Raw genomic sequence first — 51,625 nt, 5'->3', positions numbered from 1 at the left:
AAAAAAAAAAAAAAACACCTAACAGCAAATACCTTTTTAGTTGCGTTTTAAGAGTGTTAGGTAGGAAAAGTGCATTAAACTTTTTGTAAGCCATAGGCGCAAGATAAAAATACTACATAATTTTATACTAGCATAGCCCACTCATTTAGCTATTTAATTGAGGTACGACCTCGCTTGGCGTTTTATTAAAGTGGCGCTTAAACTCACGGCTAAACTGCGAGGGGCTGGTGTAACCTACCTTTAATGCGGCCTCATTTGCTTTACTACCGTTATTTGTAATGAGTTCTTTTGCTTTTGCTAAGCGTACCTTTTTTAAGTATTGTAATGGCGATTCAAAGGTCACTTGTTTAAAGGCACGATGAAACGACGACACACTCATATTTACCTCTTCAGCCAAGCCTTCAACCGTAATTTGATCTGCATAGCTTTTATGCATAGTAGAAAGCGTTCGTGCTATTCGGGCGTAGTGCCCATCGTGCATAGCAAGGCCAATTAAGGTATGACCCTGAGGGCCACAAAGTACACGGTATACCAGCTCTTTTATTATGTCTTGCCCAAAAATTTCGGCCTCTAAAGGGTTATTAAGTGCGCTTAATAAACGATGAGTTACTTGCTCCATAGCACCATCTATTTTTGCTGATTGTACACCGCTCATTTGTCCAGAAGTAAACGGGGTATATTCGCCCATTTGGTTTACTAACTTATGCAATGTTACTGGGTTTATATCAATTACTACGCCCATTACCGGTAGGCCATTATCAGTAAAGGCTTCGCACTCAAGGGGGACGGGGACACCCAAAACAAGGTAGTCGCCTGCACCATATTTTATTTGATGATCAGGAAAATGAATAATTTTATGCCCTTGACCAACTAAAATAATACCAGAGTTATAAATGAGTGGCTGACGAGGTGAGCTTTTACTCGCACGATGAAAATAAACACCGGGAATAATCGTTTTCGTTACGCCTTCAAAGTTGAGCAAATCATTTTGTTCGGCGTATTGCTGCAACATACTGGCTATAGTGGGCATTAAAAAACCTTGTGTCGTAAAAATTTTGCGTAAAATAACAATGTTGGCAGTATTAGGCAAGCTTTAGGCATTTATTAGGCTTTTTTAATGTTTGTTTTGCCACTAATATGCACTCATTGAGATTTAGTTTAGTGAGTAACTAAGTACTCTACTTAGTATTTAACCGTCACCTAGGAGCAAAATAATGAAATTTAGCTACGTAAATCCAACACTTATTCAGTTCGGCCAACAGCAAATTGCATCACTAACTGATTTGATCGCAAAAGATCAAAAAGTATTAGTCGTTTACGGCGGTGGTTCTATTAAAAAAAATGGCGTGTACGACCAAGTTGTTGCCGCACTTGAAGGTTTTGATTGGGTCGAGTTTTCGGGTGTTGGTGCAAATCCAACTGTTGAGGTACTAGATCAAGCTGTAAATATTTGTAAAGAACAAGATGTCGACTTTGTATTAGGTGTAGGCGGCGGCTCTGTAATTGATGGCGTTAAATATGTTGCAGCGGCCGCATTATACGACGGTGAAGGCTGGGATATATTAACGGGTAAATACAAAATCACAAAAGCTTTACCTCTGGGGGCTGTACTTACGTTACCTGCAACGGGCTCTGAATCAAATCAGAACTCGGTTGTTAGTAAAGAAGCGACACAACAAAAACTACCGTTTGCATCACCTGAAGTACTGCCTAAATTTGCGATTATGGACCCAGATGTAATGAAAACATTACCGCAGCGCCAACTTGTAAACGGGTTAGTTGATGCGTGGGTACATACCTGTGAACAATACTTAACTTTCCCACAAAATGCGTTAGTACAAGAAGGTTATGCAGAGGCACTTTTAAGAACGCTTAAAACGCTGGGCGATAACTTTGAAAACCAAGACGATGCATGGCGTGCAAACTTAATGTGGGCTGCAAACCAAGCACTTAATGGTTTAATTGGTTCAGGCGTTTCACAAGATTGGGCAACACACATGATTGGGCACGAGCTTACAGCCGCTTACGGTGTTGACCATGCACGTTCACTTGCTATTGTTCAGCCTTCTTTACTACGTAACCAGTTTGACGTTAAGAAAGCGAAGCTAGAGCAAATGGGTAAAAACGTATTTGGCCTAGCGCAATCTGATGATTTAGCAGAGCAAACAATTCAAGCAATTGAGGCGTTTTACCACAGCTTAGATGTAGCCACTGTGCTTACTGAACATGGCGATGACAAAGCCGCCGCTATTGACAATATTATTGGTAAACTTGAAGCGCATGGCATGCTAGCACTTGGTGAAAACCAAGCAATTACGCTAAAAGAAAGCCGCGAAATTTTAGAGCAAGCAGTTGCTTAAGCACTTATAAGTATTATAAAACTAAAAGCCGCTAACTTTTATGTTAGCGGCTTTTTTTATACTAAAAATCTTTAGTCTTTAGCAAAAAAGGTAAGTGAATAACTGTACTGTTTTTGCTCTAGTAAATACTCTTTATGGGTACTTGGGCTCCACGAGTCATCGCCGCCAACCCCCATATGTTGATGGTCAATATGTACATGTAAGCAATCACCAGCTACTAGCTCATTGGTGTGCTTTGCTTGCGTTAACATGCTTTGTGAGTACTCACTGGCTGCAAATAAAAACGCACCAGTAACGGTTAAGTTATTAATGCTAAGTAATTGGCAATCACTACGCACGCCGTTATCGGTTGGAAATATATACGGTGTATGCAGCTCATTATGTTGCGCGCTGTAATACCCTAAACGCGCAGCCGCTTTGCGGTCTGGGTAGTTTTCAAATGGGCCTAAACCAAGCCAGTTTACTTGTGTATCGCTTTGTTTATTAAGCGTTGTACTTAGTCCTATGCGTGGCATGGGTGGCAAAGTATCGTTTAGTTGTACATCAACATTTAAGCTAATTTCACCTGTATTATTAAGTGTATAAAGCCAAGTTGTTTTTGCTTGTACAGCGTCATTAAATTCATAACTAAATACACATTTAATACGTATATCTACTTTTGATTGAACTACTTCAAACGAGCGACATGTACGCTGCCACTGCCCAATACCCGCTCTTAGCCAGCGCGCTTCCCATGCATTAGGATCTAGGTTATCTACTTCGCTTACGCCTATGTCGTTATCAAGCGGGGCGCGGTAAAAATTATCAACCAATGGGCTTTTAATAACTTGGGTTTGATTGTGTAGCCATTGCTCAACAAGGCCTGATTGCCTATTAAACACAAGTTTAAAGGTGCCGCCTTCAATACTAAGCTGTGTGTCGGTTTCACTAATATTTACAGTGCCATGTGCTGAGGCGTTTGCTAAAGCAGGTGAAAATGCATCAGCGCTTAAACTTTGGCAATTTATAAGCTTAAATTGCTCGGTGTTTAATACATGATCGGCACATGCAAAGCTTGAGTCGTTAATTAGTGCTACATCTAAATTAAGGTGATATTGCGCACCTGCTTTAAACACCGTTTTTGTATTAATAGTTAGCGTTTGCGTGCTTTGCGGAGCAATATTAATCACTTGCTCGCCTTGCTCTACACATTTGCCATTTTCTATTAACTGCCAAACCAGTTTTTCGTTATCGGTGTGCCTAAATACATAATCGCTAAATACATCAACGGTGTATTGGTTTTGAGTTTGCTCACGCAGTGTAAATTGTAAATGTTGCTGGCTGTATTTAGCTTCAAACAGGCTTGGATGCGGTGTACGGTCTGGGAATAATAAGCCGTTAATACAAAATTGGCGGTCGTTTAGTTCATCACCAAAATCGCCACCGTAAGCCCAGTAGTGCTTACCGTTCTCGTCAGTTTTAGATAAACCTTGGTCTACCCAATCCCAAATAAAGCCGCCTTGCAAACGCGGGTATTCTCTAAATGCTTGCCAGTAATCATCAAAGCTACCTAGGCTGTTACCCATTGCATGAGCGTATTCACATAAAATAAGTGGACGCGTTTCGCCCGGTAGGCTCAACCACTTTTTAATTGAATATTTAGGTACGGCGTCGTCGGCAAGATGCGTATCTACACGGGCGTACATAGGGCAAATAATGTCGGTAGCGGTAGTATTTGCGCCGCCACCTTCGTATTGCACTGGGCGCGATGGATCAAAGCTTTTTGACCAACCGTACATCGCATCGTGGTTGGCACCGTGCCCGCATTCGTTACCCAATGACCAAATAATAATAGAGGCGTGGTTTTTATCGCGCTCAACCATTTGCGTATAGCGCGACATAAATGCGCCAGCCCACTGCGGGTCGCTTGCAAGCCTACCCATTGGGAACATGCCGTGAGTTTCTATATTGGCTTCATCTACTACGTATAAACCTAACTCGTCACACAGCTCGTAAAAACGAGGGTGGTTAGGGTAGTGAGCGGTACGTACTGCATTAAAGTTATTTTGCTTCATCAGCTTAATATCTTCAATCATGTCGGCAGTGCTCACCGTGTGGCCGTTTTCTGGGTGATGCTCGTGGCGATTAACACCGCGAATAAGCAGCGGCTTGCCGTTTAAGCAAAGCTGCCCGTTGAGCATTTCTACTTTTCTAAAGCCAATGTTGTAGGCTTCTACGTCTACTGAAATGCCTTGCTCATCTAACAGGCTTACAACACAGCGGTATAAGGTTGGGGTTTCGGCGGTCCATTTTTTAGGGTTTTGTATATCAATTGTTTGAAATACGACATCGCTCCAGCCGCCTTTTTCATCAACGCGTTTATTGTTAGTGCTTTGTATGTGTGGCTCACACAGTGCCTGTTCGCCATCAAAAACCTGTACTGCTACTTGGTAGTTATTTGGCGCATCTATTGCGGTTTTTATATGCAAAGTGGCATCGCGGTAGCAGGCGTCTAAATCTGGGGTTATAAATACATCGCGTATTTGGTGTTGCGGTTTAGTCAGTAAATTAACATCGCGGAATATACCGCTTAGCCACCACATGTCTTGATCTTCTAAGTAACTGCCATCGCTCCAGCGAATAACCATAACCGCAATGCGGTTGGTGCCAGCCACTAACAGCTTGCTTAAATCAAATTCGCTTGGTAAGCGGCTATCTTGCGAGTAGCCCACCCATTGTCCGTTACACCAAAGGTGAAACGCCGAGTTAACGCCTTCAAAAATAATATGGTTTCGCTGAGCTAATTGCTCCGCCGTAATAGTAAACTCTGTGCGGTAGCAACCTGTTGGGTTATCGCTTGGCACAAATGGCGGGTTTACGGCAAATGGGTATTTAACGTTGCAGTAAATAGGTTTATCAAAGCCGTGTAGTTGCCAGTTAGAAGGCACAGGAATACTTTGCCAGTCGTTACCTAGTGTTTCGCTTAGCAGTGACTCATCAACCGCTTCGGGTTTATCAAATAATTTAAAATCCCACTGGCCGTTTAAACTTTGTTTTTGTGATTGCGTGTTTGTACGGGCATGGTCAACGCTTTTAAAACCATTAAGTGGGCTGTGTGCTTTTACTTGATTAACTTGCATCGAAATAGGGTTTTCCCAATCGCGGCGGTTAATTATGTGCTGTAGTGAGTTCATTAGTGTCCTATTGCATGTGTGGCAATTATAGTGGCTTAAATATAGCTAAAATAATGTGTTGCGGTTATGCTTAAAGCTCTCTTTTATTTATCCAAAACTATCATTTTAAATTATGCGCAACACCATTTTAGATGTACTCGATATTGGCCCTACTTGTATAGAGCGGTTTATTGACGTAGCGGCTTTAGCACAAGCCTCAGATTTGGAACTTACGCTAGCTGGGTGCTCTAACTTATCTGGGCGATATTGTGTTGCGCGCTCATCGCCTTTGGAGCACACACTGTTTTATACGTTATCAGGTCAAGGAAAGTTGGTTACAGAACATAACCAATATACATTGACAGCGAATACGCTCATTGTGTTACCTGCCAAGCAAGGCTTTGAAGTTAAAATTGATGCTGCGCATTGGGATGTTATTTGGTTAAACCTTGCAAATACTAATCGTTGGAAACACTTAAACTTAGTTGAGGCGCTGGTACTTTATGATCAAAAATTACAGCCGCTGCACTTTGCAATGGAGTTTTTATACAGCGAAAGTAACGCTACTTTACGTGAAGGCGTTATGCCTATTTTAAGTCACTACTTAAACACTACGTTGCAAAGCGAGCCGCAAATAGGCGGGCACAACCGGTTAACTAGTTTGTTTTTAGAGGTAGAAGAGCGCCTGCAGTTTGATTGGACAATCGACGCCATGTGCGAACAAGTACATTACTCAGCACCGCATTTACATAGGTTATGCCAAGCGCAATTTGGTAAAAGTCCTATGCAGCAGCTGATTTATTTACGAATTAAACGGGCTAAAAACTTGTTACTAAATACTCGCTGGCCTGTTGCCCATATTGCCGCTTATGTGGGATACCCTAATATATTTAATTTTTCAAAACGGTTTAAAAAATCAGTGGGTGTATCACCTACTGATTTTAGAAATAAGTCGTTTTAAATATTTTAATTATATTGAAACAGGTTATCCCAGCGCTCATCCAAAATGGTTTTGGCATGATCTAAATTTATTGCGCTATACACATTGTTAGTGCAGGTTACTAAACGCATTCGAGTGAGCTTTTCAAGCGCATCGCTAATTTCAAAGTCGAGTTCGCATTTATACTTTGATTTAAACCATACCTCTATTTGCTCATCAAGCATTTGTGCGCTTAGGCCACTTTTTGATTTTAGTAAAAATGTATAGGCCAGCAGGGCTTCTTTTATGTCTTCTTCTTCGGCGGCGTCGATAAGAGTATGAAAAACACCGGCGTTGTTATCGAGGTTTTTAAAGTAAAGGTTATCGCTTAGGGCTTTCATAAATTTAATTTTACGGTTTTTAAATTTACTCCACTCTTTAAAAATAAAGCTGCCAAATACTCCCATGCCAATAGCAAAGGTAATAAAGTGTTGCTGGGTCATTTCTACGGCTTCACTTCTAAAGCCACCCCAAAAAGCAAACAAAGCAAATAATAATAAAATTGATGCGCCAAGCTTTGTAATTAAAACAACAGCACCGCCAATTAAAGCCGATGAGCCAATAATCACTTTATCAATAGGGCGCATGCGTACTTCGCTATTAGGAAATAGCATTTCAAGATCGGCTTTGGGTACATTTTGAAATAGCTTAACTATGGTCGAGCTTGGCTCAAACCCTAAAGGCGCTTTATTCTTAGCCTCAAAGTAGGCTTTATCTTTAAAACGAATAAACACCGCAACGCGGTCGTAATTGGTAAAGTGCAGCGGCTTTTTACGTAGGCCCCAAAAGCTGGTTATTGTTTCAGTAAGTTGTGATTCGCCACGGCGATAAAAAACAACTTCTTCAAAGTCGTCAAACTCTACCTCAAGACGTACTTTAAATAATGACTCCTCATTTAAAGCATCTTGTAAATCTTCGTTGGTAATGACTTCAAAATTAGCGGCATTTAAAACCTTAGCAAAGTCTTTGGCAAATGCGCGTTGGCACTGCGCTTTTTGATCGCTCGATACAGGCGCTAAAGAGCGTGTATCGCTATTAGGATCAAAGGGCGCATAGTTATTTTTTAGCGACTCAAGCGTTTCGTGATAATCATAATGAATAAGGCTAGCAAGTAGGTCACAAAACTGTTTAAACGAGGTTTTTTGTGTATTACTCTCAAGTTCATTGCTACACATTTCAATAATATCTTGCTTACGAAAGGGGATAAAACGCGCATTTTGCATAAATTTTTAACTGCTTTGGTAGGTATTTAACTGCATGGGCACATAATAAAATATTCTTATAAATATTGCTATTTTGTTAACGCTATTGCTAAGTGATTGTTTATTGCTTTTTAAAGCGTGTTTCAGGTTGTATTAACTTAACTATGTCAATATAAGTACGTAAATACAGGGCAATGGGTAATAAGCAGGAGCGACTTATGGCTTTACAAAAAAAGCTAAAGCAAAAAACACGTAATTTTATAGAGTCAAAGCATATGCTCAGCGGCATTACGATTGCGTCGTTTTTAGAGTCGACTATTGTTCCCATTCCACTTGAGGCTGTAATGGTGCCACTTATGCAGGCACAGCGAGAAAAGCTGTGGCTGATTGCACTAATGGCAACGCTGGGTTGTGTTGTGGGGGCATTATTTGGCTATGCCCTTGGTTATTATTTATTTGATGCTGTTGGCGATTGGGTGATCAGCGCTTTTTCAAGCCCAGAACAGTTCGAAAATGTTAAACAAAAAATGCACAACCAAGGTTTTTGGTTTGTTATTACTTTAGGAATAGTACCCATCCCATTTCAAATAGCGATGCTTGCTGCGGGCGCTACCAAGTACTCTCTTGGGTTATTTTTATTGGCCAGCGCAATTGCGCGTTCAATTCGTTACTTTGGGCTTGCTATTGTTGTGTATTACGCAGGAAACCAAGCTGAACGTATAATAAGTAAACATAAAGTTAAAGCCATGATTAGTTTAACTATTTTAGTTTTACTGGGGTGGGGTATTAGTACCTTACTTTAAGGCTAAATTTCTATCTTGTGTTATAATTCTTAAAGATGATTTATTAGCTCAAGTGTAATCTATTTATATGATGAATGTTGAAACTGTCAGCCTTAAGTTGACCCGCTTTACTCGTATAACGCGGTTGAACAAATTACTTATGTTTGCGCTGCTAGTGTTTATAGTGGTTTTCACTATTTACAACTTCACCTATTTCCCACTGGTAGGTGCTAAAAAAAGCATACCTGGTTTTGCTAGTGAGTTCATAAATCTTATTGTCATAATGACGGTTTTTTGGGTTGTGCAGTGTTCTAAATTAGCTAAAAAAGCATACCAGTATGTCACCATTGGATTAATGCTATGGATAGTTGGAATGACTGCCGATGTGCTTGACGAGCTTGTTGTTCAACCACAATGGGTCACGTTGTACATAAAAGACTTATGTATTTCTGTAGGGGTTGTTATTACTGCTTATGGCTTATTTAAAACTATGTTATTTATGCAAAAAATGCACAATAGACTAGCCCAAGAATTTATAGTTGACGATCTTACCCAAGTTTACAATCGCCGATGTTTTTACGAATACGTTGAAAACGAGACAGACGAATCGTATGCAGTAATCATTATCGATATTGATCATTTTAAATCTATTAACGATACCTTCGGCCACGACAAGGGCGACAAGGTGCTTAAAGCTTTTGCTAGTAAAATAGACGCTCTGTTTGAAGACGGCAATATTTTTGCGCGTATTGGTGGTGAGGAGTTTGCAGGCTACCTACCAAACTGCACTTTAGAACAAATGCAGGCGTTTGCTGAGTCGGTGTTAGCGAGTGCTCGCACTATTGAGGTTACCGACGAGCTTTATACTAGTGCCAGTATAGGGGTAGCTAAACGTTTTAAAAATGAATCATTTGACAGCGTAATGAAACGCGCAGACCAAGCTTTATACAAAGCTAAAAATAGTGGTCGCAACCGATTCGTAATCGCAACAAAGCCGTAAATAGCAGGTCCTTATTGTTTGCACATTTACTACACTTTTTTACGTTTTCGTAAGTAAGTGTCAGCTTAGGTAATACTTTGTAAAGCATGAAATTAAATTAAAATGTAAAGGTCGTAGAGGGGATATTAATAATAAGGAATCCCTTTGATGACCAACCCTCTTTTAAAAGTTGCTTTACCTCTTACTTTACTTGGTGTTTTATCTGGCTGTGGCTCTGATGATAGCGCAAGCTCTACAGGTTATATTCAAATGTATAATGGCTCATACAACAGCCCTTATACGCGCTTGTTTGTTGAAGAAACAGAGCGCTCAGGCGCCGACTTTGCAGAAGTCACCACCCGCCATAATTACAGCACTGGCACATTTGATGTTAGCTTTGAATATTTAGACGCTAACGATAGCTACATTACTATTAGCGACCAAGAAATTTCAATTAAAGGTGATAAAACGCAATTAGTTGTCATGAGTGGTGATTTTGCTGAACCCACCTTTACAGAGTTAACGGTGCCTATTAGTAGCGATACGGGTGAGTTTAATCTTGGCTTTTTTAATATTACGGGTGAAGACACCAGCTACGATATTTATCTTGCAACAGACGATGGCGTATTTGAAAGCGCGACATTGTTTGCATCTGCGCAGTACTTAAGTGAATTAGACTTACAAAGTGTAGATGAAGGATATTACACTATTTTTATTACCCCCGCGGGCAGTAGTGATGTAGTTTACGAGTCGTCATCGGTTTATTTGTATGATGAGGCAAGCTACGTAGCGATTATCCGCCCAAGTTATGCCACAGAGCTAAGCGGCATTACGCTTGATGTAGTAACCGACAATAACTATGTTACTGAACTTAAACACCAATCTGCATTAGGGCAATTACGTTTTATTAATACCCTTGATGACTATTCACCAGTTAGCTTCAGTGTAACGCGTGGTACTACAGAAACCCCAACAAATACGGTATCAAGCGATGCGTATACAGATTACATAGAGCTTTCGCCAAACAGTTACAGCGTGGCGATGTTTGATGAGCAAGGTAATAAACTAGCCGATAACTTTTTAATGACGCTTGAACGTGAACAAAGCGCGGTTGGCATTTTTTATAACGATATCGACAATGGCCTACGAATGATGAGTGTAGAAGAGCATTTAACACCAAGCAGTTATAGCCATACCGTATCGGTTGTTAACCTTATTGAGAGTTACGCAGGGCAGTCGGTGACCGACATTGATGTGTACTTTACCCTTGATGGAGAAACGGTCGACGACACCAGCAATGTAGTTGATGGCATAGACCGCTACGATCAAGAAGAGCAAGTAGTTGATAACGAAATTTATACAGTTTACGCAGTTTATGAAGATAACGGACAGCAAATTGTACTTATTCAACAAAGTGATATGGATTTTACTCAAGAGGGAAATTACATATTAATTTTAGAGCATGACGAAACCACAGCAACGGGTTATAAAATGTCTTTAGAGCGCACAATTACAGACAGTGTTGAATAATAAAATGAGAGTTAAAAGCCTAAATACAGAGTGTATTTAGGCTTTTTATTGAACAAAATTTAACGGCTTAGTAATAATTAGGTACACTCATGACATAATAAATAATAAGAGTGTGCCATGGATGATTTTATTGGGTTAATAGTGATAGTCATGCTGATTATTGCAACCGGTGCTTTGTGTGGATTAATTGCATTAATACAAGTAAACGGCCTAAAGCAAGAAATCGCGATTTTAAGGGCTAAAGTAGTCAAGCTGCAGGCAAGCCCAAGTGCTGATCATTCTGATACAAAAATTTTTTCATCCTCAAAACACGTTGCGCCTTTAAGTGCACAATCTACTGCTTATGAAGTAGAGCCCAGCTCAGTACCAAAAAGTAATTCAGCGCAAAATGAGCCAGTAAATACGGTTGTAACGCCTAACGTTAAATCAATAAAAGCGAACCCCGCTATCCCTTTATTTATTGCCTCCGTGTTTGAAAAACTACGCACCGGGTTTGAACAAAATTGGATGACCTGGATTGGCGCAATAGCGCTTGCTTTTGGCGGCATATTTTTAGCTAAATACAGCTTAGAAGCAGGGCTTTTATCACCCATAATGAGGCTCAGCTTAGGTGGTTTATTTGGGGTAGGTTTGATCATAGCTGCAAGCTATTTACACTATAAACGTATTATTTTTGAAGGCTTTAATAACTACATACCTGCAGCACTTGCCAGTGGCGGGTTTATAACTTGTTTTGCATTAACGCTTTTAGCTTACAGTAGCTATGAAATGCTTAGCCCTACAACTGCTTTTATTGTGCTAGCTATTATTGCCATAAGTGCGAGCATAATGGCAATAACACTTGGGCCATTGCTAGCGGTGTTAGGAATTATTGGTGCTTACAGCGTGCCTATTTGGGTTAATACCGGCAGTAGCAACGTATTTGCATTATTTATGTATGTTGGCTTTGTTAGTTTATCGGCATCCTTGGTTGCACACAAAGTGCAGCGAGCTTGGCTTTGGTATTTAATGTGGGCAGGGCATATTGGTTGGTATTTAGTTGGTTTTATAATAATGCAGCTAAAAAGTAATACACCTTGGTTACTTGCAACCTTTGCATTACTGAGTATTGTTGGCCTGATTGCTTTGCCGCGTTTGGGTTTTAAATTAAAAAGTATTGAACATCGTCCGCACTCTTTAAAGCGCCTTATAAAAGTATTCCCCGATCACCTTTTACTCCTTGCCTTTATAGTTCCGCTAATTTTTACCATGTCGATAAGCTATTACAATTTAGAATGGCAAACTATCGGTGTATTAAGTATTGGATTGTTATTATTTTTAGCACTTAAAAATAGTCGCTGGGATCTATGGCAAGGGCTATCACTCGTTATTGCTACGCTAATGATTATAAGCGCAGAGCAAATGAATTCTTTATCCGCTTTTTTTGATGATGGATTATTTATATTTAAAAGCGAATACGGCTTAGGGTTATTGCTTGGTTTTGGCTTTATGGCGTACGGACTTTATTTTGGTAAAAAACAGGTAAAACGATTAGCGTTTCATATTACTGCGGCATTTAGCGTTTTTGTCATGATAAGTACCTTGTATGTACTAATTCCAAACAATGCATTAAGCATCGCTTATCCACTTTGGGCTTTTGTATTATGTGTGGTTGCGGCTATTTTAATTAAGTGTGCGCAGCATAATACAACGTTGTTTCAGCGTTTTACTTACTGGGTAGGCGCAAATGCGAATATTACTTTAGCTATAACAATGCTTCTAAGCGACAGCGGTTTAACCATTGCATTAGCTATTCAAGTACTGTTAATTAGTGTGCTCATAAAGCGTTATAATGTGCCTATGCCGCATTGGCCTATTAAAGCGCTAGTGGCTGCTTTATTACTTCGGTTAACGCTTGCGCCTTGGACACCAAGTTACGACGCTCTTACATTATTTGGCTTGCACTGGAGTATTATTGTATATCCGCTGTGTACCGCATTATTTTTTGCCACAGCTAAATGCTATAAAACATCGCAATTAAAAGTGTGGTTAGAAGGGGCCGCGCTTCATTGCTTTGCGTTGTTCATTACAACCGAAACCAGTTACCAGCTCGTTGGGCACTCCCCACAATTTGACGCGCTTAGTTTTTATGAGCAAGTTTTGCTTACCTGTAATTGGCTTGCGCTGGGCTGCGTTTATTTGCATCGTGCACGTATTGCGGGGAGCTTAGCTAAGCTTTATCAAATTGCAGGGAGTTTATTAGCAGGCGGCGCTGGCTTTATGTCACTTAAAACACTACTCGACGATAACCCGTTATTAACCTCTATTTATATTGGTGAGCTCCCAGTACTTAACTGGCTGTTTTTACTTTGGTTAGTACCAGCCGGCTTAACGGTTTGGTTATACTCACTTATTAAACCTATAAAGGCTAAGATAGCGCCGTTTGTACTTGGTGTTGCAGGTTTACTTGGCTTAATTGCCATTAACAGTTTTATTCGTCAATACTGGCAAGGGGCTTATATTTATCTATCAAAAGGGGCCAGTAACGAAGAGTTGTATAGCTACTCTGTTATTTGGCTAATACTGGGCGCTGGTACGGTTATATTCGGACACCTTAAAAACCAGTTACTTATTCAAAAAATAGGCTTAGGATTACTTGCGGCTGTTATTGTAAAAGTGTTTTTAATTGATATGGCTAATTTAACGGGGCTGTTAAAAGCCCTGTCGTTTATTGGTTTAGGGCTTTCGTTAGTTGGGCTAAGTTGGTTATTTCAAAAGCTTAGAAGCCGCTCAAAAACAATATAAAATATATAGACACTTTATTAAGCAAAGCCCAGTAAACGTACTGGGCTTTTTATTTGCGATTAACTAAGTTGCAAATTAAGTGCTGTGATTAAGCAGGGCTTTTAATTTACCCGGCTTAATAGGTTTACTTAAGTAGTGAATATTAGCTGCTTTTGTTTCTTGTTTAAGTTCGGTGTCGCGTACTGCGGTAATTAAAATAGCCGGAATGTCGCTTTGCCATATTTCTCTGAGTGTTTTAATTAAAGTGATGCCATCGCACTCATTGCCTAACTGGTAATCCATTAATATAACATCCGGTGCGCTATGCGCTTTAGCATGCGACATGACGTTTTCGACATTATCAAACAGGGTATAATTTGCTTGCCACTTTTTAAGTAAGCTTGCCATAGCTGCGAGGTTTTCTGGATCGTCATCTACGGCAATAATGTTTATTGCGGTACGGTTTTCTATTAGGTTACTCGCTGCGCTTTTTTGCTGAACAAACTGAGCGTCACCATAGGGTACGTCAATACTAAAGCGGCTGCCTTTACCGGGTTCTGAGTGCACATCAAGCTCTAAACTTAATAAATCTGCCATACGCTTCACCACGCCAAGGCCCAGCCCTACGCCTTTGTTGTCGCCAGACTCGACGCGATAAAAATCGTTAAATATTTTGGCTTGTTCAACGTCGCTAATACCAGGGCCTGTGTCCCATACTTCAATGCGCAGGCTATGTTTTCGGTTTCTACATGCCACTAACACGCGTCCTTTATCGGTATATTTAACAGCATTAGACACTAAATTTTGAATAATTCGGCGCAGGTAGGTGATATCGCTATGCACAACTTGGCCACCAGAACGCACGGTGAGCTTTAGCCCCTTATCACTTGATAAAATAGCGTACTCACTTTTTAGCGGCGCTAAAATATCTTCAATGTAAAAGTGGCGCGGTGTGGGGGTCATTGCGCCTTGCTCTAGTTTAGCTATTTCAAGTAGGGCTGACATTAAGTGAACAGTCGAATCTAGGCTGTCACCAAGCTTATTAAAGTTATTTGCATTGGTGGCATCAAGTTGTTTTTCATCAATGGCAGCTAGGTATAAACGCGCTGCATTGAGGGGTTGTAAAATATCGTGGCTAGCGAGTGCTAAAAAGCGCGTTTTACTGTCGTTTGCTTGTTCGGCCTCTCGTTTTGCTAAAGTAAGTGCTTCCTCCGTTTGTACTCGGCTGTCTATTTGCGCTTGTAAGTCTTTATTTATTGTTTGTACTTCTTGGGTTCGCGCCTCAATACGGTTTTCTAGATCCATGTTCACTTCTTCAAGCGCATTTTGGGTGCTTATGTGAGTTGTGATATCAGAAAAGCTCGTTACAAAGCCGCCATCAGGCAGTGGATTACCAATCATCTCAAACACTTGGCCATTACGACGGTGGCGTATAAAGTGATGAGAGCTACCATTTTTTAAATGTTGCACGCGTTTTTCTATTTGGCGTTCTATTTCGCCAGGCCCACATTCACCGCGTTTAGCGTTGTATCTAATAATATCCTCTATGGGTTGGCCAACTTCTAAAAAACCTTCAGGGTAGTTAAACATGGCACTGTAGCGCTTGTTCCATGCCACTAGCTTTAAGTTTTTATCAACAACCGAAATACCATGGCTTAAGTTTTCTAAAGAGGTAAATAATAGGTTTTGGTTAAATTGTAGGGCTTGTGTGGTTTCATCAAAAAAGTTAACCACTTCTTCAAATGCCATGCGCTTGCCCGATGACACCGTATGAATGAGCGCCTGTGCAGATGACGCGCCTAAAACACCGGTTAATGCGCGTTCGCAATAGGCTATAAATTCGGGCTCTGGGTGAGCGTTATTGTCGTTTAAATGGTGCGCAAGTGCGTAATGAGCCAGTACTTGTTGACTGCGTTGTATGCCTAAAAAGGTTTGCAGCAATATTTTAAAGTCGTAAACCGTGGCTTTAACATCTTTATTCAAACGGCGAGACAAAATAGCCTGATCTTTTGGATTTACAAACGCCGCGGCCTGAATTTTATCAATAAGGCGCTCTTCGGCTCCTAAAGAAAAACTAATATAACAACCAATATTTGCAAAGAGTGCGATGAGTGTTCCACGAGTGATGAGTGTTTGTTGTAACTCGCTATTTAAGGTATTACCTGCATCTAAAATGGGTAACATTAAGAACAGCACCCAGCAGGTTATACCAGCTAAAAGACCAGCATAAACGCCATAGGCATGACCTTTTCGCCAATATAAGCCACCAACAATAGAGGGCAATAACTGAGTCACTAACGAAAAGGCAACTAAGCCCATACTAGCCAGTGCGCTGCTATGGCCAAACCATTGTTGATAAAAATAAGCCAATATTAAAATACCGGCAATGGTAAAGCGCCTTACTAATAAAATTTGTGCCTTATAGCTGGTGGTAATTAGGTTACGTTTAAACTTACGACGCAGTATTAATGGCAGCACTACATCGTTTGAGATCATGGTACTTAGAGTCAGTGTTGCAACCACAATCATGGCAGTTGCAGCCGATAGGCCACCAATAAATACAAAGGTGGTTAAAAAGGCGTTGTCGTTAATTAGCGGCAGTGCCAGTACAAAGCTGTCTGGCGAATAACCAATACCAATATTTGGGTGAATAGCGGCAGTCGCTATAGGTAAAATCATTGCTGCGGTTAGTAATAAATATAAGGGGAACGCCCAACGAGCGGTATTTAAATGACGCTTATTTTGGTTGTCGACCACGGTTACATGAAACTGGCGGGGTAAACAAATAATTGCCGCGGCCGCCATAAGGGATTGACCAATAAAATTAAAACTAAAAAAATTAAAGTTACTCCAGTGTGCCCAAGCAGATTCGGTTAACTGAGCTGATGAGGTTTCTGGTAGGTTGAATAATGTATAAATAGCGAGGCCTGCCACAGCCATTAATGCAAAAAGCTTGATTAAAGATTCGAATGCTACAGCTAGCATTAACCCAGAGCGATACTCGGTGACATCGACTTTGCGGGTACCAAAAAATATTGCAAATAATGCCATGATAAGTGTGGCAGAAAGTGCCAGCATATCCCCCGATATTTTATTGCTATTTTGCAATAGCAAAAAGCTAGTGCTTAGGGCTTTAAGTTGCAACGCAATGTAAGGAATAGTGGCTAGCAGCGCAATAAGAGTCACCAAAATGGCGGTGGTTTGGCGTTTGCCATAACGGGCGGAAATAAAGTCGGCAATGGTCGTGATGTTTTGTTTTTTACTAACCAAAACCAGTTTGCGTAAAAACCCCTGCCCGAAAAAAAACAATAAGGCCGGACCCAATAAAATAGGTAAATAGCTCCAGCTGCTGGTGGCTGCGGTTCCCACCGAGCCGTAATAGGTCCAAGAGGTACAGTAAATACCAATTGCAAACGAATACACAAAAGGATGATGACTAATACGCTTTGCCAAAGGCGTTGTTTTATCGCCCCAGTTTGCTAGCCAAAACAGTACCCCTATATACCCTAATGCAACAATAATCAGAACGGCAGTCATGGTGTTATTAACCCTTATTATTTTTAAATGACCCTCAACCCAAGAGGTTATTACACAATACCAGAACTGAGCTTAGGTGTGGGGGTTGATTTTAAATAGTAAATTAAAGTGAAAATATATCTTACTGAATAATAACAATAAAAAGTAAAGAGCCCCCGTATTAGACTAATGTCGCATTTGTGAGCTGATTGGTAAATCAGCAATAAGTATAGCAAGTATAAAAAGCGTAACATGCTGATATTAAATAAAAATAACATTTTCTATTAAGTAGGTTAAATGCAGTTTACGCAAACGTTAATCAGGTGTTACGACTATGGTCTCAATTCAATATGTGAGCTGCGTTGCTAAATTGATTAGCGAAGATAAAAAACCACCCATCGCGATACTGCGGTGCTTAAAGGGGAAAATAAAAATGGCTTTTAAAGACGAAGAACAAGCAAAAGCTTATTGGGCTGAAAACATTTCACTACTGTTTAAATTACTAGCAGTGTGGTTTGTGGTCTCATTTGGCTTTGGCATATTACTGGTAGATGTACTGAATGAAGTACGTTTTTTTGGGTTTAAACTTGGCTTCTGGTTCTCCCAGCAAGGCGCGATTTACACCTTTGTGGCTTTGATTTTTGTGTACGTTTTCAAAATGAATACGTTAGATAAAAAATACGGCGTAGACGAATAGGAGCTAAGCAATGGATGTTCAAACACTCACATTTATAATTGTTGGTTTAAGCTTTGCGCTTTATATCGGCATTGCAATTTGGGCCCGTGCGGGTTCAACAAACGAATTTTACGTAGCAGGCGGCGGCGTACCTCCACTAGCTAATGGTATGGCAACTGCAGCTGACTGGATGAGCGCCGCGTCGTTTATTTCAATGGCGGGTATTATTTCGTTCGCAGGGTATGATGGCGGCGTTTACTTAATGGGGTGGACTGGCGGTTACGTACTGCTCGCTATGTGTTTAGCGCCTTACTTACGTAAATTCGGCAAGTTCACAGTACCTGACTTTATTGGCGACCGTTACTACTCGCGCACAGCGCGCTTAGTGGCCATTTTATGTGCCATATTTATTTGTTTTACTTATATTGCTGGGCAAATGCGCGGCGTAGGCGTTGTGTTTTCTCGCTTTTTAGAAGTAGAAATTGAAACCGGTGTTTACATTGGTATGGTGATTGTATTTTTCTATGCGGTTCTTGGCGGCATGAAAGGCATTACCTATACACAAGTAGCGCAGTATTGTGTACTTGTATTTGCATACTTAGTTCCGGCTATTTTTATCTCAATGATGATGACGGGTCACTTCTTTCCACAAACAGGCTTTGGTGCCACTTTAAGTGACGGCTCAGGTATGTATGTACTTGATAAACTTGACGGGTTAAGCGCAGAGCTGGGCTTTGCACAATACACCGAAGGCTCTAAAAGCATGATAGATGTATTTGCCATTACAGGTGCATTAATGGTCGGTACTGCAGGTTTACCACATGTAATTGTTCGCTTCTTCACTGTACCGCGTGTAAAAGATACGCGTATTTCAGCAGCGTGGACGTTGGTATTTATTGCTATTGTTTATACTACCGCACCAGCAGTTGCTTCGTTTGCACGTGTAAACATGATCGATACAATCAATGGTAAAGACGGCAGCGGCACAGCGTACGCAGAAGCACCAGCGTGGATCAAAAACTGGGAGCGTACAGGCCTAATCACTTTTAATGATAAAAATGGTGACGGCAAAATGTTCTACACAGCAGGTAAAATAGAAGATCCAAATAGCGCAAATGAAGTAAAAGTAGACCGCGATATTATGGTATTGGCTAATCCTGAGATAGCTAATTTACCTGCATGGGTTGTTGCACTTGTAGCCGCAGGGGGGATTGCTGCAGCACTGTCGACAACAGCGGGTTTACTACTGGTTATTTCGACTTCTGTTTCGCACGATTTACTCAAACGTACTCTGAAACCCGATATTAGTGATAAACAAGAGCTACTGGCCGCTCGATTAGCCGCGATGATTGCCATTGTTATATCTGCATACTTTGGAATCAACCCGCCTGGCTTTGTAGCGTCGGTGGTGGCCTTTGCCTTTGGTTTAGCTGCGGCGAGTTTCTTCCCTGCAATTATTATGGGAATATTCTCTAAAACAATGAACAGAGAAGGTGCTATTGCAGGCATGATCACCGGTATTGGCTTTACTGCAGCGTATATCATCTTCTTTAAATTTGTGAGCCCAGAGCTTAACAGCCCAGAGAACTGGTTCTTAGGTATTTCGCCTGAAGGTATAGGTTTAGTCGGTATGGTAATTAACTTTGTTGTTGCTGCCGTAGTACTGAAATTTACTCAACCAACACCTGTTGAAATACAAGAAATGGTAGAAGGTATTCGTAATCCTAAAGGGTCGGCAGAAGCGCACGCGCATTAAGCCAACTTATATGTAAAGTACCAAAAGCCCGACCTTAGTCGGGCTTTTTATTTGTATAAATAATGAGTACATTGGTGCTGTGTATACTTTTTAGTGAGTGTAACAATGAGTGTAGAACAACAAGAAGTAGCCCAATATGTTTATCTTCAAGCGCCGTTCAGCATGCTCGATAACAGTGCTTGCGACTACTTTGTAAACCATCTTGATGTTATTTATTTAACGCGAGAAAATCAGGCGCAGTGGCTACAGAGCGAACATCCAAAGCTTTTTTTAATTCGCTCAGGTCTTTACGATCTAGTTGATGCTAAAGGTGATGTAGTAACACGTCTGGCACAAGGTGATTATTTTGGTTTTCCTTCGCTTTTAACCGGCGAAGCAATTCAAAATAAATTGGCGGTTCAAAAAGAGGGCATAGTGTATATGCTCAACCAAGAACACTTTGATTTTTTACGCCGAGAGTACAAACCGTTTGAGCAATATTTTGTTAGAGCTCACGCCAATAGATTACTATCATCACATTATAAAAGTAAAAACGACAGTTGGTCAGAGCGCAGAATATCTGAACTCATGACCCGCACAGCCATAACGCTTTCACCCGATGCCAGCATTCGACAAAGCGCTAAAAAAATGAAAGAGCACGGTGTGTCGTCAATTATGGTTATTCAACATGCCCATTTAGTTGGCGTGGTAACAGACCGCGATCTGCGAAATAGGGTGCTTGCCGACGAGGTAGACCCGCAAGAAGCGGTTAGCAGCATAATGACCACAAACCCTAAATTTATATTTGAAAATAACCGCGTGTTTTCTGCGTTGCATTTAATGCTTAAATATAATATTCACCACTTGCCAGTGCTTGATGAAAGCCATAACCCGATAGGTATGCTCACCAGTACTGATTTACTGCGCCAACAAAAAAGTGATCCTGTGCAGCTCATTGGCCGCATTTATAAAGCGCATAACGTGAACGACTTAAAACGTTACGCCAAAGAAGTGCCCGATTTACTAAAGAGCTTCTCTCATAATATTGACGATATTTCACTTATTGGTAAATTACTAAGCGGGTTAACCGATGCATTAACATCGCGTTTGATCAGACTATTTCAAGAAGATCACGGCGCAGCACCAACCAGTTTTAGTTTTATATGCTTTGGCTCACAAGCACGCGAAGAGCAAACATTACATTCAGATCAAGATAACGGCCTATTACTCCCCAACGATTTAACTCAAGAGCAGCATACTTACTTTAAAAAAATGGGAGAGTTTGTTTGCGAACAACTCGTTGAATGCGGCATTAGGCGATGCCCTGGTAACATAATGGCAAGCAGTGACTTATGCCGCATGAGCGTGAACGATTGGTCTGAACGCTTTTTTAAATGGATAAAAAGCCCAACCCCCGAAGCCATGCTTAATTGTAAAATATTTTTTGATTTACGCTTTATAGAAGGTTCAAATTCGTTATATACCGCATTTTGTGAACAATTAGTGCGCATATCGCGAAACGATTTATTTTATGCAGCCATGGCTACCGACATAAATAATAACAGCGTACCCATAGGTTTATTTAACAAGTTTAAAACGCAAAAAGATGACAACAACCACAAATACATAGATTTGAAAAAACGCGGTGTGGTGATCATTAACGACATAGTGCGCTTATACGCATTAAAAGCGGGAATTAAACGGGCTAACACCCAAGAGCGCCTAGAAGCATTATTAAAGTATAACCTCATCAACAAAGACGATATTTACAACTTAAAAGACTGTTGGCGTTTTTTAACTCAGCTGCGCTTAAGCACACAAATTAATGAAGAGGGGTTACCAAGCAACTGTATTAACCCTAATAAATTAAATTCACTAGAGCGCCATCAGTTAAAAGAAGCGTTTTATTTAGTAAAACAAGCGCAGCAAGGCGCCGCGTTTAAATTTGCACGGGGCAGTTTGTGAGGCTCTCATGGTAAAAATGTTACTTACGCGGTATATAAAGCGCCGTCAATTACTAGCAAAAAATGCATTCTCGCAGCGCTATTTGGTGATTGATTTAGAGCTCACAGGGCTTGACTCAAAACAGCACGAAATAGTGTCGGTTGCATGGGTTGTAATTGATAACCAATGTATAAAAATGAGCGAGTCGCAACATTTTATTAATAAAGACGTAAAAAGCCTTGAACAAAGCCCGGTTTTTCATGGTATTAGTACTGACTCGGTGGCACAAGGGCAAAGCCTACAGAGTATTTTAATGTCTTTAAGCGCTCACTTTAGTGACTGCATTTTAGTATTTCATAATGCCATGCTTGACTGGGGCTTTTTAAAGTTAGCACTAAAAAATGCAGGGGTCACCCAGCGGCCTAAGCTGATCATCGATACCCTACAAATAGAAAAAAAGCGCTTACTGCAACACGCAAGCGATATAAAATTAGATGATTTAACCTTAAATGAATGCCGTAATCGCTACGATTTACCAAGCTATCATTGCCATCATGCGCTTACCGATGCACAAGCCACTGCTGAGCTGTTATTGGCCCAATGCCATCAAATAGGCGCCGGTAAAGAGTTAACGTTAAGAGCACTAGTTTAACAAAGCTATTTCACTTACGTATAATTTTGTTAAACTCAATTTTTTTAAAAGGATTTATTATGGTAATTGAAGCCGCCAGTAAGTATTACAACCAGTTAAACAATGACCTTCAAGCAGTTAAAAAGTACATTCACAACAATTTTGGTGTGTTTCTTACTATTCTTTACTTATTAGGTAGTTTATCAGGTGTTGTGTATCTTTACGTTTTACTTAATAACTTTTCGGTTGATGTATTCAACTTTATTGAAATAAGTGACTTTTTACTGGCACTGATTTCAAATCCTTTACTTATTACTATTTATACTACGCTCATCGTTATAACAGCTATTTATTTAAATTGGCGCTCAGGACACATGCCAGATCCTAGTAAAACAACCGTGTTAAAAAAACTTTATTATGGCTTTTGTTACCCGTACTATTTATTAAAACCTAGTTATACAGCGGTATTATTTTTAGCGCTTATAATACCTACATACCCTACTATGTTGGCGTATTCACACAGTAAAGACATAGTAAATGAAAGAACAATGAGTTATCACTTATCATTAAATTATCCAATTGCTAAGAGCAAAGTAACTCAACTTCAAAATGTTCAAATAGTAGCCTCAACAATGGGGAATTTATTTGTTTATGATAATAAACAAGATAAGTTACTTATTATTTCACAAGAAAATATTTCAGCATTAATACCTAATGAAAATAAAGTAAAAACGGTTAGCTCAGAGTCAAAATAGTAGCCTCTACATCACCCAAAAATTAGCTAATTTAATGAGGATACTCAGGCACGTAAGCATAAAATATTTAGCTGAAATATTATTAAATGTTACTTATAGGTGTAGGCATATAAGTCATAATTTCACTTTTACAAGGAACGAATATGAAACTTATCATCGCTATTTTTATTGCCTTATTTCCACTTGTTACGTTTGCAAATTCAAGTTTGCCGCCGAATAGACATATTGCTGTCCAGGGGAAGGGTGAGGTATTAGCTAAACCAGATCTAGCCAAAATTTCATTTGAGGTGGTTAGTATGAAAAAAGAATCACTTGATGCAAAACGTGATGTGGATGCTAGGGTTAATTTATTTTTAAACGGTTTAGATAAATATGGGGTCGAAGAGTCGGCAGTATCAGCCTCAAATTTATTAACTACTGCTGATATGCAATATTTAGAAAGTGGTGAAGAAAAACGGGTAGGTTACATTGCTTCGCGTTCACTCAAAGTTACTATTGATGATATTAACAAGATGAATGAAATTGTTGATTTTGCATTGAGTGTAAAAATAAATGAAGTAACTAATATAGAGTTACTGTCTTCAAAAGCCAAAGAGTTGGAAGCTCAGGCTACGCAGAATGCAGTAGAAAATGCGAAAGTTAAAGGTAAAGTACTAGCGAGTTCATTTGGTGCATCTCTTGGAAATATTTATAGTATTAATTCTAATAACAATCGCTCAAATTATGGCTATCATTCAATGTATGTTGAGCGCATTGATGTGACTGGTTCGAAAATGAGTGAGTCTCCTTTTGCAGCGGGGCGTTATTTAGAAATTTCTATAACATTTGAATCATCTATAAACGTGGTGTTTGATTTAGAGATAAAATAATAATCAGGGTATGAGGCATTAGAGAAATGGAATTAAAGTATTTTTATATTGGGTTTGGTGTCATTGCATTACTGAATCTCATTGTTAGCGTTCTTTTAATAAAGCGCGATGATTTAGAGGTTTTTCAAAAAGTGGCGCAAGTCATATTGGTCTGGTTAATTCCGTTGTTTGCTGCGGTTGGTTTGTGGTTGTTTTATCGCTCACAGGATAAGCCCAAAAGCATACCTAAAAGCTTTGGTGGAGGAACTTCCTCTGGTACGAACACACACAATGGAAGCGGGTTATAAGCAAATTTTAACGTGTATACTTTAATGCTATGTGGGGATTTTCAACGTTAATTTAAAGTTTCTAATCGCCCCCTCTTATAATCAGGCGCAAGGTCGATTACAATACAGGCATCTAAAAGGCACATAGCCTTTATCTGCACGCTAAAAGAGTGGATTTTATATTTCATGGCAATCAAACTTGCAATTAATGGTTTTGGTCGTATTGGTCGAAATATTGTCCGCGCGTTGTACGAGTCAGGTTTGAGCGACGAAATTAAAATTGTTGCCATTAACGAACTGGCTGACCCTGAAGCTATTGCTCATTTATTAAAATACGACACATCCCACGGTCGTTTTTCTTTTCCTGTAAAACTTGGTGAAGACACCATTAGTGTTGCAGGCGATACTATTGCACTTTTTTGTGAAGAAAACCCAGTAGAATTACCTTGGCAAACCCTTGATGTAGATGTAGTACTTGAATGTACTGGTGTTTATCATTCGCGTGAGCATGCACAGTTACACATTACAGCGGGCGCCAAAAAGGTGTTGTTTTCGCATCCAGCTGATAACGACGTAGATGCCACTATTGTCTATGGCATAAACGACGATGAGCTTAAAAGCGAGCATACTATTGTATCTAACGGCTCGTGTACCACAAACTGTGTAGTGCCAGTAATAAAAGTATTAGATGATGCCTTTGGTATTGAGTCGGGTGCTATTACCACTATTCATGCATCGATGAACGATCAACAAGTGATTGACGCGTACCATCATGATTTACGCCGTACTCGCGCCGCGAGTCAATCTATTATTCCGGTAGATACAAAACTTGCCCGCGGTATAGACCGCATATTACCTAAATTTGAAGGTCGCTTTGAGGCCATAGCTGTTCGCGTTCCAACAATTAATGTAACGGCCATGGATTTAAGTGTAACGGTTAATGCCGATGTAGATTTAAAGGCCGTTAATAATGCACTTAAAGCACAAGCAAAAGATAGACTCGAAGGTATTTTAAGTTACACCGAAGAGCCGCTTGTATCAGTTGATTTTAATCACGATCCACATTCTTGTATTATTGATGGCACACAGACACGAGTTAGTCACAAACGGCTGATAAAGTTACTTGTTTGGTGTGATAATGAGTGGGGATTTGCAAATCGTATGCTCGATACCGCGCGTGCGATGGTTGCAGTAACTCAGTAACTTTTTATATTACTATAATAATTTAAACGTATTTTTCAGGTTCAGTATCGTTAACTAAGGAGATATTCATGTCGGTCATAAAAATGGCAGATTTAGATTTAAACGGCAAACGCGTATTAATTCGTGAAGATTTAAATGTACCAGTTAAAGCAGGTAAAGTGACGTCAGATGCGCGTATTCGTGCTGCACTACCTACTATTAAATTAGCCCTTGAGAAAGGCGCTAAAGTAATGGTTATGTCACACCTTGGCCGTCCTACGGAAGGGGAATACAACGAAGAATATTCGCTCGCCCCTGTAGCTGATTACCTAAACGACGCGCTAGCGCAAACAGTGCGTCTTGAAAAAGACTACTTAAATGGCGTAGATGTAGCTGATAACGAAGTGGTTGTATTTGAAAACGTGCGCTTTAATAAGGGCGAGAAGAAAAACGACGAAGCGTTATCAAAACAACTTGCAGCTTTATGTGATGTATACGTAATGGATGCCTTTGGTACAGCTCACCGCGCACAAGCGTCTACTCATGGTGTTGGTTTATTTGCTGATGTTGCCTGTGCAGGCCCATTACTATCGGCTGAACTTGAAGCATTAGGAAAAGCACTTGATAATCCAGCTCGCCCATTAGTGGCTATTGTGGGTGGTTCAAAAGTTTCGACTAAACTAACTGTACTAGATTCACTGTCTAAAATTGTTGACCAGCTAGTAACTGGCGGCGGTATTGCTAATACGTTTATTGCAGCTGCAGGCAATCCGGTAGGTAAATCACTTTTTGAAGCTGATTTAATGGATGAAGCAAATCGTTTATGTGCAGCAGCGAAGGCAAACGATGGTGAAATTCCAGTTCCTACGGATGTAGTGGTAGGTAATGAATTTTCAGAGTCAGCAGTTGCTACGCTTAAAGATGTAAGCGAAGTGACTAGCGACGATATGATTTTTGATATTGGCCCAGATACCGCCAGCCAACTTGCTAAAATTATTGCAAATGCAGGCACGGTAGTATGGAATGGTCCTGTAGGTGTATTTGAGTTTGATCAGTTTGGCAACGGCACACGTGCTATTGCTCAAGCAATTGCTAATTCAAACGCATTTTCAATTGCGGGTGGCGGTGATACTTTAGCTGCAATTGATAAATACGGCATAGCCGATAAAGTTTCTTACATTTCTACCGGTGGTGGTGCGTTCTTAGAGTTTTTAGAAGGCAAAAAACTTCCAGCAGTAGAAATGCTAGAGTCACGCGCTAAATAAAGTTATTTAGCCGTGTAAAGTGAGGGGAAACCCTCACTAATCATTAATTATTAAATACCTCTCACCCTAATTTAATAATTAATGTGTACGAAGCTTAACTGCAGAGCAGTGGGTTTCGTGGTGTTATTTAAACGCCAAACTAACATATCCGTTCAAACTAGATAGCAGTGAAATGCTATCGATAAATTGGAGAATACCCAATGGCTTTAATCAGTATGCGACAACTTTTAGATCATGCAGCTGAGCATGGTTACGGCGTACCCGCTTTTAACGTGAATAACCAAGAGCAAATGCGCGCAATAATGGAAGCGGCTGACAAAACAAACAGCCCAGTAATCGTTCAAGGATCAGCAGGCGCTCGTGCTTACGCCGGTGCTCCATTTATTCGCCATATGATTTTAGCTGCCGTTGAAGAATGGCCACATATCCCTGTCGTAATGCATCAAGATCACGGCACCTCGCCCGGTGTTTGTCAGCGTTCAATTCAACTTGGTTTTTCATCAGTAATGATGGATGGCTCGTTAATGAGCGATGGTAAAACGCCTTCAAGTTATGAATACAACGTTGAAGTTACTCGCGAAACAGTGGCTATGGCACATGCGTGCGGTGTATCGGTTGAGGGCGAGCTAGGTGTATTAGGTTCACTTGAAACGGGTGAAGCGGGCGAAGAAGACGGTGTAGGCGCAGAAGGTAAATTAACAACTGATCAAATGCTAACTGATCCTGAAGAAGCAGCTGACTTTGTAAATAAAACCCATGTTGATGCGCTTGCGATTGCATGTGGTACATCGCACGGGGCTTACAAATTTACGCGCCCACCAACAGATGATATTTTAGCAATTGATCGCATTAAAGCCATTCACGCACGTATTCCTAACACGCATTTAGTAATGCATGGATCGTCGTCGGTACCACAAGAATGGCTAGAGATCATAAACCAGTACGGTGGCGAAATTCCTGAAACCTACGGTGTACCAGTTGAGCAAATTGTTGAAGGTATTAAGCACGGTGTTCGTAAAGTAAATATTGATACCGATTTACGTTTAGCGTCTACCGGTGCTATTCGTCGTCATATGGCGCTTAATCCATCTAACTTTGATCCACGTAAATACCTAGCAGAAGCTACAAAAGCGATGACAGAGATTTGTGTTGCGCGTTACAACTCGTTTGGAACGGCAGGACAGGCTGGTAAAATTAAACCAATTTCTCTTGATGACATGCACCTTAAGTACTTAAGCGGCGAGTTAGCACCACAGATTAAATAATCGATCGATTAAACAGATCAATGTGTAAAGGCCAGTAATATTATTACTGGCTTTTTTATTGCCTGCCAATAGCAGATCATGCAATTACCAACGGTATCAATTGGGATCACTCATTTACTAACACAGGTTGTATTGGATCATTACTTTACTAAGTAAACGTAATTTTTAGCTTTATTTAGCATTAAAAATAATCAGATCTTTTTTTATTTGTACAAACAATCAACAGCTTAACTTTTTGAGTAGGTAGAGTATTGATCTCAACATTGATCGCCTTGGTAAAAATCTGATCTTTAAAGTGAAGCTTAGTAAAATCCAGATCTATTAAAAGCTAAGTAAATACAAACAAAGGCAGACTTAGTAAAGCAATGATCTGAGTATTCGATCATATTTAAAGTTTAGTTTTTGTAAGTACTAAAAATGTCTTTATTCAATTTTTAAAATATATAAATTTGTGACAGGAGTGAGATTTTTATTATTAATTTGGCTTTTTTTTACCCCGATTTTAATTTACACGTTACACTTTCATAAAAATGTAATACTTAGTCATAATAATGAAAACTTATTCGATAGCTTAAGAGATAAATTGGAATGTCACGTAAAGTACTAGTCGTAGACGACGAAGCGCCTATCAGAGAGATGCTTGTTTTTGTATTAGAGCAAAATGGATTTCAGGCAATTGAAGCTGAAGATTATGATTCTGCTATTGCTGCAATGGTTGAGCCTTACCCTGATATGGTATTGCTTGATTGGATGTTGCCTGGCGGAAGCGGTATTCAAATTGCTAAAAAGTTTAAGCAAAACGAACACACGCGCCAAATACCTATTATTATGCTTACAGCTCGCGGTGAAGAAGAAGACAAAGTACGCGGCTTAGAAGTAGGCGCTGACGACTACGTAACTAAACCGTTTTCGCCAAAAGAATTAATGGCGCGTATTAAAGCGGTTATTCGTCGTGTGTCGCCAACCTCTTTAGAAGAAGCAATTGAAGTGCATGGCTTACGCTTAGATCCTATTTCTCATCGTGTTACTTCTGAAGGAAATGAGCTTGATATGGGCCCTACAGAGTTTAGGCTCCTTCACTTTTTCATGACTCACCCTGAACGGGTTTACAGCCGTGAACAATTGTTAGATCATGTGTGGGGAACCAATGTGTATGTGGAAGACCGTACTGTTGATGTTCATATTCGCCGTTTACGCAAAGCAATTGGCCCGTTAGGACACGATCGTTTGGTTCAGACCGTGCGTGGTGCAGGGTACCGTTTTTCAAGTAAACTATAACCTACTTAAACACCAGCTTAGTTTTATACGTGTATAACTACTCTAAGGTAAAGTGAGTGTATGTATCGAGTTGTTAATAAGCAGGCGTTAATAAAACGTCTGTTTATCTATTTTTTACCCTTACTATTAATTGGTGTGCTAGTTGGCGCACCTTTTTTGCTTTTATTTTTAGGCTCTTTTTCACTTCTTGTTTGGCATTATCATCAATTATACCGTTTAAGCGATTGGCTTTTAAATCAGCGCAGTTTTAACCCCCCTGAAGGCGAAGGTGCATGGGAGCAAGTGTTTGAAGGCATTTACCACCTGCAACACCGTAACCGTAAAAAACGAAATGAATTGGCCGATTTAATTAGGCGTTTTCGTGATGGGGCCGAAGCAGTACCCGATGCTGTTATTGTGCTTCAAACCGATTTAAGCATTGTGTGGTGTAATCAGCTGGCGCTTAAGGTATTAGGGCTGCAGTGGCCTACCGATCATGGGCAGCGCTTAGATAACTTGATACGCGAACCTAAATTTGCCAAATATATGCACAAAGGTGATTTTGACGAAGCACTAGAACTTGATAATGGCCATGCTATTGAACAAGTGCTTGAGTTTAGGGTAATGCCCTATGCAACGACGCAGTTAATGGTTGTGGTGCGCGACGTAACCCGTTTAAAGCAGCTTGAACAAATGCGCAAAGACTTTGTTGCCAATGTATCGCATGAGCTGCGAACGCCGCTTACGGTGGTTACAGGTTACCTTGAAATGATGGACAGCGACAACTTACCGCCTCCTGCAATGTGGAATAAAGCACAATCTACCATGCTTGAGCAGTGTAAACGTATGGACAGTTTGGTCAGCCAGTTATTATCACTTTCCCGAATAGAAGGTTCGCGCCGACAAGATAACGATAAAGCAATTAATGTACCTCAGTTACTTGGTTATATTCAAACAGAAGCCCAGTCTATTAATCAAGACAAAGGCCACGAATTACTATTTGATATAGATAATACACTCGACATAAAAGGCTCTGAAGATGAGCTGCGTAGTGCGTTTTCTAATTTAGTTTTTAACGCTATTCATTACACTAAACCCGGCGGAAAAATACAGGTTAGCTGGCTTCGTAAAAATAATACCGCTTGTTTTACTGTTGTTGATAACGGTGATGGCATTGCTGCAGAACATATTAATCGACTGACTGAGCGGTTTTATCGTGTGGATAAAGCACGAAGCAGAACCACAGGTGGGTCTGGTTTAGGCTTGGCAATTACAAAACATGTGTTAACACGCCACGATAGTAAATTAAATATCACCAGTGAAGTTGGAAAGGGTTCTTGTTTTTCTTTTTGTTTTTCAATAGATAAGGTCGTTGAACCCCAAAATAAACAACAAGTTTTGGCAAAGTCATAAAAGTGTCATTTAAGAGTCATATCATTGTCATGTACTCACTTTAGAGTGGGCAGCAGTTAGAAAATGGGACGAACAAATCGGAGAACCCACATGAAATTTAAAAATTTAGTTGCCGCAATGGGTGTGGCTGTTACAACTTTCGTATCTGCTCAAGCAGTGGCTTTAGATCAAGACATTCCTGAGTATCAAAAAATCAGCGGCGTATCAGGCAACTTTTCATCAGTAGGTTCTGACACTTTAGCTAACATGATGACGTTTTGGGCTGAAGAGTACAAACGTATTTACCCAAATGTAAACATTCAAATTCAAGCGGCAGGTTCTTCTACAGCGCCTCCAGCATTAACCGAAGGTACTGCTAACCTAGGTCCAATGAGCCGCGCAATGAAATCAAAAGAAATCGAAGCGTTTGAAAAACGTTACGGTTACAAGCCAACAGCAGTTCGCGTAGCTATTGATGCACTTGCTGTTTATGTACACAAAGATAACCCAATTGAAGGTCTTCGTATTGACCAAGTTGACGCTATTTTCTCATCAACTCGCAAGTGTGGTGCGTCAGAGCAAGTTAACCGTTGGAGCGATGTAGGCCTTGAAGGTAGCTGGGCAGCACGCGACATTCAATTATACGGACGTAACTCTGTATCAGGTACTTACGGTTACTTTAAGAAAAAAGCACTGTGTAAAGGTGACTTCCGTAATAACGTAAATGAACAGCCGGGTTCTGCATCTGTAGTACAATCAATTTCGTCTTCACTGAACGCAATTGGCTACTCAGGTATTGGTTACAAAACGTCAGGTGTACGTACTGTTCCATTATCTAAAAAAGGCACTAACTTTGTAGATGCAACACTTGATAACGTTGCGCAAGGTAAATACCCACTTTCTCGCTTTTTATACGTGTACGTTAACAAGCACCCAAATAAAGCCTTGTCTCCGATGGAAGCTGAATTCTTAAAAATGATTCTTTCAAAAGACGGTCAACAAATTGTAGAAAAAGATGGTTATGTTCCTCTTTCTGCAAAGCTAGTTGAAGTAGAGCTTAAAAAGCTAGGTTTAAAATAATAAACCTAAGCAATAAAAAAACCGCTCATTGAGCGGTTTTTTTTTGCTTAAAATTAAACATTTTAGGGAATTAAATACCACCTAACTTTTCAGCACGTGCTTTACATTGGTTGTATGTTTCTACACATTTAGCAGAACATATTTGTTGCTTAAGCCCTTCAGCTGTTGTTTGTTGCTCGCAGGTGCTTTCGCAGCGAAAGTTTTGTTGAGCACATTGGTTCATCTCGGCATTTTCAACATGGTTTTGACAACCGGCTAAAACAGCTAAAGTGAGCGCAACCACGCTTGTTTTTATTAATATATGCATTTTTAATCCTTAAAGTAAGCTCAATAAATTAAATATCGACCTGCATGTTGTCAATTAATCTCACAGAGCCTAAAAAGGCGGCGGCTAAAATAACAAAATGGTTATCATCGAGTGTAGCAGTTTTTAAGGTATCTCGTTGAGCTATCTCAAAATAGTCTGGCTTTAAGCCTGCTTGCTCTAGGCTTTGCTTAGCATGTGTTTTAAGCGAAGTGAAATCTTTATTACCTAGCTTAAGCTGCTCTGCACACTGGCCTAGCGCTTTAAATAAAGCGGTTGCTGTTGTTTTTTGCTCTGCTGATAAGTAGCCATTTCGTGAACTCATAGCAAGCCCTGATACTTCTCGCATGGTGGGTACACCAATAATTTCAACAGGCATAGATAGGTCGCGAGCCATCGTTTTAATCACTTGCAGTTGCTGAAAGTCTTTTTCACCAAAGCAAGCGTAGTCAGGTTGCACTAGGTTAAATAGCTTAGTCACAACAGTTGCAACGCCTTTAAAGTGCCCTGGGCGCGAACCACCACAGTAACCAAGCGACACGCCAGGTACGTCAACAAAGCTTTGCTCACCAAGCCCATTTGGATAAATTGTGCTTACACTTGGTGTAAATACAATATCAGTGCCTAACTCTGCTAGGCCTTGTTTGTCCTCTGATAATGTACGTGGGTAGTTATCTAAATCTTCGTTAGCGCCAAATTGCATTGGGTTTACAAAAATACTAACAACCACTTTATCAGCTAAAGTTTTTGCTTTTTCAACGAGTGAAAAGTGTCCTCGGTGTAAATTGCCCATTGTTGGTACAAACGCAACACTCAAGCCCGCTTGTCGCCATGCTTTAATTTGACTACGTAAAGATTTAATTTCAGTAATTGACTGCATTATTTAAACTCATGTTCAGCACTTGGAAAAGCGCCACTTTTTACATCGGTACAATATTTTTGAACGGCCGCTGGCATGTTGCCAGTTTCTAATAAAAAGTTTTTTGAAAATTTTGGAATATAACCTGCCGAAATACCCACTAGGTCGTGCATTACTAATATTTGACCGTCGGTCACATTACCAGCACCAATGCCAATGGTTGGAATACTAAGCGCATCAGTAATACGTTTTGCCAATGCACTCGGGATACACTCAAGTACTAATAATTGTGCGCCAGCGGCTTCCAGTGCTTTTGCATCATCAATCATTTTTTGTGCTTTGTCTTCTTCGCGGCCTTGGATTTTAAAGCCGCCAAATACGTGCACAGATTGAGGGGTAAGGCCTAAGTGCCCACACACAGGAATACCTTGTTGAGTAAGCGCTTTAATACTGTCGTAAAGCCATTCGCCACCTTCAAGTTTAACCATGTTTGCACCAGCGCGCATAAGTTCTGCGGCATTTTTACACGTGTCGTTAACGCTTGAATATGTCATAAATGGCATGTCAGCAATAACAAATAATTCACGGCTTCCTGCACGCACACAGCGCGTATGGTAAGCAATATCTTGGTTGGTTACGCCAAGCGTATCATCACCGCCTTGCAGCACCATACCTAATGAATCACCGACTAAAATAACGTTAACGCCATTATCATGAAATAACTTTGCAAAGCTTGCATCGTAAGCAGTTAATGCTGTGATTTTGTTATTTTCTGCTTTCATTTTATTTAAAGTAGAAACGGTTATTTTAGACATAATATTCCTCGCAGGCACAAGCCTTGGTTAATTACAGAGGTAATTGTTGTAAGTCGTTTAGCGGTAAATTAGTTGCAATGGTTTTTAGTGCAATGCCGCTGGGTAAAATAAGTTCTGGCGCAAGTTCAAGCAGTGGATACACCACAAACTCGCGTTCGTTCAAGCCATAATGGGGCACAGTTAAGCGTGCAGTATTAATAATTTTATTACCAAATAAAAGGGTATCTATGTCTAGCGTTCGAGGACCCCAACGTTCGGCTTTTCTAACACGGCCGTGCTCTAGTTCAATTTTTTGTGTTAAATCAAGTAGCTGTTCTGGTTCAAGATGGGTATTAATACATGCAACTGCGTTAATGTAGTCGGGTTGGTCTTGCGGTCCCATGGGTTTACTTGCGTAATAGTGAGACACGCTTACAAACTCGCTATGCGGCAGTTTTTTAAGTGCCGCAATCGCGTTATCAAGCTGTTGTTTAGGCGAACTTAAGTTAGCACCTAACCCTAAATAAACACAGTTCATGTTATTACTCAGCTGGCTTTCTTGGTGCGCGGCGGCGAGAGCGTTTACGCGGCTTTGGACCACCTTGATGACCTAAGTTTTTAACCATGTCTTTTTGACCGTTAATATCTTGGCTAAGGTATTGAGTCCACCACTGTGCAAGTTCTTTATGCTCAGTTTCACCCGCATCAACGCGCAATAATAAAAAGTCGTAAGCGGCTTTAAAGCGCGGTTGTTGTGTTAACCTGTACGCACGTTGGCCTGCACGTTTATCTAAACGGTGCTGGATATGCCAAATATCGCGCGCACCCAACGTAAAGCGTTTTGGAACTGCAATATGTTGTGCGCTTTCGCTAAGTACTTTATTCATTGCTTGTGCAAAGGCATCGTACTCACTAAGTTGTTCTTCGGCTTGAAGCTTTTTGGTTATTGCTAAAAGTGGGAACCATAATAGCGCGGCAAAAATAAATGCAGGCGTTACTTTTTTATCTGCATTTATGCGTTTATCGGTATTTTGAAACATTTGCTGAACAAAGGCTTGTTCTAAACCATTTGGGTTGGCTTCTAAAATTTTATCTAGCGCAGGAAATAATGCACGGAAAAGCCCGTACTGGCGAAGCATTAAAAAGTTAGCTTCAGCTTTACCGTTTAAAAACAGTTTAAGTACTTCTTCAAACAAACGCGCCGGTGGAATGTTATCAAGTAAGCTGGCAAGCTCGCTGATCGGCTTTTCGCTATTTGGCGCAATGCTCATATCAAGCTTTGTTGCAAATCGTACTGCGCGTAACATACGCACTGGATCTTCACGGTAGCGTGTTTCAGGATCGCCAATAAGCTCTATTTGTTTTGCTTTAATAGCGGCTAAACCATTGGCGTAATCATGAATGCTAAAATCGTTAATTGAGTAATACAGCGCGTTAATTGAAAAATCACGGCGCTCAGCATCTTCTTCAATGCTACCAAATACGTTGTCGCGTAATAATTGCCCTTCAGTACTTGATTGGCTTATTTGGTTTTTAGACTCAGGCGCTTCGTGATGACCGCGCATGGTTGCCACTTCAATAATTTCACGGCCAAATACAATGTGCGCTAAACGAAAACGGCGACCAATTAATCTACAGTTTCTAAAAAGCTTTTTAACTTGGTCGGGCGTTGCGTTAGTGACTACATCAAAGTCTTTAGGTTGTTGACCTAACAATATATCGCGAATACAACCACCAACGAGGTAGGCATCAAAGCCACCGTCTTTTAATCGGTATAAAACTTTGATTGCATTTGGGCTAAATTGTTTACGAGAAATACCATGCTCACCGCGCGTGATTACTAATGGTTCGCTGCTTACAGAGGCATTTTCAGCACTCGTATTTGGGCCGATTATCTGTCGGCAAAATTGAAAAAGCTTGGAAATAATAATCCGTCTCCTAGAAGGTGTTGATTGGCCTTTCATCGCAATCAAAAATAACCGCAAATAGTGGTGTTAAACCCCAATACTCACCGTCTTACTCAAATAGCACATATTTAGGCGGCTATCATATACCAGCAGGGTTTAAAAATTAAGTTGATGTGTTGAAATTAAGCTGTTTTTAACGATTTTATTTACACAGTTTAGTAAATTGCTTGGCTTAACTTGTTTGCTACTGAGAAATTTGTATTTCAGCGACTTGCGGCACTTGCTTTAACTCAAAGGTATTTACGCCCCATTCAATGAGTTGCTCAGTAGTTAAATCCATTAAATTGGCATGAGTTGGCAAGCCTAAAAATTCAAAGGCACTTATCAATGCGGGTTTTGGCTCGGCTTTACTAATTGCAGGAGCGTAGTTTTGTTTAGATAGCTTAAAACCGGGCTTGGCAACGGCTAAAGGTAAGTGAGCAAACTCAGGAATAGGGTGATTAAGTTGTTTAAATAAACTGATTTGCCGTGCTGTTGGCTCAATTAAATCGGCGCCTCTAACAATCCTATTTATGCCTTGATCAATATCGTCCACAACAACCACTAATTGGTAGGCGAATAAGCCATCACTGCGCTTTATTATATAATCTTCGTGTGCCAGCTCGCTACTAACACAAATATCACCTTGAATCAGATCGTTAAAGTGTGTGGTTGCATGGCATTGTGTTAATCGTAGTGCGCCTGTATCGGTTGGGTGTCCAAGGTTTTTACACTGGCCTTGGTAAATTCCACCCAATGCTTTTATTTGTTTTCGGCTACAGTGGCAAGCATAAACACATTGTTGATTTTCAAGGGAGCTGACTACGTCTTGGTATAAATCGAGCCGCTTAGTTTGATAAACAACTGATTCATCCCAGTGGAGGCAATAGGCTTGTAAGGTATTTAGAATATCGGTGTCGGCATTTTTCACCACTCGAGTGGTGTCTATATCCTCGATACGGACGAGCCAAGACCCTTTATTTGCTTTTGCATCAAGGTAACTGCCCACAGCCGCAACAAGTGAGCCAAAATGAAGTGGCCCAGAAGGAGACGGTGCAAAACGACCGCGATAGTTGCGCATAGGCGCAGTAACGGCTGCAGGTGGCATGCTAATTAATAGGGTTAATTAGCCGCGTCCAGCTTGTTTTTCTTTAATTTCTGCAAGTGTTTTACAGTCTACGCATAAATCAGCAGTTGGTCGCGCTTCTAGGCGGCGAATGCCAATTTCGATGCCACAAGACTCACAAAAGCCAAAATCATCTTCTTTAATTAAAATAATTGTTTTTTCAATTTTTTTAATTAATTTACGTTCGCGGTCACGAGTTCGAAGTTCTAAAGAAAACTCTTCTTCTTGTGCAGCGCGGTCAACTGGGTCAGGAAAGTTAGCAGCTTCGTCTTGCATATGCGATTTTGTACGATCAACTTCGTTACGTAAATCGTTACGCCAAGTTTCTAAAATCGTTTTGAAATGAGCACGTTGTGCTTCATTCATATACTCTTCGCCTGGTTTTTCTTGGTATGGTTCTAAACCGGCTTGAGCCAATAAACCATGTTTCTTTTGGTCTGGCATAACTCTCTCCTAAATCCTTAATTTAATGCCTCAGCATTAGCCGGCGGTATAAATAACAGAAACTTATACCCTAGGCAAATTTATTTTTAATTATTCGAATTAGCTTCAACCATGCTTTGCGAGTAAAAAGTGCGTTAAATGAGGGTGCTTATTTAACTAACTTACTGGTTTGTAAAACTTGCCTTTATATGGGGGCAAAACTTTAAAAAACAAGTTTAACTCTGGAATTGATTTTTATTGCTTCAATCTTTTCATCGCGTTGTTTGTTCTAATTACAATTACTGAGCTTAATGATTGGGTTATACATTAAGCTACAAATGCTATTTTTTTATGAAGAACGACTTCGTTTGCGCAAATAAGTGCTTTATAAGCGATAACTTCAACACCGCCATCGATGGCTTGTTGTAAAAGCGCTGCGTATTTTTCATCAATATGCGCCGCCGCGCTGACAATATTAATCCCCTCATGCAAAACAGCGAACAGTAGTACGGCGCGATGGCCTAATTCGACCACTTCAATAAGTTCGCGAAGGTGCTTTTGTCCACGCAGTGTTTGTGCATCCGGAAAATAACCTTGGCCGCTGTGTGGATCATCTTGGCTTATTAAAGTGACCGATTTAACTTCAACGTAGCAGCTTGGTTTGTTTGGGGTTGTGAGTAAAAAGTCGATTCGGCTATTTTCACTGCCGTATTTAACTTCACTTTGAAGTTGCTCATAGCCTGTTAGTTCATCAATCACTTTATGATTTATCGCTTCTTCTACTACTTTATTGGCTACCGCTGTATTAACACATATTAATTGCCCTAAATTGTTTTTGGTCAGCTCTAATGAATGTGGATATTTTCGTTTTGCGTTATCGCTGGTTGAATAAAAAGCAGTAAAACCTGGTTCGGCGCAGCCGGTCATTTTTCCGGTGTTGGCACAATGGGCGGTAAACTCAGCGCCATTGTTAAGTTTTAAATCAGCTAAAAAGCGCTTGTAGCGTTTTAATAGTGTGGCTGATTGCAGTGCAGGTGTGTACTTCATGGTTGTGTCCAATGCGGTTAAATAGTGTGATAGGGGTTATTTATCTCAAGCTGTTGGGAACTTAGGCGCACTATAGTAAACTCAACAGCACATTTAAGTGCAAGGATATTCTAACATGAGTGAAAAATTTGTTGTTCAACTAAGCGAACACGCAGCACCGAGTCATTGGGGCGAAAGCGCAACGTTGTCTTTTAACGAGCGTGGCGCAACCGTTCATTTATCTGAGCAAGAAACATTAAAAAATGTTCAAAAAGCAGCGCGTACAATTGCTAATCAAGGTGTTAAGCATGTTGAGCTTGCGGGCGACACGTGGTGCACAGAAAGCCAATGGGCTTTTTACCAAGGCTTTGTAACACCAAAATTGTTAAATGGTGTTGAATTTGTTGATAACGCACAGTCAGATCTTAAAGAACTTGCGCATTTAAAAGGCTCAGCAACATGGGCGCGTGAAATGGTTAATGGCACCGCAGATGATATATATCCTGAAAGCCTTGCTGAAAAAGCAGCTGAGTTTATTCAATCGCTTGCGCCAGAGCACGTAAGCTATCAAATAATTAAAGGCGATGCGTTATTAGAGCAGCAATGGATTGGTATTCATGCTGTTGGTCGCGGAAGTGTTCGTCCTCCGGTATTGTTAGAGCTTGATTACAACCCAACAGGCGATGATAACGCACCCGTTAGTGCAGCCCTTGTGGGTAAAGGCATTACGTTTGATTCGGGCGGTTATTCAATTAAATCGAGCGAAGGCATGCTAGGGATGAAGTGCGATATGGGCGGTGCTGCAACAGTAACGGCTGGTTTAGCACTTGCTATTAATCGTGGCATTGAAAAGCGCATTAAATTATTCTTATGTTGTGCTGAGAACTTAATTTCTGGCCACGCTTACAAATTAGGCGATATTCTTACTTACAAAAATGGCACAACCGTTGAAATTGTAAATACTGATGCAGAAGGGCGTTTAGTGCTTGCCGATGGCTTAATGGCTGCGGGTGAAACAGGCGCACCTTTAATTATTGATGCTGCAACATTAACGGGGGCGGCGTTGGTTGCTGTTGGTCAAGAATACAATGCGTTGTTTGCACTAGATAAAGAGCTAGCGCGTGAGGTTGAAGGTTTTGCATCTCAAGAAATGGAAGCAGCTTGGCCATTACCACTTGAAAAGTGGCACCAACAAAACTGCCCATCACCTTATGCTGATACGGCTAACAGCCGAGCGCAAAAAGGGGGCGGCTATGGTGGTGCGTCAAATGCTGCAGGCTTTTTATCACGCTTTGTGCCAAACGATGGCCAAGGTTGGGTACACATTGATTTAGCTGCTGCTTTTAACATGGGTAGCACGAGCCAATGGGCTGCAGGCGCAACAACACAAGGTATGCGCACGGTTGCTCGTACGTTGCTAGAAAAAGCATAATATTAACTAAGTTAGGCTTTTTATATTAAAATTAGGCACCGTTTGGTGCCTTTTTTGATCTACAAGCAAGCAATTTTATTTAATTTACGGTAAAATCCATCGCCAATACCTGTTTGAGTGGCTAAGTTGGTTTTACTCTAAACTACGCTCAAATATAATATCCACCACTGGGGTTTCTAACTATGTCAGATAAGTGCTATATCACAGCTCAACAGTTACTTGAAGATTCATTCCGCGTAGCGGCACAAGTATACAAAGACGGCTTTCGTCCTGATTTTATTATAGGTATTTGGCGAGGTGGTGCACCAATTGGTATTGCTGTGCAAGAATATTACGATTACAAAGGTATTGAAACTGACCACATTGCAGTGCGTACATCGTCTTATTACGGTATTGGCCAGCAATCAAAAGAAATTAAAGTACATGGTTTACATTACATTGTAGAAAACGCTAATGCGGGTGATTCTCTGCTTATTGTTGATGATGTATTTGACTCAGGGCGCAGTATTGTTGCACTGAAAGAAAAGCTTTCAGAACTAATGCGCTTAAATTTACCGCGCGATATTCGAATTGCTTGCCCATACTACAAACCAAAAAATTCAAAAGTAGATACCGTGCCTGATTACTACATTCATGAGTCGGAAGAATGGTTAGTATTCCCGCATGAATTGTCGGGTTTAACACCAGATGAAATTATTGAAGGTAAATCTGACTTAGTGAAAATTCACGATATTTTGTTAGAAGACTAATACAACGAGTGCATCAAATGCATATTTAGCCTTAAGAACGTGTTATTTGTTTTTAGGGCAATAAAAAAGGCCTTAATTGGCCTTTTTTTGTGAGCTTAAAGTTGTGCAAAGCTGTCTACATATTCACTAAGCATTGGAATATCGACCGCTTGTAAACCAGTAGTGCTTCTTTGCACTAGGCCTTTTTCTACTAACTCTGTTACAACACGCCTGTAAGCTCGCTCAGTGGTTGCAAAACGTTCTGCCTCTGCATTTACCGTTGGGTAGGCTCTAAGTAGTGTAGGGTTGTTATTCTCGGCTCTCAGCAGGCAATCTTTAGCTATATTGTAGCTAAGTGGTAGTAATAACTTATCTAAGTTGATTTTTTGATTTTCTTGAAACTTAGCAGCAATAGTTTGTGCTGTGTATAAACTTAGCTCTGGTTTTTCGAGCAATAATGCACGCCAATGCCTTAATTCAATCAGGTTGTAAGTCACATCACTAAAACACGTTACCGTATAAATACACGGATTGTTGTTAAGTGCTTCTATTTCACCTATCAGGGTATTATTACAATCCAGTTGTCCTAGCAGCAGGCGTCGTCCGTTTCCTACGTCATAACTAAATGACACAGTGCCGCTGCGCACAAGCACAAGCTTGCTTAAAGGCTGATCTTGATGGATCAGCACTTCTTTTTTTGATTGTTGATAACTACTACCTGCAAAGGTTAATAGCTGTTCAACAAGATAACTAGAAAAATGGTATTGAAACATCAATATGCTCTTCGGACATTTGTCCTATTTATTATGTTTTAATGACGGTAGCATTAACACATTAAGAATTTACGCTAACTTGCTACTAATACTTTTAGCTTTGCTATGGGTATTATTTTACCTTCATTTCCCGTGTAATGATTTAAGAATTTGTTGGTTTTTTTGCCGGCAAACTTTTTCAGGTTTTTAAGCAAGTTAGCTTTTTATTTACGTATGTCACTTCGCTTAATTATTAATATAAGAGAGCTACTCTCTTACTAGCCAATTATTTTTCAAAATCTAAATAACGCTCATAATTAAGCAAAGTGCTATTACTTTGCAATACTTACAACTGTAATAAGTTAGCATTAGTGTAATGCTAACCCAAAGGTTAGGAGAGAACAATTGAGTTGGGAATATTTAGGCTATATTGCGTCAGCTTTATTGGTTGCATCACTCACTATGACCGATGTAGTAAAGCTTCGTTGGTACAACATGTTAGGGTGTATTGTGTTTACGGCTTACGGTGTAGCCATTGGTGCTGTTCCCGTTGTTTTTACCAACGCGTTACTGGCATTGGTTAACTTGTATCACATTATAAAATTATACCGTCAGCCAAAAGCTGTTCAGCCAGAGGCACAGCAGCCAAAAAGCTAAATGATATGGTTTGTATAAAAAAAGGGTTAACTTGCGTTAACCTTTTTTTGTTTATTTAGTATCACTCTCTTTTTTATCGAATCGCTTCATACCGGCAATCCATGTTTGTAGCACCTGGGTTTTGTATATATCTTCAACGGGTACTTTAAAGTAATCTTTATCCACTAAAATAAAGTCGGCCCATTTACCTTGCTCTAAGCTCCCTATTTTAAACTCTTGATGCGCAGCATAAGCACCGCCCAGTGTAAATGCACGTAGTGCATCTTCGCGGCTTAGTACTTCGCTTGGACGCCAGCCGTTTTCAGGCAGTTTGTTATGATCCATTCGCGTTATTGCTGAATATAAACCATCAAACGGGTTTGCAAGCTCTACAGGGTAGTCAGAACCCGCAGCAACCACTGAACCTTGTTGTAAAAATGTTTGCCATGCGTATGCAAAGCTAAGTTGCTTCTCAGTTAGGCGTTGCTCTGCCATATGCATGTCAGACGTAGCATGAACAGGTTGCATTGATGGAATAATTTTTAGTGCTTTAAATCGAGGAATATCGTCTGGCGTTACTATTTGCGCGTGCTCTATACGGTTGCGCAGTAAAATACCGCCTGTTTTTTTAAATACATTTTCGTAGGCGTCTAAAACCACACGATTGGCCTTGTCACCAATGGCATGGGTGTTGGCGGTAAAACCGTTTTTAAAGCTTTGCGTAAATAAAGCTTCGAGTTTTTCTTGGGTTTCAAGCATCAAACCATGATGTCCAGCACGGTCGGCATAATCTTCAATAAGCGCTGCGCCACGCGAACCTAATGCACCATCGGCATAAACTTTAACACTGCGAATTTCCATAAAATCGTAGTTATCGTGATATGGCCCCGCTTTTAACATCGCTGGTAAATCTGGGCTAGCACCACTTAGCATTGCCACAATACGCAGAGGTAAATTACCTTGATCGCCGCGTTCTTTGTACACTTCCCATGTGGCTTTATCTATGCCAGCGTCGTGAGTAGAAGTAATACCTAAGCTTAATAAGTGCTTTCCTGCGGCATCTAGCGAGTTGCTAATATCTTGTTTTGAAGGGGCTGGCATGTGCTGAACAATTAACGACTCAGCTTTATCAACAAAAATACCGGTAGGGTGACCAAATTCATCTTTTATTACTTCACCGCCTTTTGGCGATTTTGTATCGGCGTTAATGCCCGCAAGCTCAAGCGCTTTTGAGTTAACCCAAATTGCATGGCTATCAACACGAGATAAAACAACCGGACGATCGCTTACTACTTTGTCTAAATCTTTAGCGGTAGGAAAGCGCGTATCTGGCCATAACTCTTGGTTCCATCCTCGGCCAATGATCCAACCTTGTTTGCCTTGCGCAAATTGCTTTAGTTTATTTGTAACATCATCAACCGACTTAGCGCCGCGTACATCAAGTTGCGATAAGTTATCTCCTAACCCAATAACGTGGCCGTGAGCATCTATTAAGCCGGGCAGTAATGTGTTGCCTTCTGCATTTATTAATTTGGCATCTGGGAAGCTTTCTTTTAGTGTGTCGCCGCCTACTTTTACAACTTTGCCATCTTTTATAACTAAAGTGCTAAATTGCTGAAGTTCACCTTTTTGCATTTTGCCTTTATAAAGCGGGGTGTAGCCATTAGCATTATAAATGACTTTGGTTTGTGCAATGGCAAAGCTAGAGCCCGTACAAAGGCTGGCAAGCACAAGTGGTTTAAGTAATTTTTTGAGTAACATAGGACACTGTTTTGTTATTTTTAGTGCAATAACACTAGCAAACCCTTTTTTAGAATACCAACAGGATGCGATAACCTCGTAAAATAAACAGTTAAAGCTAAGCTGGTTGCTTAGCTGTTAAATTAATTGCCTAAAACCTAATAAAGTTAGAAAGGTTACTTAAGTTAGGGCTACTTACTGGCATATAAATGGTATTCGCTTAGTGTTAGCCGGCCGTCTTTATCTTGGTCGTAACGAATAAACTTAGACCACAAGGCGGGGTCTATTGAGGCTTCAGAACGCGTTAAAAATCCGTCTTTGTTTCGGTCTATTTTTTTAAACTGGTTGTTAATAGTGTCACTTGCGGCAAAGCTTGATGCACTAAATACGGTTAGAGTGCATAAAATAAATAAGCGTATGGGGTTCATTAAAATACTCAGTAAAGATTGTTAGTAAGATAGTTTTTAAATTCAATTAATGAAATTTGTTTATCTTGATTTTTATCCCACATTATAAACGTGCTAAGTAACTGTGGCTGGCGCTCTAATTCGTTATGGGTAAGGTAACCGCTTTTATCTGTATCAAGGTGATCAAAGCGTTGTTTTACATCAAGTGCAAAGGCATTAAAACTTAACAGCAATGCCGTGGTAGTTACAAAGCAACGTATCTTCATGGTAGTCCTTCCAAAAGGGTAATTAAGTTGTATTTAATAACGAGGTATAAAGCTTGATAAGATAAAGCACTTGCCATAATTTAACTCCCAACATTAAATCCTTTTACACACTCCCTCAGGGATTATGGCAAATGCTTTAGTACACTTTACATGCTAAAAACTTAAGCAAAACTTAATCTGTTACGGCTTAAAGTTTTCAAACTCTGCTTTAGAGATCATCTCATCGTTGTCTTCGTCTAAATCGGTAAACTGTCTAAGTAGCTCTTTATCCTGCTTAGCTTCAACAAACGAGATACTTCCGTCCATGTTTGTATCTAAGTGTGCAAATCGCACAGCCGAAGGAGATGCCAACACTGTTGCACTAATAGCTAAAAATAATAATAAAAACGCGGCAATAAGTTGTTTCATAATTTCATTCCTTTTGAAGTTGAATTATTGAATAAATTTACTAAATTCATTTAGCGACAGTTGGCCACTTTGGTCTGTGTCTATTTGTGCAAAGTTTTCCTTAAGCACAGCATCCATTTGGGCCTCGGCTTCGCTTAACAAGCCGTTATTATCCTTATCTAGCGCATCAAACGTAGCCTCAACGTCCATAGCATGTGCGTCTGTATTAACTAAACCTAATGCAAGTAATGTTGAAAAAACCAAAGCTTTTGTTCTCATGAGTATTTCCTTATTAAATTCATTTGTCATACCTACTAACAAAAAGGGTGCCATATTTTGTTTTTGTTTATTTTCAATGATTTACGTTTTGTTGCTTAAAAAGGGAGGTAAAAATTACACTTTATGTGTGTAATTTTGTGTGAGTACAGCAACAGAGTGTGAGGTATTTTGTATGATGTTAACTAAATCAATAGGTTGCAGTGTTGCTATTTAGCAACACTATAGCGAGTGAATATTAATATGGTTCAGCATGTGTATAGGCGGTATTGATAATAATAGGCGAGTTATTTACTGATAGAGTTTTCTGCAATGGCTGCAACGTTTACTAAACATTACAATGCAATGCTTAATTGGCGCCCTAATTTAATAGGGCAGTTTGCGTTAAGTATGCTGCTGTCGTTATTGCCACTGTCTATTGTGGTCATTGTGTTTTTAAATGCGTTGAACAAGCAGCTAGCAACCACTCAACAAATTGTAAGTAATAATTATCAGCTTACAAAATCGTTCGCTAGCTTAAAGCAAGACCTTAACAGTCTTGAGCGCGCAACAAGACAAAACTGGGTATTAAAAAGTGATTCGCTCGACACCCTCATAGTTGATAAATGGCAATCTTCAGTACAAAGCATAAACGATCTGAAACACATTAATACAAACCCAGATTACACACGCCAATGGGCACAGCTATTAAATGTTTTACAAACAGCACACCAGCAGCTTGTTGATCAAAAAAAGCAAGATGCAGCGCTATTTGTACCTGTAAGCGAGTTAATTACAGCGCTAACAGTGTGGCTTAAAAATAAAAACGAAGCGCAAATAACCCTTAACCAAAACGAGCTAGCTAGCCTACAAACGTCGTTTATAAATTGGCTGGTGGCACTTATTCCACTTACTTTATTTGTTGGTGGTGGATTTTTATGGCGTATAAGTGGGCGCTTAAAGGGATTAACTAGGGTTATTGATAAGCTAGGACAAGGGGATTGGCAGCAAAAAATAGCGGTAAAAGGCTCGTCAGAGTTAGTGGAACTTGGAGAAAAACTACAGTGGGTACAAACTCAGCTGCATATGCTTGAGCAACAAAAAGATACGTTTTTACGCCACGTAACACACGAGCTTAAAACACCGCTTGCTTCTATGGTTGAAGGAACCGATTTACTAACAGATGAAATTGTTGGCCCCATTAATGACGAACAAAAAGCAGTGCTTTCCCTTATAACTCAATCTATGGTGCGCCTTCGCATGATGATAGACAGCCTACTAAGTTATAACGCTATTAGAGCAACGATAAACAACTCAAGCGAGGTTAATATTGATCATTTAATTAAAAAAATTAATGGCCATTTTGAGCATCGTCTAACGGCTCGAAAGCAACGTATTCAGTGGCAAAACACTGTTTCAAGCACTGTCCTTGCTCTTCCTAATGAGCTAATAGAAATGATGCTAATTCAGTTAATTTCAAATAGCTTAAAATTTTCTGATGATAACCAAGGTGTGACTGTAAATTTAAAATGCGAGCAACATCAGCTGTGTTTGGTTGTGGCCGATAATGGCTGTGGCATTAAAGAGCACGAAATAAACCATATTTTTAGTGCGTTTTATCAAGGTAAACATGACCAAAGCATTACCTTACAAGGCAGTGGTTTGGGCCTAACAATTGTAAAAGAAACGGTTGAGCAGCTACAAGGCACATTAAGTGTTGAGAAAAATAAACCACACGGTTGCCGTTTTTTAATAAAAATACCAATCAGTAAAAATTTAGGAGTTAATTAACAATGCGCATACTCACTATTTTATGTGTGCTTGCAGGTAGCTTAATTGTATCGGGGTGTGAGCTTAATAATGGCACGCAAGCGCTGGGCGGTAATAAAACATCAAATACTAAAAACGTATCTCCTAGTCCCAAGGCAATGCCTAAATTAGCCCCCATTTATCCCTCTGCTGAGCGGGTTATAGCGCTTCATGCAAATCAATGTGGTGGGTTTACATTGCCACCAACAAAGCGGTCATTTAAAGGTGAAAATGAGCTAAAAGCATTTTTTAAATTTATGTGCTTAAAAGTAAGTACCGACCCAAATACAGTAATGACCAAGTTACTTAAACTCGACCTAGCCTATTTTTGGCCTGACGATATAAAGCAGTATTTATGGCTTCAAAAACAGCAGATTACCTTACAAATAAATGCTCAAAAAGAGCAACAAGCACTTAATAACCAAATGCAGAAAACCCTGTCGTCGCTGGCAGATATAGAGCAGCAGTTGTTACTTCGCGAAGACATTAAGGAGCAGTAACCATGGCCACAAATAGTCCGCACAAAGCAAAAGTGTTATTAGTTGATGACGATGCAAGTTTATTAAAGTTACTTGCTATTCGTATTGAATCAAAAGGCTATCAAGTAACAACTTGTGAAAGTGGCTTAGCAGCGCTACAAATTTTAAAAAGTCACGTGTTTGATGCCGTAATTACCGACTTACGAATGGATGAAATGGACGGCATGGCGCTGCATCGTCAACTGCAAAGCCGATACCCTGCATTACCAGTAATTATGATGACAGCGCATGGCTCTATTCCCGATGCGGTTGAAGCCACTAAACAAGGCATTTTTGCCTTCATTACTAAACCGGTCGATAAAGACGAGCTATTTGATAGCCTTGCAAATGCGATAGACATTCACGGTGTAAATACCGATGAAGCCCCATCAAAAAGTAATATAGTAACGCGCAGTGGTGCCATGCTGCACTTGCTTGAACAAGTTAAGTTACTTGGGCCTACTCACGTTAATGTGCTTATTTCGGGGGCCAGTGGAACGGGTAAGGAGTTATTAGCGCAGGCTATTCATCAGCATAGCCAAGTAAGTAACGGGCCTTTTGTGGCTATAAATTGTGGTGCTGTACCAGGGGAGCTTTTAGAGTCGGAATTATTTGGCCATAAAAAAGGCGCGTTTACTGGTGCTGTAAAAGATCACCAAGGTTTATTTCAGCAAGCGCAGGGCGGTACATTATTTTTAGATGAAATTGGCGATATGCCACTTAACCTTCAAGTAAAGTTGCTGCGTGTACTGCAAGAAAAAACCATCCGCCCAGTGGGTTTTCAAGAGGAGATCTCAATTGATGTGCGTATTGTATCGGCAACTCACAAAAACTTACCTGAAGCCATTAAAAACCAGCAGTTTAGAGAAGATTTGTACTACCGCCTAAATGTAGTTAATTTAAAATTACCACCACTGTGTGAACGCCGTGAAGACATAAGCCTACTAGCCCAATACTTTAGCGCAAGTATCGCTAAACGAATGAACCAAAATGAAAAACATTTTGCCAATGATGCTATGCACGCATTGGTACGTTATGATTGGCCGGGAAATATTCGTCAGTTACAAAATGTTGTTGAACAAGTGGTAGCCTTAACACCCGGTGAGGTTATTTCAGCGCATTTAGTCTTAGCAGCACTCGATAGCAACGAAAAAAGTGTAGAGCCACTCTCATTAAACGACGCTAAAAAAGAGTTTGAACGTGATTACGTTATTAATACGCTAAAAATGGCAGGCGGCAACGTAGCAGAAGGCGCCAAGCTTGCTAAGCGTAATCGTTCAGACTTTTATAAACTCATTAAAAAACACAATATTGATGTTGATAGTTTGGCGTAAAAAATTAAAGGAATCCTCATGCAGTTATTTATGGTGTATTTAGGCGGGCGAATTCAAGGCTGCCACATAGAAATGCACGACATTCGCTTTGTAGTTGGGCAAAACATAGAGCAAACCTACACCAAATTAAAAAGCCAATGGGTTGGCGACAAAAACAGCGTACACATGGATAGTTTTATGGCTGTTAACAATATTGATGGCTACAAAGTAGAAGTGGTAGAGGGTTATGTTGAACAAAATAAACAGCTTTATTTTGTAAACTTAGGCGCTTACAGAAGCGACTCAATGGCTGAGCAACACGACTTTGCATTATATGTAGCAAGCAGTAGTGAAGAGGCAAAGCAGCGTGCTAAACATGATTTATTAGCAGGCCTGAGCCATATTCATAAAGACGACTTACACGACGTAGACGACTGCTTTGCAATTGATTTACTCGACAGCCAATTAACAATAAAACTTAGCCCAAGTGGGCTTTCACAACCTATAAAACCGGATTGGTTTGGTTACCATGTTTTATAAGTTAAGTAATCTGAGCACTGAATAATAAAGCTATCTTAAGCCGCTATTTTTCTTGCTCTTTTTGCTCATTTTTTTCACTGTTTGATGCCAGCTTAAAAGCTACAATAACTAAGCCAAACATAGCAAACGGCAAGGCTGCTAACATATACTCAACCATGTTGCTGTCTTGAAAGTTAGCTTGCAATAAAAAGTGCCCCGCCACACACATAACAATAACGACGAGTAAAATTGGCAGCAGCATGAGCTCTTTTTTTGATGAATGATTTTTCATTGAATAACAGCTTAAACAAAAAATGATGCGCTATTGTAATGAGCTTGCATATGCTTGGCAAACCACAACGCTTTTAATGATATGATAGCTATAAATGAAGTTTGTAAATTAGTGTGGAAACAACGTGGAAAGTAGCTTAAAAAACGTTTACCTAGTCGGTGGAGCAGTACGCGATAAACTGCTAAACATTGCATCAAAAGATAACGATTATGTGGTTATTGGCGAAACGCCCAGCACCATGGAGTCGCTTGGCTTTTTACCAATAGGTAGCGACTTTCCTGTTTATTTGCACCCAAAAACAAAAGAAGAATACGCACTAGGGCGTACCGAACGAAAAAGCGGCAAAGGTTATACAGGCTTTGTGGTTGACGCCAGCCCTAGCGTAACACTTGAAGAAGACCTCGCTAGGCGCGACTTAACCATAAACTCTATGGCACTTGACGAAAACGGTAAAATTATTGACCCTTTTAATGGTCAACACGATTTACAAAACAAAATACTGCGCCACACTACACACGCCTTTGTAGAAGACCCTGTGCGAGTGCTGCGTATTGCACGGTTTTTAGCGCGTTACGGCAGCGATTGGCAAATCCATCCCAGCACTTATGCGTTAATGCGAGAGCTTAAAAATAAAGGCGAGCTTAACCACTTAGTGCCTGAACGGGTATGGTTAGAAACCGAAAAAGCGCTTGGCGAAAAACACCCTGAGCTTTATTTTCAAGCATTAGATGGACTGGGTATTTTTCCTGAAATAGAACAAATGAAAAACGTACCACAACCTGCCAATCATCACCCTGAAGGCGATGTATTTGTGCATACAATGTTGGTGCTCAGGCGTGCAGCCGACTTAAATTTTAACTTAGAAACCCGCTTTGCTGCGCTTACCCACGATTTTGGTAAAGCCCTTAGCTATAAAATACGCGGCAATTTACGCGGTCACGAACGCGAAGGGGTAGCGGTGGTAGAGTCATTTTGTAATCGTTTAAAAGTACCTAATCGTTTTCGTGATATTGGCGTATTGACCAGCGATAATCACACTTTATGCCATACGATTGATCAGCTTAGGCCGCAAACTATTCATAAATTAATTGTCACTAATTTAAATGGTTTGGTGCACCCTGAGCGCTTTTTAGCATTTACTCAAGCCTGCCAATGTGACGCGCAAGGCCGCGGAGAAACACTGGTTAATAAGCCTTACCCGCAGGCAATTAAGTTGCGCGCCATTCATAGTAAATTACAGCAAATGGATAAAAAGCACATAGTGCAAGAGGCGCTTAAAAGTGGCAAAAAAGGCCCCGAAATAGGCGAGGCAGTAAAGCTGGCAGAAATAAACTGTATCAAAGCGTTTTTAAGTGATGAGCCAAGTACAACAAGCTAACTAGTGTAAATTAAGTCAAGTATTGAGATACGCCTTGTTCATCAAGGCACGGTACTTTTTGAAGGTCGTTTATTTGCGTATGCTGTGATTTGTTTGCCTCTGGCTCAGCGCTTTTGTCTGATTTATATAAACTAAAAATAAAGTCGAGCTCTTCTCGTTCAAGTGATGGGGTCACGGCAAATCCTACTGCTTAATGCGTTAATATAGTCCCAGAGTATGTGAACGCGACTGAATTAAAGGTGAATAGTTACAAAGGAAGGTGACTGTTTATTTCCTCACTGTTTATTAGCACATTACTTTTCTGTCTAATATTACTGATCTCTACCATTTTGGAGTATTTCTACATTTAGAATATTTTGAATGCTATATAACTATTTGTTTACATGTGCTTATTAGCTGGCTACATTGGATTGATTGTAATATTTGGACATATGTCGGTTTATAAAGCGACACATGTCGGATACAAAGTTGTTAGTTTTACAAGGAAGTATGGTGTTTCAATCTAGCCGAAGATTTATAGACAATATTCAGAGGAGCTTTAAATTCTTAAAGCAGTTTGGTTTTGAGAGTAAACCATCTAAAACCTTTAGAGATGAAACATCGATTTGTTATTCATCTTCAATTCTTATGATTGTGTTTTGTCACAGTAGTTATAACGATGATTATTGGTGCGTGATTGGAAAGCCTGATACTGATTACCCTAAAAAGCCTGTCTCTCTTATTGAGTTGCTCAATAAACTTGAAAGTAAGCCTGAACTTCCTAAAGACTCTACTCAAGCTATTCAAAAAACTTCAGAGTTAATGAAAAATGAGTTGAAAGAACTCTTAAATGGAAATTTGGGCTTAATATCAGAGGTTTGGGCACAGGAAGAATTAAACGAGTTAGATATCTATAACTATCAAAAAAAAGTAGCTCTACATTCTGAAATAATCGGGGATTCTGAAATTCTTGAAATCCCTAACACTAAAAAAGCCTTAGGTAGTAGTTACATGGAGCGGTTTCCACACCATGATTTTGAACAAAAAACTACTTGGGTTGTTTTTACTAAAATTGCAGAGTTTAACTGTAATAGTTATGAACAAGCACAAGAAATGGCTATGCAGTTTAAGTAAAACTAACACATATGAGCCTTAA

At 40.1% G+C, this 51,625-nt stretch carries 48 protein-coding genes; 28 read left to right on the top strand and 20 right to left on the bottom strand.

Annotated elements, in window-relative coordinates:
- Positions 1-145 precede the first annotated feature (145 nt).
- On the bottom strand, positions 146-1,030 hold the full coding sequence (locus CWB65_RS10355) for an AraC family transcriptional regulator (protein ID WP_008128897.1): 885 nt from the start codon (positions 1,028-1,030) through the stop codon (positions 146-148).
- A gap of 184 nt (positions 1,031-1,214) precedes the next feature.
- Here CWB65_RS10355 and CWB65_RS10350 point away from each other — a divergent pair, with 184 nt between their 5' ends.
- The gene (locus CWB65_RS10350; protein ID WP_138740518.1) at positions 1,215-2,360 is read left to right on the top strand and encodes an iron-containing alcohol dehydrogenase; all 1,146 of its coding nucleotides are present in this window, start codon (positions 1,215-1,217) and stop codon (positions 2,358-2,360) included.
- Positions 2,361-2,431: 71 nt separating this feature from the next.
- On the opposite strand, the gene CWB65_RS10345 is transcribed toward CWB65_RS10350, so the two are convergent.
- The gene (locus CWB65_RS10345) at positions 2,432-5,533 is read right to left on the bottom strand and encodes a beta-galactosidase (RefSeq protein WP_138740517.1); all 3,102 of its coding nucleotides are present in this window, start codon (positions 5,531-5,533) and stop codon (positions 2,432-2,434) included.
- Positions 5,534-5,645: 112 nt separating this feature from the next.
- Here CWB65_RS10345 and CWB65_RS10340 point away from each other — a divergent pair, with 112 nt between their 5' ends.
- Positions 5,646-6,473, top strand: a complete 828-nt coding sequence (locus CWB65_RS10340; RefSeq protein WP_008128904.1) for a helix-turn-helix transcriptional regulator — start codon at positions 5,646-5,648, stop codon at positions 6,471-6,473.
- A gap of 5 nt (positions 6,474-6,478) precedes the next feature.
- Here the strand turns inward: CWB65_RS10340 and CWB65_RS10335 are convergent, their stop codons facing one another.
- Positions 6,479-7,714: a TMEM143 family protein gene (locus CWB65_RS10335; RefSeq protein ID WP_138740516.1), complete on the bottom strand. Its 1,236-nt coding sequence runs from the start codon at positions 7,712-7,714 to the stop codon at positions 6,479-6,481.
- 197 nt (positions 7,715-7,911) lie between these two features.
- Between CWB65_RS10335 and CWB65_RS10330 the strand changes: the two genes are divergently transcribed.
- From CWB65_RS10330 to CWB65_RS10315, 4 genes are all read left to right on the top strand, one after another.
- Positions 7,912-8,496: a YqaA family protein gene (locus CWB65_RS10330; RefSeq protein ID WP_006791843.1), complete on the top strand. Its 585-nt coding sequence runs from the start codon at positions 7,912-7,914 to the stop codon at positions 8,494-8,496.
- A gap of 70 nt (positions 8,497-8,566) precedes the next feature.
- Positions 8,567-9,475, top strand: coding sequence for a GGDEF domain-containing protein (locus tag CWB65_RS10325; protein WP_033025318.1), 909 nt, complete (start codon positions 8,567-8,569; stop codon positions 9,473-9,475).
- A gap of 147 nt (positions 9,476-9,622) precedes the next feature.
- Positions 9,623-10,984: a hypothetical protein gene (locus tag CWB65_RS10320; RefSeq protein ID WP_008128909.1), complete on the top strand. Its 1,362-nt coding sequence runs from the start codon at positions 9,623-9,625 to the stop codon at positions 10,982-10,984.
- Positions 10,985-11,101: 117 nt separating this feature from the next.
- Positions 11,102-13,768 carry a DUF2339 domain-containing protein gene (locus CWB65_RS10315; protein WP_008128911.1) on the top strand — a complete coding sequence of 889 codons (2,667 nt, stop codon included), beginning with the start codon at positions 11,102-11,104 and terminating at the stop codon, positions 13,766-13,768.
- Between the two features lie 75 nt (positions 13,769-13,843).
- Here CWB65_RS10315 and CWB65_RS10310 read toward each other — a convergent pair whose 3' ends face one another.
- Complete coding sequence (locus CWB65_RS10310) at positions 13,844-17,284, bottom strand: PAS domain-containing hybrid sensor histidine kinase/response regulator (RefSeq protein WP_138740515.1); 3,441 nt, start codon at positions 17,282-17,284, stop codon at positions 13,844-13,846.
- A 412-nt stretch (positions 17,285-17,696) separates the two neighbouring features.
- Here CWB65_RS10310 and CWB65_RS10305 point away from each other — a divergent pair, with 412 nt between their 5' ends.
- From CWB65_RS10305 to CWB65_RS10245, 13 genes are all read left to right on the top strand, one after another.
- The gene (locus tag CWB65_RS10305; protein ID WP_004586074.1) at positions 17,697-17,960 is read left to right on the top strand and encodes a DUF4212 domain-containing protein; all 264 of its coding nucleotides are present in this window, start codon (positions 17,697-17,699) and stop codon (positions 17,958-17,960) included.
- Between the two features lie 10 nt (positions 17,961-17,970).
- A complete protein-coding gene (locus CWB65_RS10300; RefSeq protein ID WP_006791848.1) occupies positions 17,971-19,695 on the top strand; it encodes a sodium:solute symporter family protein in 1,725 nt (574 codons plus the stop codon).
- 105 nt (positions 19,696-19,800) lie between these two features.
- Positions 19,801-21,639, top strand: coding sequence for a DUF294 nucleotidyltransferase-like domain-containing protein (locus CWB65_RS10295; protein WP_008128920.1), 1,839 nt, complete (start codon positions 19,801-19,803; stop codon positions 21,637-21,639).
- 7 nt (positions 21,640-21,646) lie between these two features.
- Positions 21,647-22,270 carry a 3'-5' exonuclease gene (locus CWB65_RS10290; RefSeq protein ID WP_006791850.1) on the top strand — a complete coding sequence of 208 codons (624 nt, stop codon included), beginning with the start codon at positions 21,647-21,649 and terminating at the stop codon, positions 22,268-22,270.
- 59 nt (positions 22,271-22,329) lie between these two features.
- Positions 22,330-23,004, top strand: coding sequence for a hypothetical protein (locus tag CWB65_RS10285; protein WP_138740514.1), 675 nt, complete (start codon positions 22,330-22,332; stop codon positions 23,002-23,004).
- 143 nt (positions 23,005-23,147) lie between these two features.
- Complete coding sequence (locus CWB65_RS10280) at positions 23,148-23,873, top strand: SIMPL domain-containing protein (protein ID WP_008128926.1); 726 nt, start codon at positions 23,148-23,150, stop codon at positions 23,871-23,873.
- 26 nt (positions 23,874-23,899) lie between these two features.
- Positions 23,900-24,160, top strand: coding sequence for a hypothetical protein (locus CWB65_RS10275; protein ID WP_008128928.1), 261 nt, complete (start codon positions 23,900-23,902; stop codon positions 24,158-24,160).
- 165 nt (positions 24,161-24,325) lie between these two features.
- Positions 24,326-25,342, top strand: coding sequence for an erythrose-4-phosphate dehydrogenase (gene epd / locus CWB65_RS10270; RefSeq protein ID WP_006791866.1), 1,017 nt, complete (start codon positions 24,326-24,328; stop codon positions 25,340-25,342).
- Between the two features lie 68 nt (positions 25,343-25,410).
- Positions 25,411-26,586 (top strand): phosphoglycerate kinase, encoded by a 1,176-nt coding sequence (locus CWB65_RS10265; RefSeq protein ID WP_006791867.1) that lies wholly within the window; start codon positions 25,411-25,413, stop codon positions 26,584-26,586.
- 200 nt (positions 26,587-26,786) lie between these two features.
- Positions 26,787-27,851, top strand: a complete 1,065-nt coding sequence (gene fba / locus CWB65_RS10260) for a class II fructose-bisphosphate aldolase (protein ID WP_006791868.1) — start codon at positions 26,787-26,789, stop codon at positions 27,849-27,851.
- A gap of 588 nt (positions 27,852-28,439) precedes the next feature.
- Complete coding sequence (phoB, locus tag CWB65_RS10255; protein WP_006791869.1) at positions 28,440-29,129, top strand: phosphate regulon transcriptional regulator PhoB; 690 nt, start codon at positions 28,440-28,442, stop codon at positions 29,127-29,129.
- Positions 29,130-29,189: 60 nt separating this feature from the next.
- Positions 29,190-30,521: a phosphate regulon sensor histidine kinase PhoR gene (gene phoR / locus CWB65_RS10250; RefSeq protein ID WP_138740513.1), complete on the top strand. Its 1,332-nt coding sequence runs from the start codon at positions 29,190-29,192 to the stop codon at positions 30,519-30,521.
- Positions 30,522-30,611: 90 nt separating this feature from the next.
- Entirely contained in the window at positions 30,612-31,580 is a 969-nt protein-coding gene (locus CWB65_RS10245) for a PstS family phosphate ABC transporter substrate-binding protein (RefSeq protein WP_006791871.1), read from the top strand.
- A 70-nt stretch (positions 31,581-31,650) separates the two neighbouring features.
- Here CWB65_RS10245 and CWB65_RS10240 read toward each other — a convergent pair whose 3' ends face one another.
- The 8 genes from CWB65_RS10240 to sfsA all read right to left on the bottom strand — a co-directional run bounded on the left by CWB65_RS10240 (position 31,651) and on the right by sfsA (position 38,079).
- Complete coding sequence (locus CWB65_RS10240; protein ID WP_008130942.1) at positions 31,651-31,887, bottom strand: hypothetical protein; 237 nt, start codon at positions 31,885-31,887, stop codon at positions 31,651-31,653.
- 28 nt (positions 31,888-31,915) lie between these two features.
- Positions 31,916-32,764: a pantoate--beta-alanine ligase gene (panC, locus tag CWB65_RS10235; RefSeq protein WP_008130945.1), complete on the bottom strand. Its 849-nt coding sequence runs from the start codon at positions 32,762-32,764 to the stop codon at positions 31,916-31,918.
- On the bottom strand, positions 32,764-33,558 hold the full coding sequence (gene panB / locus CWB65_RS10230; RefSeq protein ID WP_006791874.1) for a 3-methyl-2-oxobutanoate hydroxymethyltransferase: 795 nt from the start codon (positions 33,556-33,558) through the stop codon (positions 32,764-32,766). Before panB ends, panC begins: the two co-directional genes overlap by 1 nt.
- Before the next feature lie 31 nt (positions 33,559-33,589).
- Complete coding sequence (gene folK, locus CWB65_RS10225; RefSeq protein ID WP_008130948.1) at positions 33,590-34,075, bottom strand: 2-amino-4-hydroxy-6-hydroxymethyldihydropteridine diphosphokinase; 486 nt, start codon at positions 34,073-34,075, stop codon at positions 33,590-33,592.
- A 4-nt stretch (positions 34,076-34,079) separates the two neighbouring features.
- Entirely contained in the window at positions 34,080-35,501 is a 1,422-nt protein-coding gene (gene pcnB, locus CWB65_RS10220) for a polynucleotide adenylyltransferase PcnB (protein WP_008130950.1), read from the bottom strand.
- 187 nt (positions 35,502-35,688) lie between these two features.
- On the bottom strand, positions 35,689-36,591 hold the full coding sequence (gene gluQRS, locus CWB65_RS10215) for a tRNA glutamyl-Q(34) synthetase GluQRS (protein ID WP_008130954.1): 903 nt from the start codon (positions 36,589-36,591) through the stop codon (positions 35,689-35,691).
- An 18-nt stretch (positions 36,592-36,609) separates the two neighbouring features.
- The gene (gene dksA, locus CWB65_RS10210) at positions 36,610-37,053 is read right to left on the bottom strand and encodes an RNA polymerase-binding protein DksA (RefSeq protein ID WP_006791878.1); all 444 of its coding nucleotides are present in this window, start codon (positions 37,051-37,053) and stop codon (positions 36,610-36,612) included.
- Positions 37,054-37,359: 306 nt separating this feature from the next.
- Positions 37,360-38,079, bottom strand: coding sequence for a DNA/RNA nuclease SfsA (gene sfsA, locus CWB65_RS10205; protein WP_138740512.1), 720 nt, complete (start codon positions 38,077-38,079; stop codon positions 37,360-37,362).
- A gap of 115 nt (positions 38,080-38,194) precedes the next feature.
- Between sfsA and pepB the strand changes: the two genes are divergently transcribed.
- Together pepB and CWB65_RS10195 are read left to right on the top strand one after the other, a co-directional pair.
- Positions 38,195-39,490 carry an aminopeptidase PepB gene (pepB, locus tag CWB65_RS10200; protein ID WP_008130960.1) on the top strand — a complete coding sequence of 432 codons (1,296 nt, stop codon included), beginning with the start codon at positions 38,195-38,197 and terminating at the stop codon, positions 39,488-39,490.
- Positions 39,491-39,672: 182 nt separating this feature from the next.
- Positions 39,673-40,239 (top strand): phosphoribosyltransferase, encoded by a 567-nt coding sequence (locus CWB65_RS10195; protein ID WP_006791881.1) that lies wholly within the window; start codon positions 39,673-39,675, stop codon positions 40,237-40,239.
- Positions 40,240-40,334: 95 nt separating this feature from the next.
- Here the strand turns inward: CWB65_RS10195 and CWB65_RS10190 are convergent, their stop codons facing one another.
- Positions 40,335-40,991, bottom strand: a complete 657-nt coding sequence (locus CWB65_RS10190; RefSeq protein WP_008130963.1) for a Crp/Fnr family transcriptional regulator — start codon at positions 40,989-40,991, stop codon at positions 40,335-40,337.
- Positions 40,992-41,375: 384 nt separating this feature from the next.
- Here CWB65_RS10190 and CWB65_RS10185 point away from each other — a divergent pair, with 384 nt between their 5' ends.
- Complete coding sequence (locus CWB65_RS10185; RefSeq protein ID WP_008130966.1) at positions 41,376-41,627, top strand: YgjV family protein; 252 nt, start codon at positions 41,376-41,378, stop codon at positions 41,625-41,627.
- A gap of 51 nt (positions 41,628-41,678) precedes the next feature.
- Here CWB65_RS10185 and CWB65_RS10180 read toward each other — a convergent pair whose 3' ends face one another.
- The 5 genes from CWB65_RS10180 to CWB65_RS10160 form a co-directional block, all read right to left on the bottom strand.
- Entirely contained in the window at positions 41,679-43,367 is a 1,689-nt protein-coding gene (locus tag CWB65_RS10180; protein ID WP_008130968.1) for an amidohydrolase, read from the bottom strand.
- Between the two features lie 170 nt (positions 43,368-43,537).
- Positions 43,538-43,774 (bottom strand): calcium-binding protein, encoded by a 237-nt coding sequence (locus tag CWB65_RS10175; RefSeq protein ID WP_008130970.1) that lies wholly within the window; start codon positions 43,772-43,774, stop codon positions 43,538-43,540.
- Between the two features lie 8 nt (positions 43,775-43,782).
- Complete coding sequence (locus CWB65_RS10170; RefSeq protein WP_006791886.1) at positions 43,783-44,019, bottom strand: EF-hand domain-containing protein; 237 nt, start codon at positions 44,017-44,019, stop codon at positions 43,783-43,785.
- Positions 44,020-44,199: 180 nt separating this feature from the next.
- Complete coding sequence (locus tag CWB65_RS10165) at positions 44,200-44,427, bottom strand: EF-hand domain-containing protein (protein WP_008130972.1); 228 nt, start codon at positions 44,425-44,427, stop codon at positions 44,200-44,202.
- A 24-nt stretch (positions 44,428-44,451) separates the two neighbouring features.
- Entirely contained in the window at positions 44,452-44,685 is a 234-nt protein-coding gene (locus tag CWB65_RS10160) for an EF-hand domain-containing protein (protein ID WP_008130974.1), read from the bottom strand.
- Positions 44,686-44,994: 309 nt separating this feature from the next.
- Here CWB65_RS10160 and CWB65_RS10155 point away from each other — a divergent pair, with 309 nt between their 5' ends.
- Genes CWB65_RS10155 through CWB65_RS10140 form a run of 4 tightly spaced genes read left to right on the top strand, consistent with a single transcriptional unit; the run spans position 44,995 to position 48,841 of the window.
- Positions 44,995-46,452, top strand: a complete 1,458-nt coding sequence (locus CWB65_RS10155; protein ID WP_008130976.1) for a HAMP domain-containing sensor histidine kinase — start codon at positions 44,995-44,997, stop codon at positions 46,450-46,452.
- A gap of 2 nt (positions 46,453-46,454) precedes the next feature.
- Positions 46,455-46,970 carry a hypothetical protein gene (locus CWB65_RS10150; protein WP_008130978.1) on the top strand — a complete coding sequence of 172 codons (516 nt, stop codon included), beginning with the start codon at positions 46,455-46,457 and terminating at the stop codon, positions 46,968-46,970.
- 2 nt (positions 46,971-46,972) lie between these two features.
- Positions 46,973-48,322 carry a sigma 54-interacting transcriptional regulator gene (locus CWB65_RS10145; protein WP_008130979.1) on the top strand — a complete coding sequence of 450 codons (1,350 nt, stop codon included), beginning with the start codon at positions 46,973-46,975 and terminating at the stop codon, positions 48,320-48,322.
- Between the two features lie 18 nt (positions 48,323-48,340).
- Positions 48,341-48,841, top strand: a complete 501-nt coding sequence (locus CWB65_RS10140; RefSeq protein ID WP_006791892.1) for a DUF1543 domain-containing protein — start codon at positions 48,341-48,343, stop codon at positions 48,839-48,841.
- 43 nt (positions 48,842-48,884) lie between these two features.
- Here CWB65_RS10140 and CWB65_RS10135 read toward each other — a convergent pair whose 3' ends face one another.
- Positions 48,885-49,112, bottom strand: coding sequence for a hypothetical protein (locus tag CWB65_RS10135; protein ID WP_008130980.1), 228 nt, complete (start codon positions 49,110-49,112; stop codon positions 48,885-48,887).
- A 124-nt stretch (positions 49,113-49,236) separates the two neighbouring features.
- Between CWB65_RS10135 and CWB65_RS10130 the strand changes: the two genes are divergently transcribed.
- Positions 49,237-50,490 carry a multifunctional CCA addition/repair protein gene (locus tag CWB65_RS10130; RefSeq protein WP_008130981.1) on the top strand — a complete coding sequence of 418 codons (1,254 nt, stop codon included), beginning with the start codon at positions 49,237-49,239 and terminating at the stop codon, positions 50,488-50,490.
- A 10-nt stretch (positions 50,491-50,500) separates the two neighbouring features.
- Here the strand turns inward: CWB65_RS10130 and CWB65_RS19875 are convergent, their stop codons facing one another.
- Entirely contained in the window at positions 50,501-50,665 is a 165-nt protein-coding gene (locus CWB65_RS19875) for a hypothetical protein (protein WP_008130982.1), read from the bottom strand.
- Positions 50,666-50,943: 278 nt separating this feature from the next.
- Between CWB65_RS19875 and CWB65_RS10125 the strand changes: the two genes are divergently transcribed.
- Positions 50,944-51,603, top strand: a complete 660-nt coding sequence (locus CWB65_RS10125; RefSeq protein WP_138740511.1) for a hypothetical protein — start codon at positions 50,944-50,946, stop codon at positions 51,601-51,603.
- The last annotated feature ends 22 nt before the right edge of the window (positions 51,604-51,625 follow it).

This window comes from Pseudoalteromonas sp. S554 (assembly GCF_005930865.1).
In the GTDB taxonomy this organism is placed as follows: domain Bacteria; phylum Pseudomonadota; class Gammaproteobacteria; order Enterobacterales; family Alteromonadaceae; genus Pseudoalteromonas; species Pseudoalteromonas marina.
Note: the sequence above shows the minus strand (reverse complement) of the source record. Positions and strands in the feature narration are given on the sequence as shown.

Bases quoted from the DNA above. Each gene is read 5' to 3' on its own strand.
- CWB65_RS10355 (WP_008128897.1), bottom strand. From the start codon at position 1,030: ATGCCCACTATAGCCAGTATGTTGCAGCAATACGCCGAACAAAATGAT.
- CWB65_RS10350 (WP_138740518.1), top strand. From the start codon at position 1,215: ATGAAATTTAGCTACGTAAATCCAACACTTATTCAGTTCGGCCAACAG.
- CWB65_RS10345 (WP_138740517.1), bottom strand. From the start codon at position 5,533: ATGAACTCACTACAGCACATAATTAACCGCCGCGATTGGGAAAACCCT.
- CWB65_RS10340 (WP_008128904.1), top strand. From the start codon at position 5,646: ATGCGCAACACCATTTTAGATGTACTCGATATTGGCCCTACTTGTATA.
- CWB65_RS10335 (WP_138740516.1), bottom strand. From the start codon at position 7,714: ATGCAAAATGCGCGTTTTATCCCCTTTCGTAAGCAAGATATTATTGAA.
- CWB65_RS10330 (WP_006791843.1), top strand. From the start codon at position 7,912: ATGGCTTTACAAAAAAAGCTAAAGCAAAAAACACGTAATTTTATAGAG.
- CWB65_RS10325 (WP_033025318.1), top strand. From the start codon at position 8,567: ATGAATGTTGAAACTGTCAGCCTTAAGTTGACCCGCTTTACTCGTATA.
- CWB65_RS10320 (WP_008128909.1), top strand. From the start codon at position 9,623: ATGACCAACCCTCTTTTAAAAGTTGCTTTACCTCTTACTTTACTTGGT.
- CWB65_RS10315 (WP_008128911.1), top strand. From the start codon at position 11,102: ATGGATGATTTTATTGGGTTAATAGTGATAGTCATGCTGATTATTGCA.
- CWB65_RS10310 (WP_138740515.1), bottom strand. From the start codon at position 17,284: ATGACTGCCGTTCTGATTATTGTTGCATTAGGGTATATAGGGGTACTG.
- CWB65_RS10305 (WP_004586074.1), top strand. From the start codon at position 17,697: ATGGCTTTTAAAGACGAAGAACAAGCAAAAGCTTATTGGGCTGAAAAC.
- CWB65_RS10300 (WP_006791848.1), top strand. From the start codon at position 17,971: ATGGATGTTCAAACACTCACATTTATAATTGTTGGTTTAAGCTTTGCG.
- CWB65_RS10295 (WP_008128920.1), top strand. From the start codon at position 19,801: ATGAGTGTAGAACAACAAGAAGTAGCCCAATATGTTTATCTTCAAGCG.
- CWB65_RS10290 (WP_006791850.1), top strand. From the start codon at position 21,647: ATGGTAAAAATGTTACTTACGCGGTATATAAAGCGCCGTCAATTACTA.
- CWB65_RS10285 (WP_138740514.1), top strand. From the start codon at position 22,330: ATGGTAATTGAAGCCGCCAGTAAGTATTACAACCAGTTAAACAATGAC.
- CWB65_RS10280 (WP_008128926.1), top strand. From the start codon at position 23,148: ATGAAACTTATCATCGCTATTTTTATTGCCTTATTTCCACTTGTTACG.
- CWB65_RS10275 (WP_008128928.1), top strand. From the start codon at position 23,900: ATGGAATTAAAGTATTTTTATATTGGGTTTGGTGTCATTGCATTACTG.
- epd (WP_006791866.1), top strand. From the start codon at position 24,326: ATGGCAATCAAACTTGCAATTAATGGTTTTGGTCGTATTGGTCGAAAT.
- CWB65_RS10265 (WP_006791867.1), top strand. From the start codon at position 25,411: ATGTCGGTCATAAAAATGGCAGATTTAGATTTAAACGGCAAACGCGTA.
- fba (WP_006791868.1), top strand. From the start codon at position 26,787: ATGGCTTTAATCAGTATGCGACAACTTTTAGATCATGCAGCTGAGCAT.
- phoB (WP_006791869.1), top strand. From the start codon at position 28,440: ATGTCACGTAAAGTACTAGTCGTAGACGACGAAGCGCCTATCAGAGAG.
- phoR (WP_138740513.1), top strand. From the start codon at position 29,190: ATGTATCGAGTTGTTAATAAGCAGGCGTTAATAAAACGTCTGTTTATC.
- CWB65_RS10245 (WP_006791871.1), top strand. From the start codon at position 30,612: ATGAAATTTAAAAATTTAGTTGCCGCAATGGGTGTGGCTGTTACAACT.
- CWB65_RS10240 (WP_008130942.1), bottom strand. From the start codon at position 31,887: ATGCATATATTAATAAAAACAAGCGTGGTTGCGCTCACTTTAGCTGTT.
- panC (WP_008130945.1), bottom strand. From the start codon at position 32,764: ATGCAGTCAATTACTGAAATTAAATCTTTACGTAGTCAAATTAAAGCA.
- panB (WP_006791874.1), bottom strand. From the start codon at position 33,558: ATGTCTAAAATAACCGTTTCTACTTTAAATAAAATGAAAGCAGAAAAT.
- folK (WP_008130948.1), bottom strand. From the start codon at position 34,075: ATGAACTGTGTTTATTTAGGGTTAGGTGCTAACTTAAGTTCGCCTAAA.
- pcnB (WP_008130950.1), bottom strand. From the start codon at position 35,501: ATGAAAGGCCAATCAACACCTTCTAGGAGACGGATTATTATTTCCAAG.
- gluQRS (WP_008130954.1), bottom strand. From the start codon at position 36,591: ATGCCACCTGCAGCCGTTACTGCGCCTATGCGCAACTATCGCGGTCGT.
- dksA (WP_006791878.1), bottom strand. From the start codon at position 37,053: ATGCCAGACCAAAAGAAACATGGTTTATTGGCTCAAGCCGGTTTAGAA.
- sfsA (WP_138740512.1), bottom strand. From the start codon at position 38,079: ATGAAGTACACACCTGCACTGCAATCAGCCACACTATTAAAACGCTAC.
- pepB (WP_008130960.1), top strand. From the start codon at position 38,195: ATGAGTGAAAAATTTGTTGTTCAACTAAGCGAACACGCAGCACCGAGT.
- CWB65_RS10195 (WP_006791881.1), top strand. From the start codon at position 39,673: ATGTCAGATAAGTGCTATATCACAGCTCAACAGTTACTTGAAGATTCA.
- CWB65_RS10190 (WP_008130963.1), bottom strand. From the start codon at position 40,991: ATGTTTCAATACCATTTTTCTAGTTATCTTGTTGAACAGCTATTAACC.
- CWB65_RS10180 (WP_008130968.1), bottom strand. From the start codon at position 43,367: ATGTTACTCAAAAAATTACTTAAACCACTTGTGCTTGCCAGCCTTTGT.
- CWB65_RS10175 (WP_008130970.1), bottom strand. From the start codon at position 43,774: ATGAACCCCATACGCTTATTTATTTTATGCACTCTAACCGTATTTAGT.
- CWB65_RS10170 (WP_006791886.1), bottom strand. From the start codon at position 44,019: ATGAAGATACGTTGCTTTGTAACTACCACGGCATTGCTGTTAAGTTTT.
- CWB65_RS10165 (WP_008130972.1), bottom strand. From the start codon at position 44,427: ATGAAACAACTTATTGCCGCGTTTTTATTATTATTTTTAGCTATTAGT.
- CWB65_RS10160 (WP_008130974.1), bottom strand. From the start codon at position 44,685: ATGAGAACAAAAGCTTTGGTTTTTTCAACATTACTTGCATTAGGTTTA.
- CWB65_RS10155 (WP_008130976.1), top strand. From the start codon at position 44,995: ATGGCTGCAACGTTTACTAAACATTACAATGCAATGCTTAATTGGCGC.
- CWB65_RS10150 (WP_008130978.1), top strand. From the start codon at position 46,455: ATGCGCATACTCACTATTTTATGTGTGCTTGCAGGTAGCTTAATTGTA.
- CWB65_RS10145 (WP_008130979.1), top strand. From the start codon at position 46,973: ATGGCCACAAATAGTCCGCACAAAGCAAAAGTGTTATTAGTTGATGAC.
- CWB65_RS10140 (WP_006791892.1), top strand. From the start codon at position 48,341: ATGCAGTTATTTATGGTGTATTTAGGCGGGCGAATTCAAGGCTGCCAC.
- CWB65_RS10135 (WP_008130980.1), bottom strand. From the start codon at position 49,112: ATGAAAAATCATTCATCAAAAAAAGAGCTCATGCTGCTGCCAATTTTA.
- CWB65_RS10125 (WP_138740511.1), top strand. From the start codon at position 50,944: ATGTCGGATACAAAGTTGTTAGTTTTACAAGGAAGTATGGTGTTTCAA.